Below are 57,189 nucleotides of genomic sequence, written 5' to 3'. Positions count from 1 at the left end.
AATACGCTCGCAAATCTGTGAAGAATGGCGGTGTTGTCTTTGAAAATAAATAGTCTATTGAGGATTATTCGTCGATCACCCTGTGTCTTAAAAGTGCCGTTTCATGAACCACCGCATTCTCTTTGGCTCCTATCCGATTCCCCGCTTCGCCGGGATCGCCAGCCATAATTTTGTTGTCTGGATCGATGAGAAGGGCAGGCCGCTTTACGAGATCAACGGTGGCGCCGCGAATGCCGATGGGAGTTTCAATTATTGCGCAATCCGTGGTCCGTTGACTGCCGTGGTCACTGACTATTCAAAACGCGATCTTGTGTACTGTCCCGAGTTTTATGTGCGACCCACGTCTCGTGCGACGCTGCTGATTGAGGGCAGCTATCCATCGATCGCCGCACGCTGGCGTGCTGCCGTTGATGTGGCCGCGCGGATAAGGCTTTCGAACTTGCGGTATTCGTTCCTGATCCAGAACAGCAATTCCGTCGCCACTGCCATTGCCGAAGGGATGGGACTCAGCCCGCCTTCGGCGGCGATTGGCCGGGTCAGGGCGCCTGGAAGCCATCGTCAACTGGTACTCAACCCAACGTAATCAAGAATCGCGCTGGTCATAGGATTGTAACAACAGCGTGTAAAATTTGGCCCGCCTTGATGCGTGGAAGTTTAATTTTGTCTCTATTCTGGGCGCAATCCCGCCATTATTACAGCGCTAATGACGCCTTCCCAAATTCCTGGTGAAATTGGCAACTCCTTTAAATCCGTTTCTTACTTCGGAACAACGCCAATGACGTTCCTTCCTAACCACGACAAGCAAATTCAGAGACTTGAGGCCCGCGCGCAGTCAAGGCTGCCGTGGTGGGGCAAAAAAACCAAATCGGCAATGTTCGCATTCTTCGGAATTGCCGTCGCCGTTGTCAGCTTGCTCGTCCTAAGTCACCTGTCGAGCGAAATTTCCCTTCACGACGTCAAGCGCTCCCTGCATGCCATACCTAATGACGTCCTGCTGACCGCGCTATTCTTCACGATTGTCAGCTTCGCAGCCGTTGCCCTGTATGATGTCGTTGCGGTCGAAACGATTGCGCCGGGACGGGTGCCATATCACATATCCGCGATGGCGGGCGGCGCCGGGTATGCAATTTCCAATGCGCTGGGGTTTTCGCTTTTGACGGGTGGTGCGCTTCGATACAGGGTTTACGCCGCCGAAGGCATCGATATCGCTGATATTGGCCGAATAATCGGTACTTCCTGGCTTGCGATCTGGTTTGCGTTCACGATCCTGATCGCGGTTGCCCTTGTTATCGATCCAACGAGGATCCCGTGGGTCGTCTCGTTCGGCCCGATGGTGGATCAGGTGATCGGCGCCTCAATTCTGGTGGCGGTCGCGGTGCTCTTGTACTGGCTTTCCCGCCGCGAGCGAACCCTGCAGATCGGACGTTTCTCGGTCCGCCTGCCGTCGTCGCAAGGTGCCTTGCTGCAGGTGTTGGCCGGGCTCGTTGATGTGGCGGCAGCGGCCGCAACACTCTATGTGCTGCTCCCCGCGGGGGCCGTCAACAGTATCCCGGCGTTCGCGCTTGTCTATGTCGTCGCGGTGGCTCTTGGCATTGTCAGCCATGCGCCAGGTGGCATCGGCGCATTTGAGGCGACGATCATTGCCGGTCTGGGGCTCGGTCAGAATCCCGGCGCGATTGCAGCGCTGGTGGCATACCGTGCCATCTACACGCTTATTCCCTTCCTGGTGGCGATCGCCGGTTTCGTGGTCTCCGAGATCCTGCGCAAGCGTCACATCCTTGCCGGCCCGACAATATCGGCAGTGCGAATGTTCGAGCCGCTGATCCCGCCGCTGTCGGCAGGCATTGCGTTCCTTGGCGGTATCGTTCTCTTGATCTCAGCGGTCATTCCCGATCTGCACCACCGGCTTGAGATGCTCGCGGACGTATTGCCGATGCCGTTTCTGGAAATGTCGCACCTGGGCGCGAGCTTTGTTGGTGTGGGATTGCTGATCGTGGCACGCGGACTCGCCCGGCGGCTCTGGCGCGCCTGGTTCGTTGCTTTGGTGCTCTTCAGTCTTGGCGCGATTTTTGCGCTTGCAAAGGGCCTCGCCTGGGAAGAAGCGCTGATGCTGACCCTGATGGCCGGCACGCTGCTGCTGTTTCGCGATTCATTCTACCGAAAACCGTTGGGTGAGCGTTTCACACTGACTTGGGGCTGGCTGGCAAGTATCGGTACGACGGCATTTGCAGTTCTCTGGCTCGGCTTCTTTGCCTACCGCCACGTTGAATATGCCAATGAACTCTGGTGGGAGTTTGCCTGGGATGCCCAGGCGTCGCGGTTCCTTCGTGCTTCAGTGCTGGTTCTGACATTCTTGGCCGCCATTACGATCAATACCGTGATCAATGGGGTTGGCCGGGGCAAACTGCGTGCTCAGCCTATCCCTGAACGGGTGCCTGATCTGGTTGCGGCTTCCCCCAGGGCTTCCGATGCGCTCGCCTTGCTTGGTGACAAGCGCTTTCTGATGGATCCCAAGGGCGAAGGCTTTGTTATGTATGCCCGCTCGGGCGGTAGCCTGGTATCGATGGGAGAGCCCGTAGGCAGCGATGGCGCGGTTTCCGACCTCGCCTGGGCGTTTCGGGGATTGGCCGACCGCACCGGAACGAGAACGGTATTCTATGGCGTGGGACCGGAGAGATTGCCATTGTTCCTCGACATGGGATTGACCGCGTTGAAACTTGGCGAGGTTGCCCGCGTCGATCTCAGCGATTTCTCACTGGAAGGTTCCAGGCGGCAGCCGCTCCGTTACGCAGCCCGGCGGCTGGAAAAGGAAGGGATCTCCTTCGAGATCATTTCGAAAGACCAGACGCAGGATATTTTGGATGAACTTCGCGGCGTGTCCGACGCCTGGCTGGAAATGAAATCGGGTTCCGAGAAGCGTTTCTCGCTTGGCTCGTTCGAGAACGCCTACCTTTCAAATTTCGATATCGCCGTCATGCGCAAGGAAGGTACAATCGTCGCATTCGCCAATTTGTGGCGGGGTGCAGACAACCAGGAAATCGCCGTTGATCTGATGCGACACTTGCCTGACGCATCCAGCGTGATCATGGACGGGCTTTTCGCCAATCTTCTAATGGCTGCAAAAGCGGAAGGATATCGCTGGTTCAATCTTGGCGCCGCTCCGCTCTCGGGTCTCTCCGATAGTCATCTGGCTTCCCGATGGAACAGGATCGGCTCTTTCATTTATCGTCGCGGTGCCGAGTTCTATCGATTTGATGGCCTTCGTGCTTTCAAGGACAAGTTCGACCCGAAATGGACACCGTACTATCTGATTTGCCCCCCAGGCCTAGCAACGCCTCGTTCACTTATTGATGCAACGAATCTTGTGAGCGGCAGCCCCTTCGAGGTGTTTAAACGATGAAATTTCTGCGCAGACCCTATCTCGTCATTTTTTCCCTTCTCATTGTCAGCATCGTCCTTGCCGCAGCCCTTCAACTTCTCCCGCGATTTGGTTTCGGACCGGCGGGGAAGCGAATTCTCGTCTCATCGGAACGATTAAATGACGTGCCGCTCCTGCAGCCGGATGGCAAGCCGGCCGGCATTGCCATCCTCGTGTCGCAAAAGGGAGGGCCTGGCCCCGACGATGAAGCCATGACGAAGATGCTGCTTGACCGCAATTTTCTGGTGCTGACGGTTGATCTCGAGAAGTGGCGGAAGGAATTGGATCAGGATACTGGCGAATGCACCTATTTCGTTTCCGACCTCGAGGAGTCGCCAAAGAGGCTCAACGGATGATTGCTGTCGATACCTATATGCATCCCGTGGTAGTTGGCATTGGCGAGGGCGGCGTCATATCCTTTGCTTCCGTTGCCGACGCACCAGCGGCGACGCTGGCGGGCGCCGTGGTCGTCGATCCGTCCGCCGCCCTGAAGACCAAGCTGCCATCCTGCGAAGGTGCTGACTACGAGACTGTTGCAGGCGAGGGCTTCAGTTATTCCTACGATGCGGATCTGCCTAATCCGGCGACGATTGTCCGGGAAAAGCCTGACATTGACCCCAAGGGCCCGCCGAGCGCCGGATTCTTTCTGGCGCAGGAAAAGATTGGTGCCACCAAGGTCGAACGTTTCCAAATGGCAGCGGATGCCGCGGTTGATATTGCCAGGGAAGACGCTTCCACGGAGTCGTTGCCGATAACGGATATTCCGGCCGGCGATGGGCAAGCAAAATATCTGGCCGTTTTCTTTTCCGGAGATGGTGGTTGGCGCGATATTGACAAGTCCGTTGGTGATATCATTGCAAAAAAAGGAATTCACGTCGTTGGGGTGGATTCGCTCCGCTATTTCTGGTCGCTGCGTAAACCAGAAGACATCGCCAAGGACATTTCAAGGATCGTCGCGAAGGCTGATCCAACGGGCAAATTGCCGGTTGTTTTGCTCGGTTATTCATTCGGTGCAAACACCATACCGTTTTCCTGGCCCTATCTTTCCAAGCAACTGCAGGATCGCGTCAGCCTTGTTGGCTTGATCGGCACGGAAGAAACCACGCCGTTTCAGGTATCGGTTGGTGCGTGGCTCGGAATGGGAGGCGACAATGAAGTTGCGCCGGCGGTAGCAAAACTACCGCTGGACAAGGTCTTGTGCGTCTACGGTTCGGAAGAGGACGATACTGCCTGTACCGCTCCCGCACTGAGCGCAGTTCAGAAGATCGAGCTGCAGGGCGATCATCACTATGACGAGAAATACGATATGCTGGCGTCCAAGCTCATGGAGGCGATTTCAGCGCGGCAAGCGAAGTAACGTCCTGACGTAGAGCGCTTCCGCTTAAAAAAGCGTCGCGGAAGTGCTCTATCTCTTTGTTATTACCATTTCCGGACGGAAAACCGCTTCACCCTTTTCCTGGAAATCTAGGTGGCAGGCTGCGCGTTTTCTATTTGGAGCTTCTTTGCAGCATCGGCATACTTCTGCGCGATGACGGCGCAGACCATGAGCTGGATCTGATGAAACAGCATGAGCGGTAGCACGATGCTGCCTATGCTCTGCCCGGCAAAGATAACCGTGGCTATTGGAATGCCGCTGGCAAGGCTCTTTTTGGAGCCGCAAAAGGTGATGGCTATCTCGTCTTCCTTTGAGAATCCCGCCCAACGACTGCCAAACGTCGTAATGGCCAGGACGACGGCGAGGATTATTACATCGACGACAATCACCACACCGAGATCGCGGATTGAGATCGTGCGCCAAAGGCCCTCGGTCACAGATTCGCTGAAAGCAAGGTAAACGACCATAAGGATCGATCCTCGATCCACGGGCATGAGCAACTTGCGCTTGGCTCGAATGAATTCGCCGATCCATGGTTGCAGGATCTGACCCAGAACGAACGGGGCCAACAGCTGAAGGAGGATCGACTTCAACGCATCAAGGGAGAATCCTGCATGACCGCCCGCTGAAAGCAGTATACCGGCGAGCAATGGCGTCAGGAACATGCCAAAGATATTAGACGCCGATGCGGAGCAGATTGCTGCTGGTACATTGCCGCCGGCGATAGACGTGAAGGCGATTGAAGATTGAACCGTTGACGGCAATACACAAAGAAAAAGAACGCCAGCGTAGAGCGCCGGCGGCAGGATGCCCGGTACCAGAACCCCCGCGCAAAGGCCGATCACCGGAAAAAGTATGAAGGTGGCAGCAAGGATGGTCAGGTGGAGTTTCCAATGGAGGAAACCTTTAATGACAACGTCACGCGACAAGCGCGCGCCGTGCAGGAAAAACAACAAGCCGATGGCAACCTTTGTCGCCAAACCGAAATAATCCGCTGCAACGCCGCTGACTGGAAAGAACGAGGCGAGGATCACCGTGGCGATCAGCATGATGGTGAAAGTGTCAGGCAGAAAGCGGCGCATGGTTCTTTCCAGGACTTATTGCATTTAACCCTCGTCTATCACAGGCTTTGCCCGGCTGGAAACGCACGCTGCATATCCTAGCCCTCGCTCGAGCTGCTGAACACACACATGCCGCGCCTTTCCCCTTTCAATTCTTCGCTTTCCGGAGATGATCGTGCCGTGAATTTGCACGATACTTTTGCCCTACTTTGCAATGCTCATTTCAGAGGTTTCCAGGCGCCTATTGCCCAGTATCAACAACTCTTCGAAGTGATTCATGTCATTGAACCTGCAAAAGGCCGGCGGATGAATTTCAATGACGGGAGCTTCGCGATCGAGCAATTCCAGGCAATCATCGAACAGATCCTGCCATGCAGGTAAGCGGTCATCCGACAGCCAATCGATGAGGTAGGCGAAGGTAATGTGAAAAACATATGCGTCGTGGTCTGGGTGTCTGTAGCCAAATTGCATTGATAGCGCCTCACGCCAGGCCCTGATGGTTCGTTCGTCTTCCGGGGCGGCTCCCTTGACCGTAAGTCCTGCTGGCGTGACATCAATCACCTTGATGCGGAATGACCCGGCGCCTTCAAATCCCTGCAGGCGTTTCAGATAGAGATCCGTCATCTCATCGATGCCGGTGTCGAGGGGTACATTATCGGGCCAGTAGGGCAGGGCGCGCCGATATTCGATGATGCCTTGAAACAGCGTCATGTGGAGGCTGGATACAGGTGTAAAAGTCAGTTTGTTGGCGTCAGGCATCGACATAATGCGGTCGCGCACTTCAAGGACTGCCCGTTCGGATGCGGACCCATTGATCAGATGGCAGACAACCGTGTTGCCGGGCTCCTGCAGAAAATTGCCGTTCCTGTCATAGCGCGTTCCCAAGTGGCGAGGAGCGCTGGAGTTGTTACCTGCTGCGTATCGGGCGAGGGATGGTTTGGTGGGCTGGGGCATAAGAAATCCGTCACAGTTGGCGCGTTCATGGGCGGAAGGATGAAACCGATGCGAGATCGCACCGTGGCATCATGGTGGCTCACGAGCTTGACAGCGAGATGAACGGTTGACGCGCCGGCTGCGCACCAGCCTTCACTTCCTTGAGTATCACTGACTTAATTCTTGTGTAAGTTGACAAATCTTATCATAAATGAGTGTCGAGCATGCTTCGTATCCTGTCACCGCGACTATACAGGTGCTTCGGATACCAAATCCTCTTGCACGCTTTTTTTGACTTCAAACCTGATTTGCGCGATCAAGAAATGAAAACAGAAAAGTTCAGAATCTGGTAACGATTGAAAATGGACGGAACGGTTGCTTCAAAACCAGCAAATGCAGTGCTGGAACTTAACAACATCTGCAGGCGCTTTGGCATTACCGAGGCGCTGCGCGATGTGTCCCTTGCGATCGTTCCGGGTGAAATAATCTGTCTGGTGGGTCAGTCGGGTTGCGGAAAGTCTTCCCTCCTGAGAATCATTGCCGGTGTCGATACGCCTGACAGTGGCGTGCTGCTGTTAAAGGATGAGGAAATTGCAGGACCCAGTCGATTTGTTGAACCTGAAGCCCGCAACATTGGCTTCGTGTTTCAGGATTATGCACTGTTTCCGCATCTGACCGCTGAACAGAATGTTCTCTTCGGGCTCAAGGGGCTGCCAAAAAAGGAAGCCCGCGAACGCGCGGCGGAAATGATTGATCGCGTTGGCTTGTATCCGCTGATGAAACGCTACCCGCATATGCTATCTGGCGGTGAGCAGCAGCGCGTTGCACTCGCGCGCGCGTTGGCACCCAGCCCCAGCATCCTGCTCATGGACGAACCGTTTTCGAGCCTGGACCGGGGCCTCAGGGAAAAGGTGCGCGATGAAACCCTGACCCTGCTGCGAGCACTTGGAACGACGGTCATCATGGTTACGCATGATCCTGAAGAAGCGCTTTCAGCAGGCGACCGGATCGTTCTGATGAGAAAAGGCCAGATCGTGCAGACAGGAACCGGGTATGATCTCCACGATCGCCCGAATTGTCGCTACGCAGCCGACTTCTTTTGCGCCTTCAACAAGGTTCCCGGCACATACCGGAATGGGCGTATCGAGACGGCGATAGGGGAATTTTCATGTGAAGCTACACTGGCCGAGGGCAGCGCGGCCATTGCATATATACGTCCACAAGCGATTTCGGTTGGCCAAGACAAAGGACATATCCCGGGGCGTATTACGGGCCGCCTTTTTCTCGGGGAGGTGGAACAATTGACCGTTCAGGTCGAAGGTTTGTCCGAGCCACTGTTGGTACGCACGATGATGCGGCTTCCGGCCACTACCAATACCATCTGGCTAACAATTCGGGCCGAAAGCCTTTTGGCATTCAGCGCACACTGAATTTAAACCTGTCGACCTGTTGGTGATCAAATCTTTATGATTGGTTGAACCAGTGAAAACTTGACTATTTTACTCTATTATGTTCCAGCACTGCCGTGCTCATTTCAAAGGTAAGGGGGGTCGAATGAACAAACTTTCCATCGTTAAATCCATACTGCTTGCAGGATCGGCTGTTTTGGCCGGAGGCACGGCATTCGCCGCTGAAGTCAATATCTATACGACACGGGAGCCCGGATTGATCCAGCCGCTGCTCGACTCGTTCAAGAACTCCACAGGTATCGCGGTCAATACCGTTTTCCTGAAGGACGGTCTTGCGGAGCGCGTCGCATCGGAAGGCGAAAGCTCACCGGCTGATATACTTATGGCCGTAGACGCCGGCAATCTCGTCGACCTTGTAGAAAAAGGTGTCACCCAGCCAGTCACTTCCGCTGTGCTGATCGAGATCGATACCTGCGCAACTGCGTGATCCGCAAGGTAACTGGTTCGCGCTGTCGACACGCGCACGGGTGCTCTATGCGGCGAAGGACCTTGACCTCGCATCCTTCAACTATGAAGACCTCGCTGATCCGAAGTGGAAGGGGAAAATTTGCATACGTTCGGGCCAGCACCCTTACAACACTGCGCTTTTTGCTGACTACATCGCCCATCATGGTGCTGAAGAAACGGAAAAGTGGCTGGCAGGCGTAAAGGCAAATCTCGCACGCAAAGCCGCTGGAGGCGATCGCGACGGCGCCAAGGATATTCTAGGCGGTATTTGTGATATGGCTGTTGCCAACTCTTACTATGTTGGCTTGATGCGTTCGGGCAAGGGTGGTGAGGAACAGGTTGCCTGGGGCAACGCCATCAAGGTCATTCTGCCGACGTTCAAAGATGGAGGCACGCAGGTCAATATCAGCGGCGCTGCAGTTGCCAAGCATGCCCCCAACAAAGAAGAAGCCATCAAGCTGCTGGAATATCTCGTTTCCGATGAGGCCCAGAAGATCTATGCTGAGGCGAACTTCGAATACCCGGTAAAGGCCGGAGCAGCGACAGATCCGATCATTGCCTCACTCGGCAAACTCGAGATCGATCCAACGCCATTGACTGAGGTAGTCAAGCATCGCAAACAGGCGAGCGAATTGGTCGACAAGGTCGGCTTCGACAATTGATGACCGGAGGGAGCTCGACCGCGGGTGCCCTTTTCTCTTACGTCCGCAAATGGAAGCAAACTTGACGCCTGTCCCAACCAAAAGCCGGCCGTACCGTCGTGCTGGAACGGCTTGGCTTTTGTCAGCTGGGATGGTGGCCATTCTGGTCACGATGCCGGTCTTGGCCCTCGTGTATCAGGCGATGCAGGGCTCTGCCGGTTTATGGTCTCATCTTCTCACAAATGTCCTTCCAACGGCACTGACTGACACCGTGATGCTCCTTTGCGGGGTTGGTCTGCTGGCCGCCATTCTCGGTACGACTACCGCCTGGTTGGTCACTGCCTATGACTTTCCCGGGCGTGGTATTCTGGAATGGGCGCTGCTGCTTCCACTGGCGGTGCCGACCTACATCATCGCTTATGCCTACCTCGATATCTTGCACCCGATAGGCTCTCTACAAGGGACGATTCGCTGGCTCCTCGGCTATACAAATCCGCGCGAGTTCCGGCTTCCGGATATCCGCTCTATAACCGGCTGCATCATCTTGCTTGGGTTTGTGCTGTACCCTTACGTTTATATTCCAACACGTGCGATGTTCTTGACGCAAACAGCCAATTTGATCGAGGCATCACGAACCCTCGGTGTGTCAAGGCGGAGTGTCTTCTGGCACGTGGCTCTGCCGCTTGCACGCCCGGCGATTGCCGTAGGAATCAGTCTCGCTCTCATGGAAGCGCTGAATGATATCGGAGCCTCCGAGTTCCTCGGTGTTCGCACCCTGACAGTTTCAATTTATACGACATGGGTTACGCGGTCGGATCTGCCCGGTGCCGCGCAGATTGCGCTCTCGCTGCTGTGCGTGGTGGTGGCGCTCATCGCGCTCGAGCGGTGGGCCCGGCGAGAACAGCGCTATTCGATCAGTGCGCAACGCAGCCGCTATTTTGAACCGCATAAAGTGACGGCGATAAAAGGCCTGCTGCTATTTGGTCTCGGCTCCCTTCCGGTACTCATCGGATTTGTTGCCCCTGCCAGCTACCTTGTAACTCATGCTTGGAAACGCTTCCGGTTTGCGGGCGTGTCATCTCGATTCCTGGACGATGCGGCAAATACGATTGTTTTCGCGGCCACTGCGACGGTTATCGTAGTCATATTGGGTCTTATCGTCGCCTACGCGGTGCGACTGCGGCCAGGACCATCCGCGACCTGGTTCTACAGGCTTTCAACGATGGGCTATGCTGCTCCCGGAACCGTGATCGCCATCGGGGTTCTGGTCGTTGTCGGCAGTCTTGATCGTTTCATCGACAAAACCACCATTGCCTGGTTCGGCATATCTGCAGGTCTTGTTTTCATGGGGTCTGGCGCTGCACTCATTTATGCTTATGTCGCAAGGTTTCTGGCGATTTCCGCGGGTGGGACTGAAGCAGGATTGGCGCGCATTCCGCAATCGTTCGACCATGCTGCACGGACACTCGGCCAAACAACCGAAGGCACTTTCAGGTATGTTCATTTGCCGCTTTCGAAAGCAGCTCTGACGGCGGCGGGGCTGCTGGTATTCGTCGATTGCGTCAAGGAACTGCCCGCGACACTCCTTCTGCGTCCGCTCAATTTCGAGACATTTGCAACTCAACTCTATGGGGAGGCGGCGAGGGGCACCTACGAAGAAGCCGCGATCGCCGCCCTCGCGATCGTCGTTATCGGAATTCTCCCTGTTGTCCTGCTATCGAAAGTCGGACGACCGAAAGGCTGACCTTGGCCAAGGAGCGTTTCGATTTGTGAGAGACCGCAATGTCGATAAAGATGCGCCGAGTGAGGCAAACTGAGGATGGGGAAATGGGCAAGAACTTCAGCTGGTTGAACGAACCTGTTACATTCAGCGGCGACACGCTGGAGCTCAGGCTTACGACAGACGAAAAGACCGATTTCTGGCAGGAAACGTTCTACGGATTTCAGCGTGACAACGGTCACGCTTATCTGACGCCAGTCAGCGGTGATTTTACCGCCAGCGCAACTGTCCGGGGTGACTATCAGCAACTCTACGACCAAGCTGGACTCATGTTGCGAATTGATCAACGCAACTGGATCAAGACCGGCATTGAATACACGGACGGACTGATGCATTTCAGCGTGGTCGTCACAAACGGCACGTCGGACTGGTCAGTCATCCCCCTGCACGGTTCGGGCAAGGACGACGAAGTCGCGGTGCGTTTGACGCGACATGACAATGCGGTTCGCGTGCAATTTTCAGTTAACGGGGCGCCGTGGCAGCTCGCCCGTCTGGCGCCGTTTTCGAGCGCCGACGCTCTAGTGGGCGTCATGGCCTGCTCGCCAGAACGGGGCGGTTTCGAGGCCGTGTTTCAAAACCTGAGTGTGGGCCCCGCGATTGCTCGCGATCTTCACGGCTAGTCGATTCTTAACTCCCGAAAAGTTCCGGACGCTTTTCGCGCAGATGCAGAAGCAGTTTGCCCATTTGAGAGATGTGGGTCTCCATTGCCTTGGCGGCCCGATTTGCGTCCTTCTCTGCAATAGCAGTAATGATTGCCTCATGCTCGATCAGGGTCTCGATCATGCGCGTCTCATAGTGGAGCAGGAGCCGTCTGACGCGATCGATCTGGCTCCGCTCCTTCGAAGCGATCTCACGTAGACCTGCCAATCCCGCGGCATCACAGATCATGTCATGCATTGCTTCGTCAAGTTCGTAGAACTGCTCAAAATCAAGCCTGTCCGCGGCTTTCCTTTGGCGCTCCAGATTTTGTCGCAGGCGGGCCAGGAGTTCTGGTGTGCTGCGCTCGGCGGTTCGGCGGATCGCTGCTGTTTCGAGGGCCATGCGCACAAATTGCGCGGTTTCGATCTTATCCAGCCAAAGTCTTGCTACAAAGGTTCCCGTTTGGGGATAAATTTCGACCAGACCCTCATCGGCCAGGCGGTTGATCGCGTCGCTCACGGGCGTTCGTGAAACACCGAGCTGTGAGGCCACGAGTTCCTTGCGGATGGCCTCTCCGGGGGAGAGCTGCGATGAAATGATCGCCTGTCGCAGTATCGTATAGACTTGGTCCTTGCGCGTGACCGAGACGACTTTTTGCTCCCTGTAGTTCCTGCTCGAAGAACGAAGCTGCAAGATCCAGTCACCCCCAAGAATACCGTTTCCACTGCCGAAAATCGATCGCCACTCAACCGATTGACTCTGCCTCAATAACATCTAACATGTTACACGCTAACTGGAAAGAATGTTTTGGGAGGAGCATTTTGGACAGCCAATTCCCAATCGTATCGTTGCGTGGGATCAGCAAATCCTTTGCTCACGTGGTAGCGCTGAGAAGCATCGATCTTGATATCCATGCGGGTGAAATCCATGCGGTCATGGGTGAGAACGGCGCAGGAAAATCGACACTCGTGAAAGTCTTGAGCGGCGTTCATCGCCGTACCAGCGGGCAAATGACCGTTCGCGGTCGTGAGGTCGATTTTGCGACTCCGAAAGAGGCGGAACGCAATGGTATTGCGATCATCCATCAAGAACTCAACCTTATTCCAAGCCTGAGTGTTTCGGAAAATATCTTTCTCGGACGGGAGCCGCTTAAGGCCGGTTTGTTCATCGACTATGCAGAGATCGAAGCGCGGAGTGCCGACATTCTCGCGAAGTTCGGAATTGATATCGATCCGCGCGCAGATGTTGAGAATCTTCGTGTGGGCGAGCAGCAGTTGGTCGAAGTTGCGCGCGCTCTTTCCTTGAATGCGGATGTGCTCGTCCTTGATGAGCCGACCTCCGCCTTGTCGGAAGCTGAAGCACAGAGGCTTGCAAGCTTTGTACGCGCGCTCGCCCGTAAAGGCGTTGCGATCGTCTATATTTCACATCGCATGAGCGAGGTCTTCGCTCTCGCCGACAAGATCACGGTATTGCGTGATGGCAATTTCATTGCGACGCGGCATTCCGGTGAAATCAGCGAGCGTGATGTTATTCGCATGATGGTGGGGCGCGAACTCAAAAAGCAGGAAGCCAAATCGTCAGTTTCCGATAATCCGGTCGTCTTGTCCGTACGCAATCTCGGCCTGCAAAGGCCCAACTCTCGCGGACGAGATCCACAGCGTTGTCAACGATGTGAGCTTCGATCTCCGTGCTGGCGAAATCCTAGGCGTAGGCGGTCTGCTTGGCTCTGGCCGGACTGAAGTGCTGGAGCTCATTTTTGGAGCGGCGATCGGCAAACGCTCGGGCTCGATCCGGCATAGAGGGGTCAGCGTCCATGCCCAATCACTTACACCGCGCGGATCTGTCTCCAAAGGCATTGCATTCCTGACCGAGGACCGCAAGGGAACGGGGCTGTTGATGCATTCCGATATTCGTTCGAATGCCGTCTTGCCTTCCCTTCCATGGATTGCACCACTCGGCTGGATAACCAGATTTCGGGAGAACGCCGTTGCCAACCGGATGATAAAGGCGATGCGGGTTCGTTGCCAAGGACCCGATCAGAGGATCGATGAGCTGAGTGGCGGAAACCAGCAGAAGATTGTTCTCGGCAAGTGGCTGGAAACCAGACCGAGCGTTGTGCTGCTTGATGAACCGACACGGGGCATCGACGTTGGCGCCAAGGACGAAATCTATGACCTTCTCAAGAAGCTCGCGGATTCCGGCGCCGCAATCGTCATGGTAAGTTCGGAATTGCCGGAACTTCTCGCGCTTTCAAACCGTATTCTTGTGATGTGCGAGGGCAGGGCGACTGGCATCGTCGAGAGTCGTGAGTTTTCCGAGGAGCGGGTGATGGAGCTGGCGACGCCGTTGGGCAATGCGCTTGCGGGAGAAGCTGCATGACCGGTACGGGCGAGAAAATCATGCGATCATCGAGCGGCATGGAACGGCTGAAATACGTCTTGAAGGCGACTAAGCTCTATTGGGGCCTCGCCCTGCTGTTCCTTGTGGGCGTGCTTTCTTCACCCGTCTCATCAAAAGGCAATAACATCTTTCTTTCGTTTGGAAATCTGTCGGACGTTTTCCGTCAGATTTCGGTCACCGGCATCACCGCTGTCGGGATGACGCTGGTTATCCTGATCGCCGGGATCGATCTGTCGGTTGGATCCGTCCTTGCCTTGGGATCAGTGGTTTGCGCGATGCTCCTGACCAATGAGGGGTGGTCTGCTGCCTATTTTCTTGGCGTTCCCGCCGTTTTCCTTCTGGCTTTCCTGCTTCTGTTTGGCGTGGCTGCATTCGGACTCAAGCTGCAAAGCCGCTTTACGAATTCCACCCATGACAACCCGCCGGCCAATTCAAAGGTCGCCGCGATCCTTGTACTCGTAGCGGCTTTCGCCATTGCTCTTTGGATAGCGTCGAGTTCCGACGCGAAAGCCGGTGTGCTGCTGGTACTTCTCGTGGTGCCCGCCGTCGGGTTCATGCTTGGCACCGTGAATGGACTGATCATTGTCGGAGGACGCCTGCAGCCATTCATTGTAACGCTCGCGATGATGGTTGCGGGTTTGGGAATAGCACGCCTTACCGCGGGCCAGAATACGGCCGTCTGGCCCGTCTATACGGGCAGCAACGCGACGGAGAACTTCGAAGCTCTACGCTCGCTGATATTCGGAATCGTGCCCGTTCCGGGTGTTATCTTTGCCGGCATTATTGTCCTGTTTTGGGTCGTCCTGAAGTTTACAAAGTTTGGGCGCTACGTTTACGCTATCGGCGGCAACGAGGAAGCCGCTCGCCTGGCAGGTGTCCCAGTGTGGCGGGTTAAAATCACCGTCTACGCCATTTCGGGCTATCTCGCAGCACTTGCCGGTATTCTCTATGTCGCACAGTATCGTCAAGGGAAGCCCGATGCGGGCATGGGACTCGAGCTGGATGCCATTGCAGCCGTTGTTATCGGCGGCACCAGCCTCATGGGCGGACGAGGATCGATGATCGGAACGCTGGTCGGTGTTCTGATATTCGGCTTTCTCAGCAACATTCTCCAGCTCAACAACATCGACAGTAACACCCAGCTCGTCTTGAAGGGCGTCATCATCATCGTGGCCGTATTGCTCCAGGAACGGCGTTCAAGCGGATGGTTGTTCTTCCTGTCCCAACTCAGGGTACGCAATCAGCCCGATAGATCCGTGCAAAACCAGCAAGTCGATCGACAGCGGCACGGTGAGTGAGTCGCATAACAAAGAAAACACAAGGGAGAGAGACAATGAGCATTACTCGCAGACAACTTGCCAAATGGGCCATGGCAACCGCGCTAATTGCCCCATTCGCATTCAACGTCCCCACCGCAGACGCCAAGGACAAATATGTGATCGGCTTCAGCCAGACGACAACCGTGGAGCCCTGGCGTGTCCAATTCAACAAGGATCTGGAGGCCGAGGCCAAGAAACACGCCAATGTCGAATTGCTGGTCGCGGATGGCCAGGACAAGACGGAAAAACAGGTGGCTGACGTTGAGAATTTCATTCGGCAAGAAGTGGATGCCATCCTGATTTCACCCAAGGAATCGGCTGGTCTCACCGGCGTTGTCGAGAAAGCCATGGATGCCGGGATTCCGGTCATTGTACTCGATCGCAACGTCGATACCGACAAGTTCACGCAGTGGATTGGTGGAGACAATGTCGTCATCGGGGAGGCAGCCGGCAAATATGCCGTCGATCTCCTCGGCGGCAAGGGCAAAGCCAAGGGCACGGTCGTCGAGATATGGGGCGGCCTTGGAACGCAGGCCAGTCATGACCGGAGCAATGGCTTTCACAAATATACCGATGCAGAGCCAGGCATCAAGTATTTGCTCGACAAGCAATCGGGCGACTGGAAGCAGGATCAGGCCTATAACATCATGGCAACCGCCTTGCGCAACCATGAGGACATAACGATGGTCTACGGCCACAATGACCCGATGGCCTATGGCGCATATCTTGCGGCGAAGGATGCGGGCCGGGAAAAGAATATACTTTTCATCGGGGTGGACGGTCTTCCCAATGAAGGTGTGCAATGGGTGAACAAAGGTGAGCTCGCAGCGACATTCCTCTACCCGACGCCCGGGGCCGAAGGACTGCGCCAAGCGCTGAAAGTGCTGGCTGGAGAAAAAGTTGAAAAGAAGATCGTCCTTGAAACGGAAGCGATTACAAAGGAAAACGCCCCGGCGATTTTGAAAGCCAACGGTCTGTAATGTCGAATGAAATGGCGAGCCGCGTGATCGCGCGGCCCGCCCCAGGCATGTGCCCGTTTACCGCGTTTGGCTGAATCGTTTGCATCGGCGACGCTGGTGGCGCTCAATGCTGTGGCCAATTCCTTGTTGGGAGCATTGATAGGCAGGAGAATCGAGATGAAGAAAGATGTCATACTCACCGTGACGATTTTCATGTTGGGCTCGCTGATGACCCCTTCTTTCGCTGAACCCCTCAAAACCATGGCTGATGTTGGACGTGCGATCAATACCTGCTGGACCGCGCCATCAGGTTTGAAGGGCACCGTGACGCTCAGTTTCAGTTTCAAGCGTGATGGAAGTCTGTTTGGTAAGCCTCGGCCCACCAACATCAATGTCGAAGGCGACGACAAAGCGCGCCAGCAATTTATTGAGTCTGCCATCAACGCACTGAGCGCCTGTACGCCGCTGACTTTTTCCTCAGGACTGGCGGAAGGCATTGGCGGTCAGGTATTTACGATGCCTTTCAGTGCGCCGGATAATTCTGGCGTAACGCCTACAGTCAATACACAGTGAAGGTCTGTCGAGGGTCTATAGCCGCTTCAATCAGACAACCAGGGAATAAACGGCGGCGAAGTGTATGCCGGCCGCGATGAGGACGAAAGCGTGCCAGATCGCATTGTGAAACGGCAGGCGTTCAAGCACGTGGAAGATGACGCCCAACGAATAGACCATGCCGCCGGCGAGTATCAGCCAGAGTACCGAAGCTGAAAGGGCCCCCGCCAGTTCATGATAGGCAGCAACACCGCTCCAGCCCAGCGCGAGATAAAGTCCGATCGACAGCCTGTCGAATCTGTCTGGTTTCAGAATTTTCAACATGATCCCGGCCACCGCAATCACCCATACACCGGAGAGGAGCCACCAGGTACCGCTCTTGGCCATGAACGGCGTGTATGTCCCAGCAATAAGCAGATAGATCGCTGAATGGTCGAAACGCCGCAACAAGCGTTTCACCGGGGAAATCGGCCATATATTGTAGGCCGCGGAAAGCGCCATCGAGAGAACGAGCGTTGCAAGATAGATCGCGGTTGCCGCCGATGTGCCTCCGGCTGGTTGATTGAGTACGATCGTCAGCAGGGTCGTCGATGCGATAACGGCGAGAATGACGCCGACAATATGAACCGCGCCATCCGCCCACAACTCTGCCCCCGAATAATTCCGGAATATCGTAACGGGTAGGGCGCGTGTCGGTGGTGTCTGCAATGAGCTTCCTTGTTGATTAGGGTTACCAGCCTATTTCATTCCAATGGATAAACAACCAAAATCCGCCCCGTGCAATAGACCCGGATCGACAGGTCCGGTCGTGTCGCATGTCCCGGCCGTCTGGCGACGTCCCCCAGGGGGCATGACAGTCGCGCCAACCCGGCCAGGAAGAGCCCGATGCGCGGATAGGGAAAATATGTAACACTGTTATACTATGTTCAGTTCCTCCTCTGGGGAATATTGGAAGAGAAGTGCAAGAACTTGAACACCGGAGTGTTCGCTTGCTGCGTCGGGGGCGGCCATTGAATATTCTGCGCAGATACGGTGATCGCTGGAACTGGGTGCTCGCTCCGGCACTTTTGCGCCGCTTTGGCCTGATCTTCCCCGACGGAAAGAGCCTGTCCGGCAACACTGTGATGAACGCGCGCGCTTCGTCCTTACTGCCCTACGGGCTTTTTTCTGCTTCTCGCCGTCGCTGCCATCGTCATGGTGTTCGTTGTTGGTGTCTTTGAGAGCAGGGACCGCATGATTTCGCAGTCCAAGATCCAGCTGAGGCAGAAGACGGCGCTACTGGAGGCCTATGTCAGCAAGTTACTCGAGGCGAATGACATGGTCTTGCAGAACATTGCGTCGGAGATCGATCCGATGCCCTGGCCTGAAATTATTGCCTCGGAACGGGTATCGAAGCTGTTGGCGACACAGAAGCAATATCTGAAGCATTCGGGTGTCATCGCTCTCGTCAACCAGGACGGCTCCCTGGTGTCCTATAGCGAGGGTTTTCCGGCAAAATCGTTCAGCGTCACCGATCGGGATTACTACCGGTTCCATCGTGACAATCCCTCGGATGCGACTTTCATCGGCGAGCCATTGATTGGCCGCGTTTACGGCAAGCCGTCCTTGACGATGAGCAAGTCATTGCGTGGACCCGACGGGAAGTTTGAAGGTTTGATACTGATAACAATGCCGATCGAATATTTCTCCAGACTGTTCAAGGGAGCGGCCTCGCCATCGGACGTTGCTCAACTCCTGCGCGACAATGGAAAAGTGATCGTAAATGTTCCTTTCCTGGAAGGAAGCACCGCAGTGCCCCCCTGGTTCCCCGATGCGGTGTCCGAACATCCCGATGCGGGCGTCATTCAGAATATTTCATCGACAGAAGGAGACGACCGCCTGGTGGCCTACCGGAAGGTCGAGGAGTTTCCGTTTTATGTGAGTTATGGCATAGACGAGGGCAAGCTGCTTTCCGGGTGGCGGCAGTCGATTCGGGTTTACGGAGCTGTTCTGGCAGCAGCCCTCGCGGCCTTCATGGCGACGGCATGGCTCGCACGCCGCCGATCGATTGCGCTGGTGTATTCGAACGAGTCTCTCCGGGAAGTGAGTGAGCGTGTTCTGGTATCGCAAGATGATGAACGGCGCTCGATCGCACGGGACCTGCACGATTCCACCGGACAACACCTCATCGGCGCAGCCATGGAACTGGCAAATGTGAAATCCCGCATGCGCGATATCGATGACGAAACGTCCAAGGCGTTGGCGCGCACGGCGGAACTCATATCTCAAAGCAATGAGGAACTGCGAACACTTTCATACCTGCTGCATCCGCCGATGCTTGACGAGTCCGGGCTACCCAATGCCTTGGAACTTCTCGTCGTTGGCTTTGAGGAGCGCAGTGGGCTGGAAATTGAATTGCGGGTTTCGCCCGAAATCGGGACGAAGAGACCGCCGCCTGGCGTGGAGCTGGCTATTTTCCGTATCGTGCAGGAAGCGCTGACCAATATCTACCGGCATTCCCGGGCTCGCACCGCGACGATCAGGCTTGTTCGGCAGGGAAGCGACTCCAGCTCCATGCTTTCGCTCACGGTGAAAGACGACGGCGTTGGTATTGAACGCCGCAACCGCAAATACATAGGCGTCGGTCTTTCCGGCATGGAGGCACGCTTGCGTCCGCTCGATGGATTGCTCGATATATCCACGGGCAGAAAAGGGACGACGATATCGGTAAAGGTTCGTGGCTGAGAACCACGCCGGATAACTCAATTTTCGAACGTGTACCATCATTGCCGAAGACGGCGATGCGGTTCTCGCGCCGAACGAACTTCGCGCCGCCTTGGCGGTCACCGACTTGGCAATACTGCTCATCGAAGACGCTCGCTTGGTTGGGCTACGGCCGCTTGACGCAGCGGAAACCGACGTGGCTTGTGGACGTATCTTCCGGTTCTGCATGGCGGGCGGCGGGACGATAGCGCCGGCAGTAGTTCGGCGCACAAAGATGCGACCCGCCCTTGAGTACACGCCGTGGAATGCGAATCTCCGGTTGGGCTGGATCGTAGCTGGAGTCCATCGCTCCACCCCTGGGATTGACGGGAATGCAGCAAGCTTTTGCCGCGGGTTCGGGGTGGCGGGTCGACCAGAAATCGCCCGTCCACTCCCATACATTTCCGATCATGTCGTAAACGCCATATCCGTTTGATGGGAAACTACGGACGGGCGATGTTCGGTCATCGCCTTGGGAGCGAAGGTTGTGATGGGGGAAAATGCCTTGCCAGGTGTTGGCCATTAGCCGCCCTCCGGGCGTCATCTCGTCACCCCAAGCAAACTCGGCGTCGACCAGCCCGCCGCGTGCGGCGAGTTCCCACTCGGCCTCCGTTGGCAAATCCTTGCCCGCCCAGTCAGCATAAGCCTTGGCGTCGCAAAAGGCGACATGGACAACGGGATGCTCGAACTTGCCCCTTATGTCGCTTCGGCGTCCATATGGGTGTCTCCAATCGGCACCGAATTTGAATGTCCACCACTGGGTGATGTCGGGGCTTGTGACAGGACGGATTGGCGGATCGAACATCAGCGATCCGGCCTTGAGCATATGAGGCAATGCGCCGGGATAGTCCGTCGGATCGGGCGTTTTTTCTGCGAGCGTGACATATCCTGTAGCTTTGACGAATTCGATGAACTGACGGTTGGTGACGGGGGTTTCGTCAATCCAGAAACCATCGACTTCGACCGGATGGGCAGGCGCTTCCTCGGTGTAGTGCTTGTCCGAACCCATCGTGAAGGTTTTCCCGGGTATCCAGACGAGCCCGTCCTCGGAAACGGACGGCTCCTTGAGGGTCTCCCGCCGGATTATAGCTGTCATCCTGTCTCGCCTCCGAATTCGTCTGGTCCAGCATCAATAAGAAGGGGCGCCAACTGAAGTACGTTACGGTTACAAACGGCTGTTCAAGGGGTGAGGATGTGAAACTGGACGGGGCAGGCGGTTCCAGAATCGATGCACATCGCGCGTGACGCGAGTTCGGATAAAACTGCTGCCGTAACAGTTAAGTACTTCGTTCTCCTCCAGGATTGATCAAAGATCGGAATCCTCAAACTAATCAACAGGAGCCCTGGATGAGTGCGACACGTTTCCCGATCATCTCTGTCATTACATTCATTGCAAGTTTGCTCTTGTTCCAGCAGGCCCGGGCCGACGATGTAAAGCTGTCCGGCTTTCCCTCGCTTGTCCTATCCGGTGGAGCTGCCAAAGCGACCTCCCATCCCATTCCAAGGCCTTTCGATAACCGGGTGAAGGCCGATACACTCGACATCGGATTCGGTCGGACCGCTCTGGATGAGATCCAGAAACAGTTCGGAGGCGAAATCCGAACACGCGGTGCAGGAACGGGGGCGGCGAGCTGGTTGTGTTTTCAGGTGGCGCTCGACGGTCACGCCTCGAACCTTTGGTTCATTTCCAATGGAGAAGGCAGCGGTTCGAAGCGTCTCCTGACGATGGTGGCGGCGGAGGAAAGCGATACGGCGCGGTCGGGTTGTTCGCAGGGACCTGAGACACTCACCGTATGGATGCTCCCGGTACCTGGCTTGAAAGACCGTGAACAAGATTTACAGAGCGCTTTTGGCACATCGGTGAAAGACGGGATCATTCGGTATTCGAATGAAGCTGGACCGGATAATAATGGGTTTACGACGTTGCAGGCGCTTGTCTACAGACTGGAAGACGGCAGGATCAATGCTGTATCGTTTGGTCAGATCACGACGAAATAGTATTTGCCGAGCGCAATCACTCTGCCACCGCTGACATTGGACCGGCACGTCGCGCGTTGCGATTTAAAGCGAGTACGTAACAGTAACGCGAATTGGACAAAATCCGTCACCTGGATCAGGCAGGCAAGAGGCTCATGCGAGCGGACATCTAACGAAAATACTTCAATATAATTCCCGTATCCGCCCTGTCGAACCAAGATACGACATGGCGTTTACCGTAACGTACTCCCAAGCAACACCCTATTGGACATTATTGCATGTTGGTGGGTGCACAAATCCGCTGTCATCGATTTGTGTACTTTGTGCGTATGTTCACAATCCGAACCGATTAACCAGGAGCAGGTTCAAAATTAAGGCGATGTCGACGGCGTCAGAGCAACGGGGACTCTGGAAGTTGATGCTCAAACTGCCCGCAATGCGTGGACGGTTGCAGATGCTCAGCGCCCGAAATCCCACCCTGCTGAGCTTGTGTGATGCATTTGACGAAGCAAGCTCCACACTCGATCGTTTGCGGCGAAATGGCTCCGACGATCTGAAACTTATTGCCGAATACGAAACGCTGTGTTCAGATCTCGAGGGAGAGGTCATCGACATTTGCATGCGCGCTAAGATGATCTGAACTTGCGAGACGTAAATTAAACGTATCAGTACAATTCCGCTACAACCTAGGGTGTTCACCCTATGGCGTCGCGGAACGTTCCGTTCGATTGTATCCTGGGATGAAAATTGCGGGGTTCTGCCATGGAAGTTGACGCGAATGTCGACCTACCGGAAACGGAAGGGGTTACAGAGCTGGAGGCTCAGATGGAGCTGGACAGGCTCCTTGCCGACTCACAATTCCATTCGACGGAGCGCAATAGGAATTTTCTGAGGTTTGTCGCCAAAGAAATGTTTGAAGGGCGTGGCGGTGCGGTAAAGGCGTACACGATTGCGGTTGACGTTTTCGGCCGTCCCTCCAGTTTTGACCCCACGACTGATCCGATTGTCCGCATAGAGGCGACAAGGCTCAGGGCATCCCTTGCTCAGTATTATGAATCCCGTGCCGAAGAAGGCAGCGTTCGCATAGAATTGCCGCGCGGAAGGTATATCCCGGTCTTCACAAAAGCACCGCCGCAGGGGGACAACCTCGATGATGTCGACGCTGCCGACGAACCCAGATTTGAGGGATTATACTCCGGGTGGTGGAACACGGCCTCGAAGCGCAGTTTTATCGTTTCGGTTATCGCTGTCGCGGCAGCCTTTGTCACAATTTGGCTGGTTTCTGCCAAATCACCTGTATTCTCGGACAAGCCTAGTGTCGCAGTCGAGATGAAGCTGGCAGGTAACCAGACAGATATCGAGGCCGGACTTATCCGTGACTATCTGATGATAGCTTTGTCGCAATTCCAGACACTCAAGCTTGCCGCTGGTCAAACGCCCGATGTTGTCGCTGCCGGTGCCGCACAGGCCGCCCCCGGGCCGCTGTCGTTCAACTCTGCGCAACGAACGACAAGTCCTTATCACGTTATCCTCAAATACCACCCAGCAGATGCAGATCGCGCGGTCTGGTGGCAGATCGTCAATCCTGTAACCGGGGAAGCACTGCACTCAGGAGTCGAACGGGTCTTGGTGGACAAGAAATCAGAGACCGATGTCCGGCGCGAGCTCGTCACGAACCTTGCGACCCGGTTCGCCGGCACCCGCGGCGCGATCAACAGCATTGAACTGGCACGTGAGCTGACTGCGCCAACCTTTGGTAATGGCTGTATTCTTCGTTCTGCTGTGGCAGTTGAGCAGTTCAACCCCGATGAATTGTGGGAAGCCAAGACTTGCCTCGATGCCACGCTCCTGGCGGCACCCAATGATCCTGACGTCAACGCTGAGCTGGCAATCGTACTCCTGGAGTTGGAGGCGCCGGAAGTGTCGGCCGAATTGACCGCGCGCGCACTCGCACTTGCAAATCGATCTGTCACTCTCGCGCCGACGTCGGATCGTGCCAGCTATGCTCAGATGCTGGCCCTGTTTCGAACTGGACAAATGGAAGCGGCCTTCGCGTCCGGGTATCGGGCGATGTCGCTCAATCCGAACAACAGCGTCATACCAGCCCGATTGGGTTCTTTGCTTTTTGCCCATGGCAGATGGGCGGAGGGCGCCGGTTTGGCCATTAAGGCTGGCATGATCGAAAACGTCCCCAATACCGACACGGGCCTAACTTTGGCTCTTGATGCCTACCGGCGCGGAGAATTTGCCGAAGCCCTCCTTCGGGTCCAGCAAATGGGACGTTCTGACAATTATGTGGCGAATATTCTTGAGATAGCAGCATCCGGGCAATTGAAGGAAGCCGGGAGTGCGAAAGACGCGGCACATCGCGTGAGTTCTTATCGCGAACATTTCTGGACGTCTTTCCGCGCTGACATGACGGCGAGGCACTATGTGCCTGCACTTATTGACCAGCTTGCCGCCGGACTGATCAAGGCGGGCGTCCCTTTGCCTCGCCCCGTGGCGGACGCCGCCAACTAGAGGCGGCATCGCCGCGAGCTTCGGGACACCCGCCGGTCAGGACGTCATCAAGAAGCGATATAGCGATCTGGCTTATAAGCGCGCGATGCAGATCCACATATGGGCGCTGCCGGCACGTTGAGCGGAGGTTTACAAACATGCACAGGGGGTAGGCATCGAAAAGGACGAAGACCGCAACGTCGAGACCGGGTCCAAATATCTGCGCTACCTGATGGATACTTATATCAACGAACCCGGTTTGAATGAACGTGACCGGCAGTTGCTGGCATTTGCGGCTTACAATGCCGGTCCGGGGAACTTGAACAAGTTCCGCCACGGGCCTTGATCAGAATGTGTGGTTTGGGAATGTCGAGAATTCCGCCGCTTCAATAGCGGGTAGGGAGACGGTCCAGTACGTCGGCAACATCTATAAATACTATGTTGCCTATACGATGCTGGCCGAGAGGCTCCAGGAGAACGCTGATGCTTTCAATACCGGGACAAAAGGCGGTTAGCGCGCTCCAGTTTCAAAACAGCAGAAGGTGTTTGAGAACCGGAATGAGTTCCTTGACGGGAAGCTGCGTGAAGCCGGCCGCCGCAAATGGCAATAGCGCAGCCGCAGATACCGGGACGAGCGTTGCTCTGGTCACCAGCATTGGGGAGAGTTTCTTGGCGGCCTCATAGAACTTTGCGGGGTCCGGAATCTCATCCTCGGTTACGTTGCCTTCATCCGCGATCACATTTCTACCCAGCGTTTTCCGCTCGGCCTGCCGCTGGTATTCGGTTCCGCGGGTCGCGGCAGCCAGCAGTGAGCTTTTTCTTGAGGTCGGAAAGCAATCTCATGAAACATATGAGCGGAATTCCGAAATAGGCAAATATCAATGCAAGCCACAAACCCATGATGGTACTGAGCGCCGAAACCGTGAATGTGCCGTGCAGGACCTGGTGGGTTACAGCTGCCGAGATGACGCCACTCACGGCAACCGTGAATAGCACATACGCGTTGGGATACTTGCCGATGAACCCAAGACCACCATGGCCATCCGGGTGACTGGCGACGAGCCGGGTTTCCAGCCGCGAAAGGTCCCGCAACAGCAGGGACCATATGATGTGCCGCCACAGAGCACGTCCCACCAGGAACCAGAAGAGCGTATTGCTGACGATGATTGACCACCACGCCGCCGGGCTGAGCGATGTGCTGGCATCGTTGATCGTTGTCGCCCATGATGACGATGTACCATTCTGGTCATTCATCAAGAGAACGCCGGAAGCCAGCAGTGCCAGCAGCAGACATATCAGTTCGGCCGGCGTTGAGTTTCGCCGGCGAAGGGCTCTGGCCACCGCCGCTTTGGCCAGACCAAGGGACTTTGGCGTGAGGAGCCGCCCGTCGAAGAGTTGCCGGACACTTTCGCGCAGGTGCTCTTCAATCTGTGTTTCCGCCAAAACGAGGAGGCCGATCGCTAGAAAGAAACGCGCCCAGGCGCCGGGATCGAGCAGAAAGGGACGAGCCGCGAGTGGTCCGAGGGCCGTACCCGCCACTACACTAAGAATCAATGGAACACCCCAGGCCAACGAGACGAAGACAAGTGCGCGGACGACCGGATTGAGACCCTTGCCGCGAATTAATTTCGCCTTTAGTTGCAGGTCATAAAACGGCCCTCCGCGGGCGATGAGAAAGGGCCGGGGGTGATTGGGGTCGTCCACCATAGACGAATCAGTAGCTCAATTCGCTTGATGGCGTCTTGCTTCCCAAAGTTCTGTCAAGTTTGCTGGGTTTCTTCGGGGCCTGATTTTGCTGCTCGAGCACTGTCAGTGGCGCAGCCACCGTCGTAGCGGCTACCTTTCCAACCGTGCTGACTGTTCCGGCAACCACCGCCGTTATGCCCTGGCCGAGCGATACATTCGAATCGGTCAAAGTCTGCCCGGTCACCAGGCGCTGGCCGATTAGCTGTACGACCTGCGGGCTTTCCGCGAATTTGCCATGATTGAGCCTGTCTCCGCTTTTGACCTTGGTCAGGTCGATTACTGTAATGCCGGCTTTTTCAAGCTGGGTGCGATAGGGCTCGTCCGCCGGATTGATCGCTCCAAGCCGTTGCACGTCGCCTGAAATGAAACGCGAAGCTGCAAGTGCCCGGTCGTCCTGGGAGACGAAGATAGTAAATTGCGGGCGTTTCTCGCCCATTTCCGTCCATTGGCGTGCGAACACATCGACATCAATGTCTGGCGATGCGAGAATGACGTTATCAATCTTTGCGGCTACCCTGCCGTCACGGATTGCCATCTGGCGCAAGGATTCCACGGCAAGCCAAGTCCCCATGGAATGAGCCATGACCGTGATATCCTTGACGTCCGGGTCTTTCGCCAGCGTACGCAGCGTCTGCTCGAAAGCCACCCGTGAGTAGTTGGTGCTTTCCTTGTCGTAATTGTAATCGAAGACGCTGGCGCGAGACGGCCAGGTAAAAAGGATTGGAGCCACTTGCGCGCCGGAATCGTGAACGATTTGGGCAAAGCGAAACACGGAATCTTCGTAGCGATTGTTGAATCCATGGACGAAAACCAGGGCATGGCCGCCAACGGTGTGCTTCCGGAACCAGGACCGGCCATCCTCGACGGAATTCAGCTGCCTGACGTTGGTAACTGCAAACTCGGTTTCCGGATTCGGCGGCAGCCGCTTGGGCCACTGGACGCTGCCGGCCTTGCGATACTTGTCAGAAGGAATCGAAACAGTGATTTCGTTCAGATAGGGCCGTGGACTGCGCTCGCCCGTAAATAAGGTAGCAGGATCGTCCGAAGGGACGCGGCTTGTCACGACGAGCATGTCCACTTTTGACCCGCCGGTCGCTCCTGTGGTGAGAACGGGGGCCATGACACCCCTGGCGTGGCCGGCGCATCCACCCAATACAAGGGCGAACAACAGCAGGGCAGGTACGCCGAAGCGTGGAAGCCCAAGGGACGGGGTTGGTCCTGGAGTGTGATACTTCATGTTTCGCTTTTTCGACAGGTCATGCTTCAATGAGCCGGTTTCTGATCGCATACCGAACGAGCGCGGCGGTTGATTTGGCGTCGAGCTTGCGCATGGAAGCGGAACGGTGGCTTTCAACCGTTTTCTCGCTGAGCCCCAGGATCGCTGCGGTTTCCTTGTTGCTGTGTCCCTCCGCAATCAGTTTGACGACTGCCGTTTCCCGCGCCGTCAGTATGCTCGGCGAGGCATCCGATTTCGCGAGATACGAGGACACCAGGATATCGGATACCGTCTTCGTAAAGAATGGCTGATGGTGTTCCAATGCTTCCACTGCCTGAACCAGGTACAAGGTCGCATCCGACTTGAGCAGATATCCCCGGACGCCAGCTTCGAGAATATTCCGCAACAAAGCCTCGTTATCGTGTTGGGTAAACATGAGGACTTCGGTCTTGGGGCTGTGGACACGGATCTGGCGGGCAACTTCAATCCCGTTGATGAAGGGCAGGGCATAGTCGAGGATCGCGATTTCTGGTTCGGTTACCCGCGCTTGTTCCACCGCATCGCGTCCATCGGCTGCCTCGCCCACGACCTCCCAACGATCTCGTCTCGACAGGATCGCCCTGACGCCTTGCCTAACGATCTCATGGTCGTCAGCGATTAGGATTCGTGTCATAGTCGCCCCCGCATTTGGTCGGTCCGGCATGCTCCTCATTTATCCCCGAGATGGCCAGAGCAGAACAGATTACTCCTACACCGGAAATGCGGTTCCGGCAAAAATTAACAGTTACGTACTTCCGGTTGCGGCGCCGATGCCCGTTAATGCCGCAACAAATCAGCGGGAGCGCCCAAGATGAAGCAACGACCGTTCCGGGAATTGTGTCCGCCAAGCTGCGAACCTTCCCTTGCGAAGCCGGTGAGACGCCTCCGGTCGACAATGCTCGGCCAATTGTTAGCCTTGGGGTCGATGATATATTTGCTGCTGCCCGGGGTTGCGGTTGCCGCCGATCTCGTCGTGGCGATGCCGAATTGGCCCTCGGGCCAAGTGACGGCAAACATCATCAAGTCCGCACTGAAGAAAGATCTCAGTCTGGATGTCGAAGTGCGGGAGATGGGCACGATGACCGCATTTGCCGGCCTCGCCTCCGGACAGGTCGACATACATCCTGAGGTCTGGCTGCCAAATCTCGCTTCGCTGGTGGGCAGGTATGCCGGCAAGGATGGGCCGGTGCAGATCGCCGATATCGGCGTGTCCGCATGGCAGGGAATCTGCACCACCAGGCAGACCGTCGAAAAAACTGGCATTCGTGCCGTAGCCGACCTCCTCGACCCGAAAAAGACCGCTGCCTTTGATACGGACGGCGATGGCCAGGGTGAAATGTGGGTTGGTGCGGAGACCTGGTCGTCGACGGCGATCGAGCGCATTCGCGCCAGCAGCTATGGCTATGCCAAGACAATGCGCCTGCTTCAAATGCCGGAGGAAATGGGCATGGCGGCAGTCGATGCCGCGGAGGCGACCGGCAAACCGATCATTTTCGCCTGCTATAGTCCGCATGTCGTCTTCAAGTTGCACGACATCGTCAAGCTCGACGAGCCCGCTTACGATGCCGCCAAATGGCATGTCGTGCTTCCAGCGGACGATCCGGATTGGCTGTCAAAGTCGAGCGCACCAGTGGCTTGGGACAAGGCGCATTTCCACATCGCCTACGCGAAAGCGTTGGCGACCAGGAAACCCGAGGTTACCAAATTCCTCGAGAGTATCGATTTCACGCCGGAAGAGATCATCGAGATGAGCTATGCTGTCGAGGTCGACCGCCAGTTGCCCGCTGCCTACGCGGAATCCTGGGTCGCCAAGAACGGTGACCGCGTCGCCAAGTGGTTGAAGGGGAGAGTGCAATGAAGCCGGTTTCGCGTTTGCCTTTCAGCACAAAGTTCATTGGCGGGATGGCACTGGCCGGATTTCTGGCCGCTTGCGCTCGCCAGCATCGGTTTGGCGCAAGTGCCCAAGACGCAGATTTATGATGCGAAGACACGCACCTGGGTCAGTTACGACAGCAGGAAAGCCCGCAAATACTACGCTGCCAACGGGCAGGTGCCGGAAGCCTTCCGCAGGCAGGTCGTGGTATTCCGGACTGCTGAAAAGCCGGGAACCATCATAATCGACGGCAACCAGCATTTTCTCTACCTCGTAAAGGGTGGAGGGCAGGCGGTGCGCTACGGGATCGGTGTAGGCCGCGATGGCTTCGGTTGGGCAGGCATTGTACGGGTGGGCAGGGTGGCCGAATGGCCAACTTGGACGCCGCCAGCCGAAATGGTGGCGCGTGATCCGAACGCTGTCAAATTTGCGGGCGGCATGCCCGGAGGCCCCGACAACCCGCTGGGCGCGCGTGCGCTTTATCTGTACGAGGGTGATCAGGACACGATTTACCGTATCCACGGCACGCCCGAACCATGGTCGATCGGCCTGAATGTATCCTCGGGCTGCATCAGAATGAACAATGACGACATTGTCGACTTGCATTCACAGATTGAGGTGGGCGCAAAAGTGATCGTGCTCATGCAGGGCGCATCTCTTTACAAGGGTGTTTGAGCAGCAAAAGCAGGGTGAACGCGATGCTTTGCAAATCGGTGTGGATCTTGAAAACAATACTGCCCTTCGTTTTTGCGGCAGGTTCGGTGGCCCTTGCGGGATGCCAATCGAGCCCAGCGCCCGAAAACATGACGCGTAATACGATGCAGACGGCACCGGCCGACCTGCAACTTGCTTGCGCAACGGCGGCGTCGACAAAATTCGGAGCAGATCACGCTTCGGTTCTCCCGGTAAGTTCGAGTGTGCTCGACGGTGGAAAGTATCAGATCATCCTTGAAGCCAAGGGACAGCGTTCGACTTGTCTGATCGATCAGGCAGGAACTGTCCTCTCGCTGGAAAAGGCCTGAACATAATGCCGTAAGCTACACTGGCACAACATAAAACAAGAATCCGCCGATGCGGAAGGCCGATGAGGAGATGCCGGAATGTCATGGCACCGAAAGACGATCGCGCTCGTTGCATCAGCCGCGCTGATGTTCCTTTCCGGATCAGGAATCCAATATGCAGCAGCCCAGAATGCGGCTGCGCCGGCCGCTACAACGGCACCAGCAGCCGAGGCGCCCAAACTACTTACTTCCACTGAGCTGCAGACGCTTGTTGCACGTGTCGCCCTCTATCCCGATGACCTCGTTGCGCTGGTGCTGTCGGGCAGCCTCAACCCGCTACAGATCGTGCAGGCCGCAAGATTTCTGGACCAGAGCAAAACCAAGCCCGACGCGAAACCGGATCCTTCGTGGGATGGCAGCGTCGTATCGCTTCTCAACTATCCCACAGTCCTGACCATGATGAATGACGATCTCGACTGGACTGAAGAACTGGGAGAAGCGGTCGTCAATCAGCAAAAGGACGTGCTGGTGGCTATCCAAGATCTACGTGACAAGGCCGTAGCCAATGGCGTGATCAAGTCGGATGATAAAGTTATCGTCGAGACGAAGAACGACAATGTCATCATCCGCCCGGCGAAAAAAGAAGTGACCTATGTCCCTGTTTATGATCCGGTTATTCTGACCAGTCCGACATATGTGGCGACGGCGCCGATCGTCTATGGCGACCCGTATCCTTCCTACTACTACCCCTACGCGCCCTATTGGGCCGGCTTTGTTACCGGTGTGGCCTTTGGTGCCGCTGTTGACTGGGATAACTGGCACGCCTGGGGAGGCAACGACGTCGACATCAACGTCAATAGTTTTAATCGCAACGACTTCCAATTCGACAAGAACAACATCAACAACCTGAACTTTGACAGCAGCAAGCTCAACTTTGACAGCGCTTCGATCGCAAATACCCTTCGCGAGAACAAGGGAAATCGCCTTGATCTGCGGAACAACGGCCAGATCGGAAACCTTGGCGGTCTTGCCGGCGCTGGATCGAGAATCCAGAGCGGCGACGTGCGCCGCGATGTGCAAAACCAGTTGACAACCGGCGGCGGCAACCTCGCAAACCAGCTTCCGGCTCAGGGCGCAAATCGGCCGGCCAATCGTAACATCGGGCAGAATGCAACTGCCAATCGTCAGAGCCTGAATGATGCCAGCACAATCCGTCCCGGGCGGCCAAGTCAAAAACCGGCTGGCCGCGTCGATAGCCGTCCCGGGCAACCGGGCGCGCTCGGCAGTTACGGCTCCGGTCGCGATGCCCGCTTCTCGTCCCAGCGCGGTAACGTCAGTCTGGGCGGCGGCGGAGGTGGACCAAGGTTCCAGGGTGGTGGAGGCGGAGCACGCTCCCAGGGCGGCGGCGGTCGCTTCCACCGCTGACCGGATGGCCAATCGGACTTTCCTTTCGAAGGGATCTCAAAATGTACGGCACAACTCCGAAAATATTGCTGGCCTCTGCGCTCCTGTCCCTGGCGGCATCGTTGTCCACATTCGCGGCAGAACCGTCGCTCCAGCGCTTCGTCGGTCCAGAGCCGGAAACATTCATGGAGCCGGGCGAGGCAGTGGATGCGCTGAAAGAGGATCTTGAAGCGAAGGACATTGATCACTTGGCGAAGATTCTTGGTCTCAAGGCCGAAGAGGCCAAGAAGTCGGATGATTTCGACGAGCGGCTCACCGACCTTCAGAAAGCTGCCAAGGAGCGCGCGGAAATCCGGGACCGCGAGGATGGTGTCAAGGAAATCATCCTTGGCAATCTCGCCTGGCCATTTCCATTTCCTTTGGTCAAGCGCGATACAGGCTGGCAGTTCGATACGCTCAAGGGCCTCGAGGAAGTTCTGGCGCGGCGTATAGGTGAAAATGAAATTGAAGCGATCCAGACCTGCCGCAATTACATCCTCGCCCAGGTTGCCTACGCCAAGGACGATCACGACGGTGACAGTGTCCTTGAATTCGCCCAGAAGATTATCAGCGATGAGGGCAAGCAGAACGGTCTCTACTGGAAGTCCGCAGGCGGCGAGGAAAGCCCAGCAGGCGGTTTTGGAGACGCTTCAAAGATCGAAGGGGCGGCAGGTTCGGACCGCGGCTATTTCGGTTATCGCTACCGCATCCTCAGGGCTCAGGGCAACAATATCGCGGGCGGCAAATATGATTTCGTCATCAACGGCAACATGATCGCAGGACACGCGCTGATCGCCTGGCCTGCGATTTATGGCGAGACGGGCGTCATGACATTCGTCGTCAGTCATCATGGTACCGTGTATGAAAAAGACTTGGGGCCCGGTACCGGCAAGGCGGTTAAAGAGATAAGGTCGTTCAATCCGGATCGGACGTGGGAGCCTGTCGAGGATTGATCGGGATACTCAGAACTGGGGGGAGGCGCCGCTGATGTCGACGTCGACTGGGATGTTGCGGGCGCATAGGCTATCAGTTCAACGAAAGGATCTCCGATCTTCGGCGCCGTCATGCATTTCTGACGCGCTGACGCGCCAGAATGGTCCGCCGTTACTGACGGACGCCAGGTCCATTTGATACTCACATGTCGCACTTGTGATAGGTGATATACATGTTGTCCCCAAACGGGTCGAAGCGCTCGAACGTCTGGCTGTCAACGATCTTGAATGTCACCGTCTGGCTGTTTTCCATCATGGAGTCGACGCAATTCAGATTTGCGGCAAGACGGTCCTTCTGTTTGCGTACACTCTGCGTCGTGCATACCGCATTCGGTCCGGCAATCCGGCTTCCCGTGACAAGCAATCCGGTCGATGTCGATGCGGTCCGATCCTTGAAGTCGATCTTGTCGCCGACTTTTTTAAACGTATCCGCGCATTTTGTTCCATCCATGGTCCATGCACCCTGCAGCTCCTTGATGGATGCAGTCATGGCGCTGGTGGCCATGCACAGGCCGGCGACGCCACTCAAAAACATGACCTTGCTGAATTTGTTTTTCATCGAGGTAACTCCGAGATCCGTTTCACGCTCACCACGATAGGCATTTGTCCCGGTGCCGGAAATGGGACCGGCGGGAATATACCGCTACGATACGGTAAATGCGCGGTCCGCCAAAATAATAATGGCTGTTTATCCACGTCCTCCAAACCTCGTTTATTCTAAGCCGGTCCTTTCCACGGGGAACTGCTTCCGGACCCGCTGTCCGGGGAGGTTCTGTCCAAGGGTTCCCCTGCCGGTACTAGGACCGGCGCGTGCCGGACGAGCACTCTAAGGGGCACGTAGGTGACGCATGGAATGCCGCAAATGGCCTTCCCCGGTGCCGAAGCCTCCCAAGCGGAACGGACGGGATGAAAAGTCGCCGGACGGGCGGTCTTCGGATCGCATATACCTTCTACCAAGACGCGCTTCGGCGACCGCCCGTCTTCCCCAGCCACTCAATGGCCAGACTCAGAGAATGAGGGCGTGGCGGGGGGAGGGCGTTGTGGCGCTACGGCCAGGACCGCAAATGCTCGATAAGGGCTATGCAGGGACGGCATTTCCCGCTGGCCATTGCCGGTGGTGCGTCAATGCTGCCGCAGGATGTAATTGAAATCGTTGAAGGTTTGCAAATTGATTATGGGCAGCTTGCTGGTTTATCCGACATATGTTTTGCATTTAATATGCAATTTCAATTCGTTACAGGTAGAAGCGCTGCGAGGAAACGTTTGTGATCAAACCGTAATATCAGTGTCACATCACTGTAATAAAAGCTCTGTAGATAGCGCTTACTTCAAAAGATTTCTAACGGGAGTAATGACTATGACCAAGCTTCTCACTACGGCTGCCGTTGCTGCGATCGCGATCGCAGCTTCCCTCGGTTCAGCCGCGGCTCGGGATCAGATCCGTATCGTCGGGTCGTCGACCGTATATCCATTCACCACAGCTGTGGCTGAAAATTTCGGCAAGACCTCTGGCATGAAAACACCGGTGGTTGAATCAACTGGAACAGGCGGCGGCATGAAGCTGTTCTGCGCCGGCGTTGGTGAAAGCCATCCTGACGCAACCAATGCCTCGCGCTCGCATGAAGAAGGGCGAATGGGCGGATTGCACGAAGAATGGTGTCAAGGATATCGTCGAAATCCTGATCGGCTATGACGGTTTGACTTTTGCTCAAGCCAAGGCTGGCCTTCAGATGAAGATCACCCGCAAGAACCTCTTCCTGGCATTGGCCAAACAGGTCCCGGATGCTGACGGCAAGCTGATCCCGAACCCATACAAGAACTGGTCGGACATCGACGCGTCGCTTCCGAACGAAAAGATCGAAGTTCTTGGACCTCCTCCGACATCGGGCACACGGGACTCGATGCATGAGTTGTTCATGGAAGTCGGTGCCGGTGAAATCCCTGCACTGAAGGCCCTGAAAGAGAAAGATGCGAAGGCATTTGAAACCGTGTGGAAGTCGGTTCGTGAAGACGGCGCTTACGTTGAAGCCGGCGAAAACGACAACGTCATTGTTCAAAAGCTCGAAGCAAATCCAAAGTCATTCGGCGTTTTTGGCTACTCGTTCCTCGAAGAGAATGTTTCGAAGTTGTCCGGCGTTCCAATTGACGGCGTTGCACCCTCTTTCGAAACGATCGCCGACGGTTCCTACAAGCCTTCGCGTGAGCTCTTTGTGTACCTGAAGAAGGCCCATGTTGGCGTTGTTCCGGGTCTGGATAAGTTCGCATTCGAATATGTTTCTGATGCTGCGACGGGCGACGAGGGTTACCTTTCCGATAAGGGCCTCGTTCCTCTGCCGGCAGAGAAGCATGCGGAAGTTGCCAAGGCTGTAAACGCCTTGGAGCCGATGAAGGGCGATGAGCTGAAATAAGCTCGCTACGAAACGGGGTAGCCGGACGTAAACTCCGGCTGCCCCGTTCTCGCATGAAGCTAATGGGCAAAGACCGAGATTGGCGCGACCATGACCACAGCATATTTCCTGATACTTGCGCTATTAACCCTCACGTGGTTTTTGGTGGGCCGGCAGAGGGCATCATCACTTGCAGGTACTGATCCATCCGCGCTCCACTCGCTACCGTCGTACCACGGGCTTTTCCTGGCGGCATTGGTGTTTCTGCCAATGCTTCTCATATTTGCCGTGGGTGCTCCGCTTGCCGAGCGATACGTGGAAGCTACGGCGCTGAAGGGTTTCGACCCTGCGACGGTTTCCGAGGGATTGGGACGCAGCGCAATCCTTCGTGACATCCAATCCGTCCTGGCGGGCAATTATTCCGGTACTGCGGCACCCGAATTGACCGCGGGTGCATCCGCATATGCACAGGCCTCGAATTTTGCTCATTGGTCGCTGCTGATTGCCGGCGTCGTCGCCGCACTGCTTGCCGCTATCTCCGGCTTCCGCCTGATTGGTCCGGAGTTCCGCGCTCGCAACAGTGTCGAGCGATTGGTCAAATATGTGTTGCTTGCATGCTCTGCAATCGCAGTGCTCACCACCGTTGGCATTGTATTTTCGGTGCTTTTTGAAACGATCCATTTCTTTTCAAAGGTTTCTCCGATCGACTTCCTGTTTGGACTTCAATGGTCGCCGCAGACCGCCATTCGCGCTGATCAGGTTGGTTCGTCAGGCGCATTTGGTATTGTGCCGCTCGTCACCGGTACTTTGTTGATTACGGTGATTGCGATCGCTGTGGCGGGCCCATTGGGACTCTTTGCCGCCATCTACATGGCTGAGTATGCAAGTCCGCGGGTGCGTGGCATCACCAAACCCATTCTGGAAATCCTTGCCGGCGTTCCAACAGTGGTGCTTGGTTTTTTTGCAGCCCTGACAGTCGCGCCGTTCATCCGCGGGTGGGGAGAAATGGTGGGCTTGAATGTGGCGTCGGAATCGGCGCTTGCCGCAGGGCTGGTCATGGGCATGATGATCATTCCGTTCGTCTCGTCGCTTTCCGATGACGTCATCAATGCCGTTCCCCAGGCCCTGCGGGACGGCTCCTATGCCATGGGTGCCACGAAATCGGAGACGATCAAGAAAGTGGTGCTGCCTGCCGCGCTGCCCGGCATCGTATCGGCCTTCATGCTGGCCATATCGCGTGCCGTTGGTGAAACCATGATCGTCGTCATGGCGGCAGGTCTTGCCGCCAACCTGACATTCAATCCATTGGAAGCGGTCACAACCTTTACCGTGCAGATCAAGACAATCCTGGTCGGTGATCAGGAGTTCGACAGCGCCAAGACGCTCTCCGCCTTCGCACTCGGCTTTGTGCTCTTCTTCTTCACACTTGTGCTCAATTTCATCGCGCTCCAGATCGTCAAGAGATATCGGGAACAATATGACTGACATCACCTCATCGTCCGACATTGTCGTCACCGCCGATCCGCGCGACGCGCTGATCAAGAAGCGGTATCGTGCGGAGCGCCGTTTCAAGTTCTATGGCATCGCCGCGATTGTCGTAACTGCGATCTTTCTTTCTGTTGTCCTTATCGACATCCTGCTGAAAGGAATTCCTGCGTTCTCCGAGCACCGCATTGACTTGAAGGTGATTGCCGATCAAGCCGCATTGGACCCTCAAAAGACCGGCGATCGCACGGCACTCCTGGCCGGCAACTACGACAAGATTATTCGCGACGGCTCTGGCGGCACAGTTTCCCGACGTAACGACGCGTGCTGACCGGCGGGCCCTCAACGGCCTTTTGAGTTCCGGTGCTTCGGATGATTTCCGCCGCATGATCGTCAGCAATCCTTCGTTGATTGGCCAGGAAGTGACTGTTCCCGTGCTGCTTTCCGATGACGCCGATCAATATCTCAAGGGGTATCAAACGGCCGAAACCAACCTCAAAGGCGACGGCACACTAACCCAGACCATCAACGGCGATGTTTATTCCTTACGGTCATCCGGTGATGACTTCGCCAAGGCTTTCAAGGAAATTCAGGCGTTCCTATTCGAACGGCTTGACAGTCTGCGAAGTGAAATAGCGCGCCTTGAACGATCTTTGCCCGGTTTGGCGGGTGATGCAGCCGCTGCATTGAGCGGGCAGATTGAAACCCTCAAATCTGAAGCCAATACGCTGAACGCGCGGATCACAGACGCCAACACCGCAATCGAACTCGACCAGCGGTTGCCCAGTCTGCTCGTCAACGTGAACGGTGGTACCATCAAGGCAACGCAGATTAGTCCCGCCGGAATTGATGGTCTGAAAATGATCACGCCGACAAGCACGGAGCCGGCGAATGCCGGAACGTGGTCGATCCTGACGCTCGAGACACCGGAGTCCAACCGGCGAGTCCAGGATCAATCGGCCACTTGGCTCGAGCAATTGAAAGCAACGGGGACGCTCGAAAAGGCCTTCGCCACACGGTTCTTCACATCTGGTGATTCCCGTGAACCCGAGCTTGCCGGTATCCGGGGCGCTTTGACCGGAACATTGTGGACGCTCGCCGTCACATTGATCCTTTGTTTGCCACTCGGCGTCGGCGCGGCGATTTACCTGGAAGAGTTCGCGCCTAAAAACCGGATCACCGAAGTCATCGAAATCAACATCAACAATCTTGCGGCTGTTCCATCGATCGTCTTCGGTTTGCTCGGATTGGCAATGTTCCTGAACTTTTTCGGTCTCCCAAGATCCGCGCCGTTGGTAGGCGGTCTGGTGCTGGCCTTGCTTGTCCTGCCGACAATAATTATCGCCTCGCGCGCTGCCCTGAGAGCTGTTCCGCCATCCATCAAAGAAGCAGCCCTTGGTGTCGGAGCATCACACCAGCAGGCCATCTTCCACCACGTGTTGCCCTTGGCCATGCCAGGTATCATGACAGGCACCATCATCGGCATGGCGCATGCTCTCGGTGAAACCGCTCCGCTGTTGATGATCGGCATGGTTGCCTTCATCGTTGACATACCGGGAGGTATTACAGAAGCGTCGACGGTGCTTCCAGTTCAGATCTATCTATGGTCTGATCTTCCGGAAGTTGCCTTCCAGGCCAAAACAGCCGCCGCGATCCTGGTACTGCTGGCATTTCTCTTCATCATGAACGCTTCAGCGATCATGCTACGTCGACGCTTCGAACGTCGTTGGTAAACGAGGTATAAGGACATGAACATGCTCACTGAAGTTGATGTGGAAAAGAAATTGTACGGCACCCCTGATCAGACCAACATCAAGATGCGCGGTAAAAACGTATCCGTATTTTACGGCGCGAAGCAGGCCCTGTTCGATGTCAACCTTGACATCAGGGAAAAGGAAGTCACGGCATTGATCGGACCCTCGGGCTGCGGCAAGTCCACTTTCCTCCGCTGTTTGAACCGTATGAACGATACGATTTCGATCTGCCGCATTACGGGCGACATCACTCTCGACAATCGTGATATTTACGATCCGAAAATCGACGTCGTTCAGTTGCGTGCGCAAATCGGGATGGTGTTCCAGAAGCCTAATCCTTTTCCGAAATCCATCTATGAAAACGTTGCTTACGGCCCGCGGATTCATGGTCTGGTCAAGGGCAAGGGCCACCTCGATGAGATCGTTGAAAAAAGTCTGCAGCGAGCAGGGCTTTTCACTGAGGTCAAGGACCGCTTGCATGACTCGGGAACGAGCCTTTCCGGCGGCCAGCAGCAACGCCTGTGCATTGCCCGCGCCATCGCCGTTAGCCCCGAAGTCATCCTGATGGATGAGCCGTGCTCCGCGCTGGATCCAATTGCCACTGCCAAGGTGGAGGAATTGATCGACGAACTGCGCGAGAACTACACGATCGTCATCGTTACGCATTCGATGCAGCAGGCCGCCCGCGTTTCGCAGCGGACAGCGATGTTCCATCTCGGCAATCTGGTTGAGGTGGGCGACACGGAAATGATGTTCACCAGCCCGTCGGAAAAGCGGACGCAGGACTATATTACCGGGCGCTTTGGTTGATCCCTGAAACGAGGACATGGACATGACAGAACATACAGCACAGCACACCGTCCGTTCCTACGACGAAGAACTGAAGTTCCTGGCGCACAAGATCGCGGAGATGGGCGGTCATGCAGAGCGTATGGTTGAACAGGCGGTTACGGCCATGGTCAATTCCGACAACGCGCTGGCACAGCGCGTGATTTCGGACGATCTTATTCTTGATGCTGGCCAGCGCGAGATTGACGAAAAAGCCATTACCATCATCGGCAAGCGCCAACCAATGGCGATTGATCTGCGTGAAGTGATAGGCACGATCCGCATTTCCTCCGATCTCGAACGCATCGGCGACCTTGGCAAGAACATCGCCAAGCGCGTCGTTGCCGTTACCGACACCCGCCAGACATTGTCGGTCTATCGCGGCTTGCAAACCATTGCGGAACTGGCACTGACGCAGCTGAAGGACGTGCTCGACGCCTACGCGACGCGCTCGGTACAGCAGGTAAACATTGTGCGCGAGCGGGATGACGAAATCGATGCGCTGTATACTTCGCTTTTTCGCGAGCTCCTGACATATATGATGGAGGATCCGCGCAATATCTCGGCCTGCACGCATCTTCTGTTCTGCGCCAAGAATATCGAGCGGATTGGCGACCATGCGACCAACATTGCCGAGACGGTATATTACATCGTCACTGGCTCGCAACTGCCGGCCGAGCGGCCGAAGGAAGACCAGACCCACAGCATCGTTGTCGATGAAGCCAGACAACCGTAATCCAGGATAAATGAGCCATGGCGATAGCCCCCAAAATCACCGTTGTGGAGGACGAGGAAGCTTTGAGCGTTCTTCTCCGGTACAATCTTGAAGCTGAAGGCTATGTTGTTGAGACAATCACGCGCGGCGATGAAGCGGAAATTGCCTTGCGGGAAAAGGTGCCGGACCTTCTAATCCTCGACTGGATGCTGCCCGGCCTTTCGGGAATCGAGCTCTGCCGGCGCCTCCGCGCACGTCGCGAAACGGAAATCCTGCCGATCATCATGCTGACGGCGCGCGGCGAGGAGAGTGAACGTGTCCGGGGGCTCTCTACGGGAGCCGACGATTACATGGTCAAGCCATTTTCGACGCCGGAACTTCTTGCTCGGATCAAATCCATGTTGCGGCGGGTCAATCCGAGCCTGTTGTCGCATGTGCTGAGCTTTGGTGACCTGAAGCTGGACCGCGAACAACACCGGGTATTCCGCAAGGAACGCGAATTGAAGCTTGGGCCGACTGAATTCCGCCTCCTGGAATTCCTGATGCAGTCTCCGGGACGCGTGTTCTCTCGTGGCCAGCTGCTCGACAATGTGTGGGGCGCTGATATCTATGTCGATGACCGAACCGTTGACGTGCATGTCGGCCGCTTGCGCAAGGCTATCAATATTGGCCGCTCGATCGATCCGATCCGGACTGTGCGCGGCGCTGGCTATTCTTTTGGTTGACGAAACTTTTTGTCACGTCCGTTGATCCAGTGGCCCGCGAATGGTGCTGCCAGTCCCACCTGCCAATAGCGCAACAGAAAACACGCCTGCCTTCCGAGGGAGGCCGCGATTTCATGCGGGTAAGCAAATTCCGCGGAATCCTCGCCCCCAGGTCGCGGCCGTGATCGAACTCAAGGCCGATGCCCGCCTGACTTTCGAGGTAAGTACACCGGACACACCCATGCAAGGCTTTGATGTGAACACGCTGGCGCTTGAACCTGATCGCTTTGTGCTCAATCTCGCCGCGCGCTCCGCCATTTGCAAGCCGAGGCATCAAGTGGCGATGCGGACCTGATGCGGTAGGCGGCGCGCTACTGGAGCGTTTTGGTGCCGAGACATTGAGTCTTCGATCCTGCAGGACTTCCCCTTCCGGACAGCGTATCGAAAAACGAGGTCAAGCCGAAGAGCGCCATTTGAAGGGACTCGTTTGGGATGCAACGCCACCACGGTCACCAATCGATATATCTTTATGGCGTTCAAGCGATGTGGTTTTACGCCAGCCATTACCAACCTCCCGATGCACCAAAAGCAGTTAGCGCAACGGACTCCATAGGGAGCTCTTCCAAGCCTTGAGTTCATGGAGGAAGACCTGCAGTTTCGCCGGCAAATAGCGTCGTGTCGGGTAGACGGCGTGCACGAAAATTTCTGGCGATGACCAGTCTGGCAGAAGACGAACGAGTTTGCCTTGTCGGATACGTTCGTCGCAATAGGTTGACGGCAGCAGGCCGATCCCATGCCCAAGATAGGTAAAAGCACTTATCGAATGGAAGTCCCTGCTTGATAAGGGTCCGGACACATGCAGTTTTACCGATTTGCGTCCGTTGACCAAATGCCATTCCGCCTCGTTGTTGCGGCCGTTGAGCAGAATGCACTGATGGTCTTTCAAATCCTCCGGTTTCACGGGGGGCGACCGGCCTTCGAGATAGCCTGGAGTAGCGACGACGTAGCGGACGCTCTTCCCTATTGTCTGGGTTACAATTGTCGAGATCCCGAAGTTCACCGAAACGAATGCCGACGTCAACGTTCTCTGCAATCAGATCGAGGAATAGGTTCGTGACGAAAAGGTCGACCTGTATCCGTGGGTACGTTTTCAGGAACGCGGAGAGAAAATCATAAAATGGCTCTTGACCCATGATCACCGGAACAGAGATTTTCAGCAGGCCTTCCGGCTCTTTCTGCGTCTGTGTCAGAACCCGCTCCGCGTCAAACAAGTGACTGAGGGGTTCGCCGCATTGATTGTAGTAGGCACGGCCCTGGAGGGTGAGCGTCAGCTTGCGGGTCGTTCGCTGCAGCAATGTGACACCGAGCTGATCTTCGAGTGCGGAGACTTTCCGGCTGACAGTAGACACTGGCATCCCGAGCGCGTGCGCGGCCCGGCTGAAGCTTTGGAATTGCGCAACCTTCACGAAAACCGCGATGTCATTGAGATCGACCATGCATTTGATTTTTGCATAAATGGAAAAAAGATTCCAGATATTTCCATCTAATCGCGGAATAGAACGTCAGCCATATTCATTGGGAGCAAGCACAATGCTGCGCAATCCAATGGAGATCAAAATGCAAACACGAAAGACTGTTGTCATTACGGGAGCCTCGCAAGGTATCGGAGCAGGCCTCGTTAACGCCTTCGTCGATCGCGGCTACAATGTTGTCGCGACATCTCGCCAGGTCAGTGCTTCCGATGCTTTTCGAGCCTCAAGTCAGCTGGCGCTGGTCGATGGTGATATCGGCGATCCTGAAACGGCAACAAAAGTGGCAGAAACCGCCATGGACCGGTTCGGGACGATCGATGCTCTCGTAAACAACGCCGGTATTTTCTTCACCAAGCCATTCCTTGATTATACAGTGGCCGACTTCAAAAGATTGTCCTCGACAAATCTCGAAGGCTTCATCCACCTCACCCAGCTTGTTGTGAAACAAATGCTGGCGCAGAAGTCCGGCGGCAGTATCGTCAGCATCACGACGCCGCTAATCGATCATCCGATCGCTGGCCTCACCGCTTCGGTCCCGATGATGACCAAGGGCGGAGTCGACGCGATCTCCAAAAATCTCGCGATGGAATATGCGAGGGATGGGATCCGGGTCAACACAGTCGCTCCCGGCGTGGTCGACACGCCCTTGCACAGGGACAATCCGAAGGAATTCCTGAGGACGCTGTCGCCGATGGCGAGTATTTCCAATGTCCAGGAAATTGTCGACGCAGTCGTTTTCCTGATCGAAGCGCCACATGTAACCGGGGAGGTGCTGCACGTTGACGGTGGCGCACATTTGGGGAAATGGTAGACTATGCGAAAGCGCCCGTGGCCGGCGCAGAAGCGCGGCTGCAGGAGCTCGGCATCACGCTTCCCCCGCCGCCGACACCGCTTGGTGCTTACGTCGAAGCGGTGACGATCGGCAACCTCGTCTACCTGAGCGGCATGTTGGCCGTCGCAGGTCGTGAAACTCCCTTCGTCGGACGCGTTGGCGTTGAACTCACGGTCGAGCAAGGCCGTCAGGCTGCCGAAGTGGCAAGCCTCAACGCTCTATCGGCGGTAAGAGAATATCTGGGCTCTCTCGACAAGGTCAGCAGGGTCGTAAAGCTTGGCGTTTACATCGCGACCGCGGGGGATTTCAGGGAGCATCCGATAGTAGCGGATGGAGCATCCGAGATGCTGGTCAACGTCTTTGGAGAGGAAAAGCTTTCTGGCCGGATCGTACTTGGCGTCGCGAGTCTGCCGCTCGGTCTGCCCATCGAGCTCGAACTCGTCCTGGAAGTCGATGCTTGAACGTTGCCAACAGTCCAGATGACCATTGCTATCCTAATATAAATCCGGATGCTCAAGCGCCCGGATTTATTCATGTCGTCTCTCTCTTGAATATTTCAACCGGTACGACGAAGTTACGGTCAATTCCCTTGGGACAAGGCCGCCGGTTTGATTAAATCGGCCGCCGCCAGCCAATACTCGCAGGTAAGATTGTCCCGCAGAGGGCTGCGGCTGCACGGTTAACAAAGGCGCAACGCTCAATCATCGCAAAGCCTGCCGGACATCCGGTATTCGCCAGAAAGGACGTTTGATTTCGACGAGTTGGCGGCGGGGGTCGCCAGCCTTCACTCTGTCGCGGATCAGTGCAACGAAGTCCGCTTTAACAGCCGGATCGGACAAGAAATAGCTGTGGCCGATGAAGCCGCCGCCTGAAAACTCGATGAAATCGACCAGCCTTCCCATCTGAGACCCTGCCCATTTGGACGCCGCCTGGCTCCTGTCTTTGGGAAGCCTGCCGACTGCGAGCTGCCCCAGCCGCAAGGCGCTGCCGAAGAGCAGTGTTGATGCCCTCAACGCCTTGTCGCTGGGAGACGAATAAACCGTGAGATGCATGGCGCCTTGAGGCGGGAACCTGCTTGGACTTGATTTGCTGCCGAAGGCAAGGTCTGGGTCCGATACCCACGCGAACAACTTGGAAGAAGCCACATCGAGATCAATATCGGGAGCGAAAAACACCGCGTTCGCGATCTTGTAGCGCTGCCAAAGCGAGGATCGGCTGACATAGGCTTCAATCGCGAGTTGCTGCACCACACTCGCGAGTACATCGGTTCCGCGGCTATGCGCCAGGAGGTGAAGCCGCTCGACACCCTTAGCTTCGGCGATGATGCGGATGGCTTTCTTGAAGTCCGCGACTGCAAACTCGCTCGACTCGCGGTCGATGTTGTAGCCAAAGAAAAAGCCGCCGGAGCCCCCGGCAGGCCATGTCAGGACAATGCAGGCAAACTGGTTCTGCAGCGACCGGCAAATCTCGCCTGTGGCGCGCGGCGTCGTCGAAGCTGTTGCCGTATCCGTGAATAAAAACCACGACTTCCTTACGATCGGCTGTTGCGAGACGACGAGCGACGTCGGCCTGCAGCGATGCGGCAGCCTGGTCATGGGCAGCGACTGCCCTCGGCGTGCGGTGTGGTCCGTTCGCGGTCGCCACGACGCCGTAAGGTGTCGCTGGAAACTGCCCGGTCCCGGAAATCGCGCCGACACGCAACTCACTTGTGGGAGAGTTGCGGGTCGGGGTGACCGACACCGATCCGAAGCTCAAGAACATGGCTCTTTCGGCACCGTAAGACAACGTGCTGTCCGATGCAGTTACAGGTGCCCGGTCGGTAACGTAGAGGAGGTCGAAGGCTCCAGAACTCTGGCGGGACCGAACGGTCGGGGTGTTTTGCAACGCCGGCGACGCAGTAACGGGCGGCGTTGCAACCTCCGCGCGCTGCGTGGCACAGCCGGCGAGGAAGACAAGCAAGAGGAGCCCTGACATTGCCCGACAAAAATTTATTCCGACCTATCCCATGCGTCCCCCATCCCGCTGCTTTCAAACGGACGAACCTTTGGTACCTCGGTTCCGGCGGCCGTTTTTCCAGTCGGAGCTCGTGCTCCTCCATGGCGTTGGTGCACCAATATCCAGTCGAGGATCGCTATATTTTCGGTAAGCGCATCGCCGCGTCGAAGCCGTGGCGGCTTGGCCGCAACAATGGGCGATTATGGGATCGAACGATATTATACGTGGGGCTATGTCCTACAGTGCCTTGAGGTAGGGAAGGTCATTGCATTGGTTGTCCAGTACAATCGCATGCTTGGTCAAAGACGTGATTTGTTGGGACCGGATATCCGTTGATGCCGGATTGTTCGCTACGTCAGCAGCGCTTTGCGTCGGGATTGAAAAACGGAACAGAGCCCCGCCGGCTGGATGATTGGCCGCAGTAATCGTCCCTCCGTGGGCGTTGACGATTGATTGGCAAATAGCCAGTCCTATGCCCAGCCCGCCTTCCTTGGTCGTGAAGAATCCATCGAAGATTTGCTCCATGTGATCGACGGGGATACCCATTCCAGTGTCCCTGATCGAGAAGGCGACATGATCGTTGCCGTCCAAACTGGTTTTGAGATAAATTTCGCGCCCCGTCTGAGGTGCCGGGTTCATGGCCTGGATGCTGTTGACGACCAAGTTGACTATAACTTGCTGCAATTGAATCCGATCACCATGCACGTGTGGAAGATTTGGCTCCAGGCTGGCCTTGATGACGACGTTTTTGTCTTCGGCCTCGTGGCTAAGAAAAACCAGGCATTGCTGAACGACATCATTGAAATCAAGCAAAGCATTGGTGGGTGCGCGCTTGCCGGCCATATCCTGGATCCGGCCAATTATTTCAGTGGCTCGCTGAGCGCTGTCGACGATACGAGATGTCAGTTGCTCGACCTTTTCAAGATTTGGCACAGCCTTCCTGAGATGGCGCAGAGTGGTCTGTGCATTCATCAGGATCGCTGCAAGCGGCTGTTTTATTTCGTGCGCTATCGAAGCGGTCATTTCGCCCAGCGTCGAAAGTCGCGCGGCGTGGAAGAAGTCCGCCTCGATTTTACGCAACCTGGCTTCTGCCTCCAGGCGCGGAGTGTTGTCGATCATGACGAGGATTGTCGCGCCGGATCGTTTACCCGGTACACGGAAACGATGTTCAAGTTGAAAACTTTCGTTCAACTCGCTGACGCTGCACGGTTTTAATAACCGATCAGTCACGGCTCCGTCAAAGCTATACGAAAGGTTAAGCCGGGTATTCATCACGTATATCCGCAGGCAGCGATTGCCATACACGAACCAGGTGCGTGAGGAAGGGCGTCTTCATCTTTCGCATCAAGTTGCTTCGATGGAGTTTGACCGTGATCTCCGAAATGTTAAGTTCGAAAGCTATCTGTTTGCTCATCGCGCCGCGAACAACGGCCGCCATGACTTGCCGTTCACGAGGGGTTAACGTCGCATAGAGTGCGCGATTGGCGTTGGATGTGTACTGTTCCGCTCGCTTATCCTTGTCTATTTCTATGGCTCTGTTCACCGCGTCGAGCAGAGTCTGGTCACGAACGGGTTTGGTCAGGAACTCGACCGCACCCGCTTTCATCGCCTGGACTGTCATCGGAATGTCGCCGTGGCCGGTCAGGAAAACGATCGAAGCGGAAATGCCGTTCGCGGCCAGGCTAATCTGAAAATCAAGACCGTTCACGCCGGGCATGCGGACATCGAGTATCATGCAGCCTGGTCGATCCAGCACATCGGCGTCGATGAGCGCCTGCGTCGAGTCGAAGCCGACGGCATCAATACCGACAGATTCCAGCAACTCGCAAATCGAAAGGCGCACCGATCTCGTCGTCATCCACCACCAATACAAGTGGACCAGACTCGAAACGAGCTCGAGTTTCCGTTGCGCTGACTATATTCCCTGACGAAATGTTCATTTTAACCTCCGATGCGTTGCGCAGCCTTACGCTGGTCGCGACAGTTCAGCCTTCCGAATGATCGTTTGTCTGAATTACAGTGCTGAGCCAGTCCTCAAAACATGTCGGGCCGATGCGCGGATCATCGCCGGGCGTCAGCGATCGATCGTTCAATTCCGCACCAAAGAAGCGTGCATGGACGTCTGGGATCACGGTTCGCGGGTCCTTCGTGGTATGCAAGTATTGACGTACAAGCTCGTCGATCGGCACCCGTTCTGGCCCCGCGATCTCGACCGTGCCGTTAATCGGCACTCCGACCGTAATTTTGGCCAAGGCGTCAGCCACGTCGTCAGAACCGATGGGCTGGAAGAGGGCAGGCGACGCCCGGACGAATTTCCCCTCCGTCCCCGATTGGGCGATGCCGTCCACGGTTTCGAAGAACTGTGTTGAACGGACGATCGTATAAGGAATGTTCGAGGCCTTGATCAGTTCTTCTTGAACCATCTTCGCGCGGCAGTGGCCATTCTCAGGAAAATGCTCGATGCCGACCAGCGAAAGCGCGACGTGATGCTCCACACCGGCGGCTGCTTCCGCAGCAAGGACGTTACCACCTGACGTCTCGAATAACTCCAGAACGGCCATGTCCTCGAATGAGGGAGAATTTGCTACGTCGACGACCACCTGAGCGCGTGCGAGTGCGTTCGCCAGTTCCTCATCAGTGAGGGTTTTGATGCCGGGGTTTGAAGATGTCGACACCACGAGGTGGCCCTGCTGGTGAAGTCTGTTGGCGAGCTTCGTTCCAATAACGTCGCTGCTGCGGATCAGTACGATTCTCACGACTTGGCCTCCGTTCCACATTGATCACGATCATTTGTGAGGGAGAATGCCAGCGCGCGGGCAGGAAGTCCTTGCAGAGCCCTTGAATTACAATTGACTCTCTCTTGAATATTCGTTGAAGAATCCGGCAGACAGGTCTCCCGGTCACAGTCACTTGTGCCCGGCAATGATGACGACATCGGCCTTGACCTGCCGGGAAATACTACAGATGCCTCATCAAGGAATACATGGACTTCCTCTTCGGAGGCATCGAGTATCTCCATCGCCTCAGCTAAAGCCGTCAGTGTTGATTGAGCGGAACGCCTGCCGTGCTCGAGGTGATACGGAAGTGAGGTCGTGGGTTCCCCAGCCAACCTCTGATTGGCGGAAGTTTACCGAGTTGAAATTTCTAATGAGAATTCGGCAACATCGTTCTAACGCCCCTATGGCTTCAGCAGATGATGGGTTATACGGCGACGTGGGCGGGCATTGCCACAGCGCCGACGGGCATACTTGCAGTCATTATTGCGCCGATTGTCGGTCGGCTCATGTCGAGGATAGATCCGAGACTGATCGTCAGCTACGGCATGGCGGTTCTGGCAGTCTCCTTTTACATGCGAGCACATCTCAACGCCAAGCCGACTCGCCTCCGATCTGCCAGCTGCGTCGGTGCGGAACATCGGTCAGTTCAAGCTGAAGGGCTTAGTCGGTGAGCATGACGTATTCACTATCACTTCCGACCACGAAAGTGAGCCATAAGCATCAATTTGACAGTGAGGGCCGCCCGCAGCCATTGCAGGATGCCGTGCGGGCGCCGCCGAGCGCCTCGTTGATGATGCGGCGGATGGTGCCCGGGCAGGGCCGCACTGCGCTCTGCAGCCGAGACAACCATAAACCTGGCCATCGAGCGCGTCGGCTCCGCCTCGACGGCGGAGCGGACATCCTGATCAGTAAACACATTGCACGAACATACGATCATGGCGCGATGTCCTCGACGGCTGGTACGCCTAACCGAACAAGCGGTCAGTAGTCCCAGAAGATCGGTACCCAACGAAAGGTATCGCCGTCGACCGCCACATGACCGACGGAGGGGAACGGCAGGTGAGTTGCCACCAGCAACTCACCGCTCGCGGCCAGCTCGCGCAAAAGACGGACCCTGACGCGGGCCGCTTCCTCGGGGTCGTGTTCAAAGCCGTTGAACCAGTCGGGGTGATCGAACCCGACCGTGAATACGGCGTCGCCGGCGAACATCAGCCGGTCGCCGCCGGATGCGAGGCGGACCACGCTGTGCCCGGGGGTGTGGCCGCCGGTGCGGGTGACGACTACCCCTGGCGCAACCTTGTACTCGTCCTCGAACGTCTGCAGATTGCTGCGATACTCTTCCGCGAACCGCTTGGCGGCCGCCCGAAGCGCGTCCGGGAACCCCTTAGGCATGGAAACGTGGGAGAAATCGGGCGACGTCCAGAATTTGACCTCGGCGGCCGCCACGTGGATTCTGCAGGTCCGGACGCAGCTGGTCCTTCACCCCGTCGACGAGCAGCATACCAATGTGGTCCATGTGCATGTGGGTAAGCACTACGTCGGTCACGGACGCAAGATCGATGCCGGCAGCCTCCAGTCGATGGGCCAGTTGCCCGGCCTTCGGCAAGTTCAGGTCCGGGTCGTCCCCCAGTCCGGCATCGATGAGTATGGTCTGGCTGCCGCTACGCACCACCACCACATTGAGCCCCCAATCGAGCATGTCCGCCGGCAGAAAATTGTAGTCCATCCAGGCCGTCCTCGCGGCCGGGTCGGCGTTGTGACCCAACATTGCACCTGGCAGCGTTAGCACCCCATCGCTAATGACCATTACGTCAATTTCACCGATCTTTAGCGCGTAGCGCGACGGAACCAACTCGTCGGGTCCCGGCCTAGTGGAATGTGAAGTGTTGTCCAAGCTCATGTTAACCTCCTGCTAATTTCCTGATTGAATTTCAATACTCCCGTTTGCAACGGCGATGTATCACCCTGTGGTATAGGCTGCGTATATCCAACGCATAGGGATCGGCACCTGTGAATTCATTGCGGTGTTCTCCTTCCAATGTTGGTGGAAAGCTTGCCCGCGGACAGCTTCCACGCTGTCCGCGGCCGCGATTTCATTTTGTAAAAGGACGTCGATCCACCTCCGCGTCGTGCTCGATGAACTGACTGAAACTGTCCCAGGGGCTCCCTTGAGCGGAAGCAATGTGTCATCGTTCAGTTCGACCCCGTAGTAGCGAGCGCTGTTGTCGGTTATGACCTGGCGCATGTCTTCGTTTGCTGCGAGGTGGATGCGCGCAATTTCGTCGAGACCGAATCGCTCGTGACCGCTGATCTCTACGGTATTGTTCCTTGCTGTTCCCATTGCCAATTCGGCCAGCATTTCGGCGACGTTGTCAGCTGCTATCGGTTTTACCGATGCCGACGGAAGCCGAAAGCCGTCACCGTCTGCCCCCATGTCGATCACGCCGCCGATGAACTCAAAAAATTGCGTGGAATGGAGAATGGTGTAGGGCCTCCTTGCTGCCCTGATGAGATTTTCCTGTACCATTTTCGCGCGGAAATAATCACTCTCAACAAGCCGAGGTGTGCCCACCACGGAAAGCGCGAGGTAGTGTCTGACGCCAGCATTTGCTGAGGCAGCCAACAGATTCCGGGTGGAGGCCTTAAAAAAATCCAAAGCCGTGTCGTCGCCAAACGACGCGGCGTTCGTAACGTCGATAACAACGTCGGCTCCGGCTATGGCCGCTCCGAGGCTGTCACACTGTTGACACCGAGAGAAGTGGACGCAGCGACCACCTCGACACCTGTCTGTCCAAGTTTCTCTACGAGGTGCATCCCAATTCGCCCGGTCGCTCCCATGACCGTGATTTTCATCGACTGGCTCCCTCTATTGCGCCGTGAACGGCGCCTGATTTCGCCCTGCCAAGCAGCTTGCAAACATTGGAGTTACTCCACCGGCATGACGACCGGAGCGTCCTTGTTCTTGAGGAGCACAACAATAAATTTAGCTGGTTCGGTCGTGCTCGCGTTCCGGCTGACCAGGTGAATGTCGGAAGGGCCTTCGTAGAAGGTCTCTCCCGGCGACAAGGTGACTTCCTTTTCCCCCTTGACCTGCATCGCGATCGAGCCCTCCAGAACGTAGACGAATGCGTTCGCCTCGTGTTTATGAATGGGCGAGGAACCGCCTGGCTCATACTCGACTGATATCATCAGCCCCTCCTTGCCAGGGTAATTTGGAAGGTCCTTTTGCATGAGCGGCGTAACCTTTGCGGCGTCTTCAGCGGCAAACGTCACACCTCCAAGGAGGCAAACTGCAGCCGACACAAACAGCGATAACAAAGCTGACTTCATTGTCGTAATCCTTTGGTTGTTGAATGCGTATGCCCGTTTGAAACCTGGGCAGGAGACTAGCGCTCAAGTTTGTTCTGTGTCTGCGTTACTTCGGCTGTTGGGACTGACGGAACCAATCCTCGAAGTTGATCTTGCCGAGCCGCGCACCGCCTAAGGGCACAAGTGACTGATCGTTCAGCTCAGAGCCGAAATAACGCGCGTGGACATCTGCCTCGACTGTCCGCGGATCGTTCGCCGCTTTCAGATACCGGGCAATGATCTCGCTCATGGGAGCGCGCTCGGGACCCGCGATGTCGATCGTGCCGTTGAGCGGTTTTGTGAGAGCGACATCCGACATCACATCGGCAACGTCGTCCGAGGCGATAGGCTGGAAAGCGGCGGGCGAAAGACGAGCGACGGTGCCGACGGTTCCTCCATCGGCGATGCCCTTCAGGAATTCCATGAACTGGGTGGAATGGACGATCGTGTAGGGAATCGGCGATTCCTTGATGAGCCTCTCCTGGGCAAGTTTGGCCCTCATATACCCGCTTTCGGGCAACCGCTCTGTCCCAACGATCGACAGGGCTATATGATGCTTGACGCCAGCCTTGGCTTCGGCGGCGAGCAGATTGTGTCCCGACGTTTCGAAGAATTCGAGCACAGCCTTGTCTTCCCAAGATGGTGCGTTGGCGAGGTCAACGACGACCTCGGCACCGACCAACGCTTCCGCAAGCCCTTCGCCAGTGATGGTGTTGACGCCGGTGTTCGGCGACACGGCAAGAACCTCGTGGCCCTTGTTGCGCAGGCGTATGGCGGTCTTCGAGCCGATGAGCCCGGTTCCCCCGATAATAACAATTTTCATAACGCATCTCCCTGTTCGCGGCCCTCAGGCCTGATGATTTAGGTTTCCGGCTGTCCAAGCTGCACTCGGCCGGGAAGGCGTTTGGCCTGGACAAGTCGCGGTGGTTCCTGGTCGCCTTAGCTGAGATCTGCCTTGTTGGGGCCGAACTTGGCATCTGCGGAACCAGGCCATGCTGCAAGGCGATAAAGGCGCAATCGGCGCTCACCATCGATTTTGGCCTGCTTGACGTGCATACCAAGGCAAAAGGTGCAGCCGTTCTGCTGCGCTGCATGGATGGCGACGAGATCGCGGACCAGCTCTTCGGTTGTGCTCTCTCGGATTGCAGCCAGAAACTCGGTGAATTTCGTCAGAAGCTCTGGCGACCCTTCTGCATACTTGACACGCTGAGTCATTCTCGCCTCCTCATTATTGCGGCTGCTCCGGATTGGTTCGCTGCTTCCGACAATGACTGGGGAGACAAAATCATTCTATCATGCACGGGGCGTAACGCACTAATCGAAGGGTTTAGTCGGCCCATACCCAAGTCTAGAAAACGCGGATAGAAATGACGCCGGCTGGGACGCAAGCTGCCGATTTCTGCGACCGAGGTATGCCGCCTGTCGCGTGCCGAGGTTAGGGGCGTTCGCTGCCGACTCGGTGCATTGCCGCTTCAGCTAGTCACATCCACGTACAATCATGGATTTCCATGAGGTGCGGCAGGGGCATGGTTGGATTAAGCTGCGGTATGATTTCGTCGGCCCGGACATTGACTGTGAGTGGTATAAGCGGCGTAGACGGTCCCAAAGTTTGCTTTGTCGGGCAGGAGCGGCCGATTATGCCGATAGAAATCGAAGACCAAAAACCGGTCAATGAAGTGTTACGGGACCGGGAGCACGAGCTCTCGCTACTGGTAGACATGGTTCCGAGCCACCTATGGCGCTTGACCCCGGACGGCGAGCCCACTTTCTTCAACAAGCGCATGGTCGATTTCCTCGGCCTGGACTTACCGGACACGGACAGACCAGGAATGAGCCGATTGGAGGCGGTAATCGAAACCGTCCATCCGGATGACGCAGCGGAGTTTAGAGGCAGGTTGAATCGCTGCCTCGTCACCGGCGAGCGCTTCACGATGAGATATCGCCTCCGCCGCGCAGATGGCGTCTATCGCTGGATGTCGAGCAGCGCCGAGCCGATGCGGGATCGTGACGGACAGATTGTCCAGTGGTATGGCCTCTGTCATGGCATAGACGATCAGATGCACGCTGAAGAGGCGCTGCGGCAAAGCAGGCGGCAACTTCAGCAGATGATCGATGCCGTGCCGGTGCGCATCTGGAGCGTAACGTCAATGGATCTGCCGGTCTACTTCAACAAACGATACCAGGACCACTTCCGCTCCGTGATCGCCAACTTCGAAGCAATCGGGGAGCCGCGCATCGAAACGCTGCTGCGAGAGCTGATTCATCCCGAAGATGCTCCGGAGGTGCAGCGAACGTTGCTTAATTGTTTCGAAGCTGGCCGCGGCACCGTGATGCGGTTTCGATGGCGTGAGAAAGACGACATTTATCGGTGGGCGGAGTGCAGGGTAGAACCCCGGCGTGAGCAAGACGGAACGATTGTTCAATGGTACGGCGTTTCTCTCGACATCGATGATGAGATGCGCGCCCAGGTGGCGCTGCGCGAACGGGAGCGGGAACTCTCGCTGCTCGTCGACATGGTTCCGAGCAACCTCTGGCGGCTGACACCGGACGGCGAGACTACGCTCGTCAACAAGCGCATGGCGGACTTTCTCGGGATGGACCTGGACGACAAGCAACAGTTGGCAGTCGTGTTCGACACCATCTTCCACCCGGACGATGCCGGGGCGGTGGAAGACGTTCTCGGCCGCTGCCTTCTCACGGGCGACCGCTTCTCCATGAAATATCGCCTGCGTCGGGCGGACGGAGTATACCGGTGGATGTCCGGTCGCGCCGAACCCCTACGAGATCAGGACGGTCGCATCGTCCAGTGGTTCGGTCTTTGCCACGACATTGACGATCAGATGCACGCCGAAGAAGCGTTGCGACGGGCCTCGGAGAGGCTCGCGCAGGCAACTCGGGCGGCAAGCCTGGCCGAGTTGTCAGCGTCGATCGCACATGAAGTAAACCAGCCGCTCGCCGCGATCGTCGCCAATTCCCACGCATGCCACCGTTGGCTGTCTGCAGAGCCCCCGAACGTCGAACGCGCCAAGATCACGGCCGAGCGCATCACCCGTGATGCCAACTCGGCGGCGGAGGTTGTCGGTCGTATCCGCGCCCTCTTCCGTCACGCTCCAGAGGCCAGATTACCTGAAGACGTCAACCGCCTGATCGATGAAGTGTGCCTACTGATGGCTGACGAAACCACGGCGAAGACCGTCTGCGTCGAGACGACCCTTGAGCCGGACCTGCCGCTGGTCGCACTCGACCGGGTCCAGATACAGCAGGTGTTCGTGAACCTGATCCGGAATGGGGTCGAGGCGATGGACGCCGTAGCGGGCAGCGCTCGTGCGATCAAGATACGCTCGTACCGCGATGGCCCCGACGCAATCCGCGTTGAGGTTCGCGACGATGGAACTGGTTTCAAGGATCCCCAGCGGGTCTTTGAGCCGTTCTTCACCACAAAGGCGCATGGGATGGGTATGGGACTCGCAATTTGCCGGTCGATCATCGAATCGCATGGGGGGCGCCTTTGGACCGCCAACAATGAGCCGCGCGGGGCGACCGTCGCCTTTACGCTTCCGCTGGCTGCGAGTGAAATGCCATGAAACCGCCCGAGGAGATCGTCTTCATCGTGGATGACGATGCCAGAGTCCGCGAGGCGCTCGGAGAACTGCTGGAGTCCTTGGGATGGCAATCCGCGACGTTCGCCGTCGCCGCTGACTATGTAGCCTATGCGAAGCCCGATCTCCCAGCGTGCCTGATCCTCGATGTCGAACTGCCCGACGTCAACGGTCTGGAGTTCCAGAGGCAACTATCGAGTGACGTCCATCCTCCTATCGTATTTCTCACGGGGCACGGCGACATTCCATCGACGGTGAGGGCGATCCAGGGTGGCGCTGTCGACTTTTTGACCAAACCCGTCGGGGAGAGCGATTTGATTGCGGCGGTTCGCGCGGCCATCCAGCGTGACCGGGAACAACGTTCGACTCGCGCGGAACTGGCCGATCTTGTACGCCGTTTCTCGGTGCTTACGCCGCGCGAGCGCGAGGTATTGCCACTCGTGGTCAGTGGGCTCCTCAACAAGCAGGCGGCGGCGGAACTCGGCATCAGTGAGATCACCCTTGAAATCCACCGGGGCAAGATCATGCACAAGATGGAGGCGACATCGTTCGCCGACCTGGTGCGGATCGCCGAAAAGCTGCAGATCCCAATCACTCATTCCAGACGATCAGGAAACTCGCGAGAATGACCAACCCGAAGCCCATAATAGCGATTGTCGATGACGATCAGCGCCTCCTCGACTCGCTTGAGGATCTTCTCGAGTCAGCGGGACATGCTGTGCGGGCATTTTCGTCGGCACAAGCCCTCCTCGACTGCAACGCTCTGAAGGAGATCGGTTGTCTGATCACCGATATCGGTATGCCCGGCATGGACGGCTTCGAGTTGCAGCGCGTGATGAGCGAGAGACGAGTTGACCTGCCGGTGATCCTGATTAGTGGCAGGCACCAACTCGCCGAACAGATGCAACCAAAGCCTGGCTGGTTCTTCCGCAAGCCTTTCGACGGGCAAGAGCTGCTTGCAGCGGTTGCCGACGCACTGACCGGAAAGGGGTATCCAATATGAGTGAGAGCTATCATGCAAATGCAAGCGATAAATTGCCTGATCGATCGCCGTCCGCGGGCAGCTGGGCCAAAGCGGAGCACCCATTGGTCATCCTGGTGGATGACGATGAAAGGCTCCGTGAAGCACTGGACGAGCTAATGCAGTCGGTGGGCCTGGACACAATCAGCTTCGGATCGACGCAAGACTTCCTCGAAGCCGAGCTTCCGGATCGGCCGGGATGCCTTATCGCCGACGTGCGGATGCCGGGCGTGAGCGGTCTCGATCTCCAGCATAGGCTCCTGGAAAGTGGTGACGGCAAGCCGATCATCTTTCTTACCGCCCATGGCGACATCCCGATGTCAGTCCAGGCGATGAAGGCGGGAGCGGTCGATTTCCTCACCAAACCCGTGCGCGACCAAACGCTACTTGATGCAATCGCAGCAGGGATTGAGCGCGATATCAAGCAGCGCGCCCAGGCACGGATCGTTACCGACCACGTAAGCAAGTTCGCGCTGCTTACACCACGTGAACGTCAGGTGATGCGAGAAGTCGCAATTGGCCAGCTGAACAAGCAGATTGCCTTCGGCCTCGGCATCAGCGAGATCACTGTCAAGCTCCACCGTTGCAACGTCATGCGCAAGATGGGGCTCATGTCGGTCGGTGAACTTGTCCGCGTGTGGGAAGCGCTGCCTGCCGGGGTGCGAAAGACGCTGGAGACCGGACAGCTTCAAACGCACTGACCGAGTGGGCGAGGCACGGTTCCAATGGCCGCTTCAGCCCGGCACTTCGATGGAGGCGGCAGCCGTTCCCCGGCCTTGCCGAATAACGATCATCGCAAGCCCCCACGCGGCGGCGGTGATCACGACGCAGACCCCGGCGAGGCCGGCGTAACCCGCCGCCCCGATCACGCTGCCAGCGACAAGAGGGCCTGCAGCGAATCCGAGCAGATAAGCCGATCCCGCGGCCGCAGCCCAACGTCCGTTGCGGTCGAGCGCCGCGGCCAGACCAAAAAGATACGGGATCGAGAAGTAGTAAATGACGACCGACGCGACGAGGGCGGCGACGTAGACTGTTGGGTTACGCCAGAGACAGAGCGCGAGCACGACAAGTGCGAATCCGGCGCAGAACCCCGAGATAGGGATTGCCCGTCCCCAGCGCACATTGAGAGCAGTGGCGGCTCCTGCTCCTGCGAGACCGACGAGCGACGCGACGGTCAGCACATAGCCGACCGCGGTCGTATCAAGACCCGCGCCCGCGCGCTCGCCCAAGGGCGCACTGAACGCATAGATCGCAGCCGAGGCGGTCAGGTAAAGCACGATCGCGCCGAACGTCATGACGCCCAGCAAAGGTGGGGCCTGCGCCGTGTCAGCTTCAGCTCGGTATCCGCTCTTGGCGCGGTCGTCCGGAATGAGGAGCAGGAGCGGCGCGAGTATGAGCGTCACACCCGCGATCAAGGCGAGGATGCCGCGATGTGCGAAGGCAGCGGTGAGCTGACCGCCGATAGCGAAGAGCGCGACACTGCCCAAGGCCCAGATCACCTGAAAGTAGCCATAAACCTTGTCTGGGTTTCTGCAATGGGAGGCGACAATGGAAAGCGACACCGCATAAAGTGTGCCTTCCCCAACACCCGCAAGAACGCGGAGCACCGCGAGCCATCCAAGCGAGACGCTGAAGATTGATGCGCTTTGAGCGACCAAGACCAGTGCTGCGGCGACGAGGCCGACGCGCCG

The 57,189-nt window shown here is 56.5% G+C and carries 52 protein-coding genes and 7 pseudogenes (1 of these 59 cut by a window edge); 38 read left to right on the top strand and 21 right to left on the bottom strand.

Going from position 1 to position 57,189, the window contains the following annotated elements:
- Positions 1–103 precede the first annotated feature (103 nt).
- From N8E89_RS18100 to N8E89_RS18085, 4 genes are all read left to right on the top strand, one after another.
- A complete protein-coding gene (locus N8E89_RS18100) occupies positions 104–583 on the top strand; it encodes a hypothetical protein (protein ID WP_113171436.1) in 480 nt (159 codons plus the stop codon).
- 192 nt (positions 584–775) lie between these two features.
- Positions 776–3,400 (top strand): bifunctional lysylphosphatidylglycerol flippase/synthetase MprF, encoded by a 2,625-nt coding sequence (mprF, locus tag N8E89_RS18095; RefSeq protein WP_113171437.1) that lies wholly within the window; start codon positions 776–778, stop codon positions 3,398–3,400.
- A complete protein-coding gene (locus N8E89_RS18090; protein ID WP_262260674.1) occupies positions 3,397–3,774 on the top strand; it encodes a hypothetical protein in 378 nt (125 codons plus the stop codon). The genes mprF and N8E89_RS18090 overlap by 4 nt, the downstream gene beginning before the upstream one ends.
- Positions 3,771–4,775, top strand: a complete 1,005-nt coding sequence (locus N8E89_RS18085; RefSeq protein WP_262260673.1) for a virulence factor family protein — start codon at positions 3,771–3,773, stop codon at positions 4,773–4,775. The genes N8E89_RS18090 and N8E89_RS18085 overlap by 4 nt, the downstream gene beginning before the upstream one ends.
- A gap of 107 nt (positions 4,776–4,882) precedes the next feature.
- Here the strand turns inward: N8E89_RS18085 and N8E89_RS18080 are convergent, their stop codons facing one another.
- Positions 4,883–5,875, bottom strand: coding sequence for a bile acid:sodium symporter family protein (locus tag N8E89_RS18080; RefSeq protein WP_262260672.1), 993 nt, complete (start codon positions 5,873–5,875; stop codon positions 4,883–4,885).
- 183 nt (positions 5,876–6,058) lie between these two features.
- On the bottom strand, positions 6,059–6,808 hold the full coding sequence (locus N8E89_RS18075; RefSeq protein ID WP_113171469.1) for a DUF1868 domain-containing protein: 750 nt from the start codon (positions 6,806–6,808) through the stop codon (positions 6,059–6,061).
- Positions 6,809–7,149: 341 nt separating this feature from the next.
- Between N8E89_RS18075 and N8E89_RS18070 the strand changes: the two genes are divergently transcribed.
- The 4 genes and pseudogenes from N8E89_RS18070 (at position 7,150) to N8E89_RS18055 (ending at position 11,744) form a co-directional block, all read left to right on the top strand.
- The gene (locus N8E89_RS18070) at positions 7,150–8,217 is read left to right on the top strand and encodes an ABC transporter ATP-binding protein (protein ID WP_106663021.1); all 1,068 of its coding nucleotides are present in this window, start codon (positions 7,150–7,152) and stop codon (positions 8,215–8,217) included.
- 124 nt (positions 8,218–8,341) lie between these two features.
- Positions 8,342–9,365: pseudogene (locus N8E89_RS18065) on the top strand (Fe(3+) ABC transporter substrate-binding protein).
- Positions 9,366–9,495: 130 nt separating this feature from the next.
- Positions 9,496–11,088, top strand: a complete 1,593-nt coding sequence (locus tag N8E89_RS18060; RefSeq protein WP_262261956.1) for an ABC transporter permease — start codon at positions 9,496–9,498, stop codon at positions 11,086–11,088.
- Between the two features lie 83 nt (positions 11,089–11,171).
- Complete coding sequence (locus N8E89_RS18055) at positions 11,172–11,744, top strand: DUF1349 domain-containing protein (protein WP_262260671.1); 573 nt, start codon at positions 11,172–11,174, stop codon at positions 11,742–11,744.
- A 7-nt stretch (positions 11,745–11,751) separates the two neighbouring features.
- Here the strand turns inward: N8E89_RS18055 and N8E89_RS18050 are convergent, their stop codons facing one another.
- Positions 11,752–12,456, bottom strand: coding sequence for a GntR family transcriptional regulator (locus N8E89_RS18050; protein ID WP_162707077.1), 705 nt, complete (start codon positions 12,454–12,456; stop codon positions 11,752–11,754).
- Between the two features lie 86 nt (positions 12,457–12,542).
- Here N8E89_RS18050 and N8E89_RS29385 point away from each other — a divergent pair.
- From N8E89_RS29385 to N8E89_RS18030, 4 genes and pseudogenes are all read left to right on the top strand, one after another.
- Positions 12,543–14,142: pseudogene (locus N8E89_RS29385) on the top strand (sugar ABC transporter ATP-binding protein).
- A gap of 38 nt (positions 14,143–14,180) precedes the next feature.
- Complete coding sequence (locus N8E89_RS18040; protein WP_262261954.1) at positions 14,181–15,461, top strand: ABC transporter permease; 1,281 nt, start codon at positions 14,181–14,183, stop codon at positions 15,459–15,461.
- 71 nt (positions 15,462–15,532) lie between these two features.
- Entirely contained in the window at positions 15,533–16,462 is a 930-nt protein-coding gene (locus N8E89_RS18035; RefSeq protein WP_245448656.1) for a substrate-binding domain-containing protein, read from the top strand.
- A 156-nt stretch (positions 16,463–16,618) separates the two neighbouring features.
- Positions 16,619–17,014 (top strand): UCP034077 family protein, encoded by a 396-nt coding sequence (locus N8E89_RS18030; RefSeq protein ID WP_262260668.1) that lies wholly within the window; start codon positions 16,619–16,621, stop codon positions 17,012–17,014.
- Positions 17,015–17,044: 30 nt separating this feature from the next.
- Here the strand turns inward: N8E89_RS18030 and trhA are convergent, their stop codons facing one another.
- Positions 17,045–17,701, bottom strand: a complete 657-nt coding sequence (gene trhA / locus N8E89_RS18025) for a PAQR family membrane homeostasis protein TrhA (RefSeq protein WP_245448630.1) — start codon at positions 17,699–17,701, stop codon at positions 17,045–17,047.
- A gap of 525 nt (positions 17,702–18,226) precedes the next feature.
- On the opposite strand from trhA, the gene N8E89_RS18020 reads away from it, so the two are divergent.
- Positions 18,227–19,717, top strand: a complete 1,491-nt coding sequence (locus tag N8E89_RS18020; protein WP_262260667.1) for a cache domain-containing sensor histidine kinase — start codon at positions 18,227–18,229, stop codon at positions 19,715–19,717.
- 145 nt (positions 19,718–19,862) lie between these two features.
- Here the strand turns inward: N8E89_RS18020 and N8E89_RS18015 are convergent, their stop codons facing one another.
- Positions 19,863–20,831 (bottom strand): formylglycine-generating enzyme family protein, encoded by a 969-nt coding sequence (locus N8E89_RS18015; RefSeq protein ID WP_262260665.1) that lies wholly within the window; start codon positions 20,829–20,831, stop codon positions 19,863–19,865.
- 251 nt (positions 20,832–21,082) lie between these two features.
- On the opposite strand from N8E89_RS18015, the gene N8E89_RS18010 reads away from it, so the two are divergent.
- The 4 genes from N8E89_RS18010 (at position 21,083) to N8E89_RS17995 (ending at position 24,557) form a co-directional block, all read left to right on the top strand.
- A complete protein-coding gene (locus N8E89_RS18010; protein WP_106663029.1) occupies positions 21,083–21,733 on the top strand; it encodes a hypothetical protein in 651 nt (216 codons plus the stop codon).
- Between the two features lie 397 nt (positions 21,734–22,130).
- Positions 22,131–22,352 (top strand): hypothetical protein, encoded by a 222-nt coding sequence (locus N8E89_RS18005; RefSeq protein ID WP_245448631.1) that lies wholly within the window; start codon positions 22,131–22,133, stop codon positions 22,350–22,352.
- A gap of 122 nt (positions 22,353–22,474) precedes the next feature.
- Positions 22,475–24,232: a tetratricopeptide repeat protein gene (locus N8E89_RS18000; RefSeq protein ID WP_262260663.1), complete on the top strand. Its 1,758-nt coding sequence runs from the start codon at positions 22,475–22,477 to the stop codon at positions 24,230–24,232.
- Between the two features lie 211 nt (positions 24,233–24,443).
- A complete protein-coding gene (locus N8E89_RS17995) occupies positions 24,444–24,557 on the top strand; it encodes a hypothetical protein (protein WP_262260661.1) in 114 nt (37 codons plus the stop codon).
- Positions 24,558–24,738: 181 nt separating this feature from the next.
- Here the strand turns inward: N8E89_RS17995 and N8E89_RS17990 are convergent, their stop codons facing one another.
- From N8E89_RS17990 to N8E89_RS17975, 4 genes are read right to left on the bottom strand one after another with little or no spacing between them, the layout of a single operon-like run.
- Positions 24,739–24,951 carry a hypothetical protein gene (locus N8E89_RS17990; protein WP_262260659.1) on the bottom strand — a complete coding sequence of 71 codons (213 nt, stop codon included), beginning with the start codon at positions 24,949–24,951 and terminating at the stop codon, positions 24,739–24,741.
- Between the two features lie 4 nt (positions 24,952–24,955).
- The gene (locus N8E89_RS17985; RefSeq protein WP_262260657.1) at positions 24,956–25,918 is read right to left on the bottom strand and encodes a hypothetical protein; all 963 of its coding nucleotides are present in this window, start codon (positions 25,916–25,918) and stop codon (positions 24,956–24,958) included.
- 7 nt (positions 25,919–25,925) lie between these two features.
- The gene (locus N8E89_RS17980) at positions 25,926–27,194 is read right to left on the bottom strand and encodes an alpha/beta hydrolase (RefSeq protein ID WP_106663033.1); all 1,269 of its coding nucleotides are present in this window, start codon (positions 27,192–27,194) and stop codon (positions 25,926–25,928) included.
- A 19-nt stretch (positions 27,195–27,213) separates the two neighbouring features.
- Positions 27,214–27,846 carry a response regulator gene (locus tag N8E89_RS17975; RefSeq protein ID WP_106663034.1) on the bottom strand — a complete coding sequence of 211 codons (633 nt, stop codon included), beginning with the start codon at positions 27,844–27,846 and terminating at the stop codon, positions 27,214–27,216.
- A gap of 291 nt (positions 27,847–28,137) precedes the next feature.
- Between N8E89_RS17975 and N8E89_RS17970 the strand changes: the two genes are divergently transcribed.
- The 5 genes from N8E89_RS17970 (at position 28,138) to N8E89_RS17950 (ending at position 32,482) form a co-directional block, all read left to right on the top strand.
- A complete protein-coding gene (locus N8E89_RS17970; protein ID WP_245448633.1) occupies positions 28,138–29,070 on the top strand; it encodes an ABC transporter substrate-binding protein in 933 nt (310 codons plus the stop codon).
- Positions 29,071–29,154: 84 nt separating this feature from the next.
- Entirely contained in the window at positions 29,155–29,760 is a 606-nt protein-coding gene (locus N8E89_RS17965) for a L,D-transpeptidase (protein WP_410010388.1), read from the top strand.
- Positions 29,761–29,798: 38 nt separating this feature from the next.
- The gene (locus N8E89_RS17960) at positions 29,799–30,107 is read left to right on the top strand and encodes a hypothetical protein (RefSeq protein ID WP_262261953.1); all 309 of its coding nucleotides are present in this window, start codon (positions 29,799–29,801) and stop codon (positions 30,105–30,107) included.
- A 78-nt stretch (positions 30,108–30,185) separates the two neighbouring features.
- Entirely contained in the window at positions 30,186–31,511 is a 1,326-nt protein-coding gene (locus N8E89_RS17955) for a DUF3300 domain-containing protein (protein ID WP_262260652.1), read from the top strand.
- Positions 31,512–31,552: 41 nt separating this feature from the next.
- Positions 31,553–32,482, top strand: coding sequence for a DUF2950 domain-containing protein (locus N8E89_RS17950; RefSeq protein ID WP_262260651.1), 930 nt, complete (start codon positions 31,553–31,555; stop codon positions 32,480–32,482).
- Between the two features lie 181 nt (positions 32,483–32,663).
- Here N8E89_RS17950 and N8E89_RS17945 read toward each other — a convergent pair whose 3' ends face one another.
- Positions 32,664–33,080: a hypothetical protein gene (locus N8E89_RS17945; RefSeq protein WP_113171452.1), complete on the bottom strand. Its 417-nt coding sequence runs from the start codon at positions 33,078–33,080 to the stop codon at positions 32,664–32,666.
- Positions 33,081–33,559: 479 nt separating this feature from the next.
- Here N8E89_RS17945 and N8E89_RS17940 point away from each other — a divergent pair, with 479 nt between their 5' ends.
- From N8E89_RS17940 to N8E89_RS17900, 10 genes are all read left to right on the top strand, one after another.
- Positions 33,560–33,790: a hypothetical protein gene (locus N8E89_RS17940; protein WP_146147750.1), complete on the top strand. Its 231-nt coding sequence runs from the start codon at positions 33,560–33,562 to the stop codon at positions 33,788–33,790.
- 88 nt (positions 33,791–33,878) lie between these two features.
- Positions 33,879–34,214, top strand: coding sequence for a substrate-binding domain-containing protein (locus N8E89_RS29015; RefSeq protein ID WP_315975656.1), 336 nt, complete (start codon positions 33,879–33,881; stop codon positions 34,212–34,214).
- Entirely contained in the window at positions 34,141–34,929 is a 789-nt protein-coding gene (locus tag N8E89_RS17935; protein ID WP_315975655.1) for a substrate-binding domain-containing protein, read from the top strand. Before N8E89_RS29015 ends, N8E89_RS17935 begins: the two co-directional genes overlap by 74 nt.
- A gap of 90 nt (positions 34,930–35,019) precedes the next feature.
- A complete protein-coding gene (gene pstC / locus N8E89_RS17930; protein ID WP_262260649.1) occupies positions 35,020–36,393 on the top strand; it encodes a phosphate ABC transporter permease subunit PstC in 1,374 nt (457 codons plus the stop codon).
- Positions 36,386–36,724 (top strand): DUF3333 domain-containing protein, encoded by a 339-nt coding sequence (locus N8E89_RS17925; protein WP_262260648.1) that lies wholly within the window; start codon positions 36,386–36,388, stop codon positions 36,722–36,724. The genes pstC and N8E89_RS17925 overlap by 8 nt, the downstream gene beginning before the upstream one ends.
- Positions 36,725–36,746: 22 nt before the next feature.
- Positions 36,747–38,126, top strand: a complete 1,380-nt coding sequence (gene pstA, locus N8E89_RS17920; RefSeq protein ID WP_410010321.1) for a phosphate ABC transporter permease PstA — start codon at positions 36,747–36,749, stop codon at positions 38,124–38,126.
- Between the two features lie 15 nt (positions 38,127–38,141).
- The gene (pstB, locus tag N8E89_RS17915) at positions 38,142–38,957 is read left to right on the top strand and encodes a phosphate ABC transporter ATP-binding protein PstB (RefSeq protein ID WP_262260647.1); all 816 of its coding nucleotides are present in this window, start codon (positions 38,142–38,144) and stop codon (positions 38,955–38,957) included.
- 22 nt (positions 38,958–38,979) lie between these two features.
- Positions 38,980–39,711, top strand: coding sequence for a phosphate signaling complex protein PhoU (phoU, locus tag N8E89_RS17910; RefSeq protein WP_106663332.1), 732 nt, complete (start codon positions 38,980–38,982; stop codon positions 39,709–39,711).
- 17 nt (positions 39,712–39,728) lie between these two features.
- Entirely contained in the window at positions 39,729–40,415 is a 687-nt protein-coding gene (gene phoB, locus N8E89_RS17905) for a phosphate regulon transcriptional regulator PhoB (RefSeq protein WP_162707281.1), read from the top strand.
- Between the two features lie 160 nt (positions 40,416–40,575).
- A complete protein-coding gene (locus N8E89_RS17900) occupies positions 40,576–40,749 on the top strand; it encodes a hypothetical protein (RefSeq protein WP_262260646.1) in 174 nt (57 codons plus the stop codon).
- A gap of 237 nt (positions 40,750–40,986) precedes the next feature.
- On the opposite strand, the pseudogene N8E89_RS17895 reads toward N8E89_RS17900, so the two are convergent.
- Positions 40,987–41,890, bottom strand: a pseudogene (locus N8E89_RS17895) (LysR family transcriptional regulator).
- Between the two features lie 121 nt (positions 41,891–42,011).
- Between N8E89_RS17895 and N8E89_RS17890 the strand changes: the two are divergent.
- Positions 42,012–42,737 carry an SDR family NAD(P)-dependent oxidoreductase gene (locus N8E89_RS17890; protein ID WP_106663334.1) on the top strand — a complete coding sequence of 242 codons (726 nt, stop codon included), beginning with the start codon at positions 42,012–42,014 and terminating at the stop codon, positions 42,735–42,737.
- Positions 42,731–43,219, top strand: a complete 489-nt coding sequence (locus N8E89_RS17885) for a RidA family protein (protein ID WP_262260644.1) — start codon at positions 42,731–42,733, stop codon at positions 43,217–43,219. The genes N8E89_RS17890 and N8E89_RS17885 overlap by 7 nt, the downstream gene beginning before the upstream one ends.
- Before the next feature lie 240 nt (positions 43,220–43,459).
- Here N8E89_RS17885 and N8E89_RS17880 read toward each other — a convergent pair.
- The 9 genes and pseudogenes from N8E89_RS17880 to N8E89_RS17840 form a co-directional block, all read right to left on the bottom strand.
- Positions 43,460–44,732, bottom strand: a pseudogene (locus tag N8E89_RS17880) (alpha/beta fold hydrolase).
- Positions 44,733–44,990: 258 nt separating this feature from the next.
- Positions 44,991–46,025, bottom strand: a complete 1,035-nt coding sequence (locus N8E89_RS17875; protein ID WP_106663049.1) for a sensor histidine kinase — start codon at positions 46,023–46,025, stop codon at positions 44,991–44,993.
- Positions 46,009–46,611, bottom strand: a complete 603-nt coding sequence (locus tag N8E89_RS17870) for a response regulator transcription factor (RefSeq protein ID WP_410010320.1) — start codon at positions 46,609–46,611, stop codon at positions 46,009–46,011. The genes N8E89_RS17875 and N8E89_RS17870 overlap by 17 nt, the downstream gene beginning before the upstream one ends.
- A 127-nt stretch (positions 46,612–46,738) precedes the next feature.
- Positions 46,739–47,509, bottom strand: coding sequence for an SDR family oxidoreductase (locus tag N8E89_RS17865; protein ID WP_106663051.1), 771 nt, complete (start codon positions 47,507–47,509; stop codon positions 46,739–46,741).
- Positions 47,510–48,511: 1,002 nt separating this feature from the next.
- A pseudogene (locus N8E89_RS17860) lies at positions 48,512–49,430 on the bottom strand (MBL fold metallo-hydrolase).
- Between the two features lie 261 nt (positions 49,431–49,691).
- Positions 49,692–50,383 (bottom strand): annotated as a pseudogene (locus tag N8E89_RS17855) (SDR family oxidoreductase); the annotation flags it as partial.
- 72 nt (positions 50,384–50,455) lie between these two features.
- On the bottom strand, positions 50,456–50,860 hold the full coding sequence (locus N8E89_RS17850) for a cupin domain-containing protein (protein WP_210203714.1): 405 nt from the start codon (positions 50,858–50,860) through the stop codon (positions 50,456–50,458).
- An 85-nt stretch (positions 50,861–50,945) separates the two neighbouring features.
- The gene (locus N8E89_RS17845) at positions 50,946–51,701 is read right to left on the bottom strand and encodes an SDR family oxidoreductase (RefSeq protein WP_113172774.1); all 756 of its coding nucleotides are present in this window, start codon (positions 51,699–51,701) and stop codon (positions 50,946–50,948) included.
- Between the two features lie 116 nt (positions 51,702–51,817).
- On the bottom strand, positions 51,818–52,093 hold the full coding sequence (locus N8E89_RS17840; RefSeq protein ID WP_262260642.1) for a carboxymuconolactone decarboxylase family protein: 276 nt from the start codon (positions 52,091–52,093) through the stop codon (positions 51,818–51,820).
- A 458-nt stretch (positions 52,094–52,551) separates the two neighbouring features.
- On the opposite strand from N8E89_RS17840, the pseudogene N8E89_RS17835 reads away from it, so the two are divergent.
- From N8E89_RS17835 to N8E89_RS17820, 4 genes and pseudogenes are all read left to right on the top strand, one after another.
- Positions 52,552–54,462 (top strand): annotated as a pseudogene (locus N8E89_RS17835) (PAS domain-containing protein); the annotation flags it as partial.
- The gene (locus tag N8E89_RS17830; protein ID WP_106663056.1) at positions 54,459–55,106 is read left to right on the top strand and encodes a response regulator transcription factor; all 648 of its coding nucleotides are present in this window, start codon (positions 54,459–54,461) and stop codon (positions 55,104–55,106) included. The pseudogene N8E89_RS17835 and the gene N8E89_RS17830, both read left to right, overlap by 4 nt.
- Positions 55,103–55,480: a response regulator transcription factor gene (locus N8E89_RS17825; protein WP_106663057.1), complete on the top strand. Its 378-nt coding sequence runs from the start codon at positions 55,103–55,105 to the stop codon at positions 55,478–55,480. The genes N8E89_RS17830 and N8E89_RS17825 overlap by 4 nt, the downstream gene beginning before the upstream one ends.
- A complete protein-coding gene (locus N8E89_RS17820; RefSeq protein WP_106663058.1) occupies positions 55,477–56,199 on the top strand; it encodes a response regulator transcription factor in 723 nt (240 codons plus the stop codon). The genes N8E89_RS17825 and N8E89_RS17820 overlap by 4 nt, the downstream gene beginning before the upstream one ends.
- 33 nt (positions 56,200–56,232) lie before the next feature.
- Here N8E89_RS17820 and N8E89_RS17815 read toward each other — a convergent pair whose 3' ends face one another.
- Positions 56,233–57,189 carry the 3' portion of an MFS transporter gene (locus N8E89_RS17815; protein WP_262260641.1) on the bottom strand. The gene runs 255 nt beyond the window's last position, so 957 of the gene's 1,212 nt are visible here — the last part of the coding sequence; its start codon lies off the right edge, out of view; its stop codon occupies positions 56,233–56,235.

It is taken from the genome of Phyllobacterium sp. A18/5-2 (assembly GCF_025452215.1).
In the GTDB taxonomy this organism is placed as follows: Bacteria; Pseudomonadota; Alphaproteobacteria; order Rhizobiales; family Rhizobiaceae; genus Phyllobacterium; species Phyllobacterium sophorae.
Note: the sequence above shows the minus strand (reverse complement) of the source record. Positions and strands in the feature narration are given on the sequence as shown.

Excerpts from the sequence above, each read along its gene's own strand:
- N8E89_RS18100 (WP_113171436.1), top strand. The coding sequence starts at position 104 with ATGAACCACCGCATTCTCTTTGGCTCCTATCCGATTCCCCGCTTCGCC.
- mprF (WP_113171437.1), top strand. The coding sequence starts at position 776 with ATGACGTTCCTTCCTAACCACGACAAGCAAATTCAGAGACTTGAGGCC.
- N8E89_RS18090 (WP_262260674.1), top strand. The coding sequence starts at position 3,397 with ATGAAATTTCTGCGCAGACCCTATCTCGTCATTTTTTCCCTTCTCATT.
- N8E89_RS18085 (WP_262260673.1), top strand. The coding sequence starts at position 3,771 with ATGATTGCTGTCGATACCTATATGCATCCCGTGGTAGTTGGCATTGGC.
- N8E89_RS18080 (WP_262260672.1), bottom strand. The coding sequence starts at position 5,875 with ATGCGCCGCTTTCTGCCTGACACTTTCACCATCATGCTGATCGCCACG.
- N8E89_RS18075 (WP_113171469.1), bottom strand. The coding sequence starts at position 6,808 with ATGCCCCAGCCCACCAAACCATCCCTCGCCCGATACGCAGCAGGTAAC.
- N8E89_RS18070 (WP_106663021.1), top strand. The coding sequence starts at position 7,150 with ATGGACGGAACGGTTGCTTCAAAACCAGCAAATGCAGTGCTGGAACTT.
- N8E89_RS18060 (WP_262261956.1), top strand. The coding sequence starts at position 9,496 with ATGGTGGCCATTCTGGTCACGATGCCGGTCTTGGCCCTCGTGTATCAG.
- N8E89_RS18055 (WP_262260671.1), top strand. The coding sequence starts at position 11,172 with ATGGGCAAGAACTTCAGCTGGTTGAACGAACCTGTTACATTCAGCGGC.
- N8E89_RS18040 (WP_262261954.1), top strand. The coding sequence starts at position 14,181 with ATGGAACGGCTGAAATACGTCTTGAAGGCGACTAAGCTCTATTGGGGC.
- N8E89_RS18035 (WP_245448656.1), top strand. The coding sequence starts at position 15,533 with ATGGCAACCGCGCTAATTGCCCCATTCGCATTCAACGTCCCCACCGCA.
- N8E89_RS18030 (WP_262260668.1), top strand. The coding sequence starts at position 16,619 with ATGAAGAAAGATGTCATACTCACCGTGACGATTTTCATGTTGGGCTCG.
- N8E89_RS18020 (WP_262260667.1), top strand. The coding sequence starts at position 18,227 with ATGATTTCGCAGTCCAAGATCCAGCTGAGGCAGAAGACGGCGCTACTG.
- N8E89_RS18015 (WP_262260665.1), bottom strand. The coding sequence starts at position 20,831 with ATGACAGCTATAATCCGGCGGGAGACCCTCAAGGAGCCGTCCGTTTCC.
- N8E89_RS18010 (WP_106663029.1), top strand. The coding sequence starts at position 21,083 with ATGAGTGCGACACGTTTCCCGATCATCTCTGTCATTACATTCATTGCA.
- N8E89_RS18005 (WP_245448631.1), top strand. The coding sequence starts at position 22,131 with ATGCTCAAACTGCCCGCAATGCGTGGACGGTTGCAGATGCTCAGCGCC.
- N8E89_RS18000 (WP_262260663.1), top strand. The coding sequence starts at position 22,475 with ATGGAAGTTGACGCGAATGTCGACCTACCGGAAACGGAAGGGGTTACA.
- N8E89_RS17995 (WP_262260661.1), top strand. The coding sequence starts at position 24,444 with ATGGATACTTATATCAACGAACCCGGTTTGAATGAACGTGACCGGCAG.
- N8E89_RS17985 (WP_262260657.1), bottom strand. The coding sequence starts at position 25,918 with ATGGTGGACGACCCCAATCACCCCCGGCCCTTTCTCATCGCCCGCGGA.
- N8E89_RS17980 (WP_106663033.1), bottom strand. The coding sequence starts at position 27,194 with ATGAAGTATCACACTCCAGGACCAACCCCGTCCCTTGGGCTTCCACGC.
- N8E89_RS17975 (WP_106663034.1), bottom strand. The coding sequence starts at position 27,846 with ATGACACGAATCCTAATCGCTGACGACCATGAGATCGTTAGGCAAGGC.
- N8E89_RS17970 (WP_245448633.1), top strand. The coding sequence starts at position 28,138 with ATGATATATTTGCTGCTGCCCGGGGTTGCGGTTGCCGCCGATCTCGTC.
- N8E89_RS17955 (WP_262260652.1), top strand. The coding sequence starts at position 30,186 with ATGTCATGGCACCGAAAGACGATCGCGCTCGTTGCATCAGCCGCGCTG.
- N8E89_RS17950 (WP_262260651.1), top strand. The coding sequence starts at position 31,553 with ATGTACGGCACAACTCCGAAAATATTGCTGGCCTCTGCGCTCCTGTCC.
- N8E89_RS17945 (WP_113171452.1), bottom strand. The coding sequence starts at position 33,080 with ATGAAAAACAAATTCAGCAAGGTCATGTTTTTGAGTGGCGTCGCCGGC.
- N8E89_RS29015 (WP_315975656.1), top strand. The coding sequence starts at position 33,879 with ATGACCAAGCTTCTCACTACGGCTGCCGTTGCTGCGATCGCGATCGCA.
- N8E89_RS17935 (WP_315975655.1), top strand. The coding sequence starts at position 34,141 with ATGAAGAAGGGCGAATGGGCGGATTGCACGAAGAATGGTGTCAAGGAT.
- pstC (WP_262260649.1), top strand. The coding sequence starts at position 35,020 with ATGACCACAGCATATTTCCTGATACTTGCGCTATTAACCCTCACGTGG.
- N8E89_RS17925 (WP_262260648.1), top strand. The coding sequence starts at position 36,386 with ATGACTGACATCACCTCATCGTCCGACATTGTCGTCACCGCCGATCCG.
- pstB (WP_262260647.1), top strand. The coding sequence starts at position 38,142 with ATGAACATGCTCACTGAAGTTGATGTGGAAAAGAAATTGTACGGCACC.
- phoU (WP_106663332.1), top strand. The coding sequence starts at position 38,980 with ATGACAGAACATACAGCACAGCACACCGTCCGTTCCTACGACGAAGAA.
- phoB (WP_162707281.1), top strand. The coding sequence starts at position 39,729 with ATGGCGATAGCCCCCAAAATCACCGTTGTGGAGGACGAGGAAGCTTTG.
- N8E89_RS17890 (WP_106663334.1), top strand. The coding sequence starts at position 42,012 with ATGCAAACACGAAAGACTGTTGTCATTACGGGAGCCTCGCAAGGTATC.
- N8E89_RS17885 (WP_262260644.1), top strand. The coding sequence starts at position 42,731 with ATGGTAGACTATGCGAAAGCGCCCGTGGCCGGCGCAGAAGCGCGGCTG.
- N8E89_RS17875 (WP_106663049.1), bottom strand. The coding sequence starts at position 46,025 with ATGAATACCCGGCTTAACCTTTCGTATAGCTTTGACGGAGCCGTGACT.
- N8E89_RS17870 (WP_410010320.1), bottom strand. The coding sequence starts at position 46,611 with ATGACGACGAGATCGGTGCGCCTTTCGATTTGCGAGTTGCTGGAATCT.
- N8E89_RS17850 (WP_210203714.1), bottom strand. The coding sequence starts at position 50,860 with ATGAAGTCAGCTTTGTTATCGCTGTTTGTGTCGGCTGCAGTTTGCCTC.
- N8E89_RS17845 (WP_113172774.1), bottom strand. The coding sequence starts at position 51,701 with ATGAAAATTGTTATTATCGGGGGAACCGGGCTCATCGGCTCGAAGACC.
- N8E89_RS17840 (WP_262260642.1), bottom strand. The coding sequence starts at position 52,093 with ATGACTCAGCGTGTCAAGTATGCAGAAGGGTCGCCAGAGCTTCTGACG.
- N8E89_RS17830 (WP_106663056.1), top strand. The coding sequence starts at position 54,459 with ATGAAACCGCCCGAGGAGATCGTCTTCATCGTGGATGACGATGCCAGA.
- N8E89_RS17825 (WP_106663057.1), top strand. The coding sequence starts at position 55,103 with ATGACCAACCCGAAGCCCATAATAGCGATTGTCGATGACGATCAGCGC.
- N8E89_RS17820 (WP_106663058.1), top strand. The coding sequence starts at position 55,477 with ATGAGTGAGAGCTATCATGCAAATGCAAGCGATAAATTGCCTGATCGA.